Source organism: Methylobacterium sp. D48H, assembly GCF_053345715.1.
This window is the reverse complement of record NZ_JBKFAP010000027.1, coordinates 1-55,352: the sequence shown is the minus strand read 5'-3', so window position 1 is coordinate 55,352 and position 55,352 is coordinate 1. Positions and strand designations below refer to the sequence as shown.

The 55,352-nt window shown below is 72.0% G+C and carries 48 protein-coding genes, 1 tRNA gene and 3 pseudogenes (1 of these 52 running past the window's edge); 26 read left to right on the top strand and 26 right to left on the bottom strand.

The features are described from left to right. A protein-coding gene (locus ACLBX8_RS27025) for a serine protease (protein ID WP_447716111.1) crosses the window boundary here: on the bottom strand, positions 1-891 show its 5' portion. Its footprint begins 585 nt before the window's first position; only the first 891 of its 1,476 coding nucleotides appear in the window; its start codon is at positions 889-891; the stop codon falls past the left edge of the window. A 218-nt stretch (positions 892-1,109) separates the two neighbouring features. On the opposite strand from ACLBX8_RS27025, the gene ACLBX8_RS27020 reads away from it, so the two are divergent. After that, complete coding sequence (locus ACLBX8_RS27020) at positions 1,110-1,286, top strand: hypothetical protein (protein ID WP_012318104.1); 177 nt, start codon at positions 1,110-1,112, stop codon at positions 1,284-1,286. 33 nt (positions 1,287-1,319) lie between these two features. Here ACLBX8_RS27020 and ACLBX8_RS27015 read toward each other — a convergent pair whose 3' ends face one another. Together ACLBX8_RS27015 and ccrA are read right to left on the bottom strand one after the other, a co-directional pair. Then, positions 1,320-1,619 carry an alkylphosphonate utilization protein gene (locus tag ACLBX8_RS27015; RefSeq protein ID WP_447716110.1) on the bottom strand — a complete coding sequence of 100 codons (300 nt, stop codon included), beginning with the start codon at positions 1,617-1,619 and terminating at the stop codon, positions 1,320-1,322. 166 nt (positions 1,620-1,785) lie between these two features. Next, the gene (gene ccrA / locus ACLBX8_RS27010; protein ID WP_042672037.1) at positions 1,786-3,072 is read right to left on the bottom strand and encodes a crotonyl-CoA carboxylase/reductase; all 1,287 of its coding nucleotides are present in this window, start codon (positions 3,070-3,072) and stop codon (positions 1,786-1,788) included. Positions 3,073-3,684: 612 nt separating this feature from the next. On the opposite strand from ccrA, the gene ACLBX8_RS27005 reads away from it, so the two are divergent. The 4 genes from ACLBX8_RS27005 (at position 3,685) to ACLBX8_RS26990 (ending at position 9,598) form a co-directional block, all read left to right on the top strand. Then, on the top strand, positions 3,685-5,727 hold the full coding sequence (locus tag ACLBX8_RS27005; protein WP_447716109.1) for a protein meaA: 2,043 nt from the start codon (positions 3,685-3,687) through the stop codon (positions 5,725-5,727). 110 nt (positions 5,728-5,837) lie between these two features. Then, positions 5,838-7,523 carry a methyl-accepting chemotaxis protein gene (locus ACLBX8_RS27000; RefSeq protein ID WP_447716108.1) on the top strand — a complete coding sequence of 562 codons (1,686 nt, stop codon included), beginning with the start codon at positions 5,838-5,840 and terminating at the stop codon, positions 7,521-7,523. Between the two features lie 40 nt (positions 7,524-7,563). Further along, the gene (locus tag ACLBX8_RS26995; RefSeq protein WP_447716107.1) at positions 7,564-8,646 is read left to right on the top strand and encodes a glycosyl transferase; all 1,083 of its coding nucleotides are present in this window, start codon (positions 7,564-7,566) and stop codon (positions 8,644-8,646) included. A 16-nt stretch (positions 8,647-8,662) separates the two neighbouring features. Further along, a complete protein-coding gene (locus ACLBX8_RS26990) occupies positions 8,663-9,598 on the top strand; it encodes an NAD-dependent epimerase/dehydratase family protein (RefSeq protein ID WP_042674731.1) in 936 nt (311 codons plus the stop codon). 13 nt (positions 9,599-9,611) lie between these two features. Here the strand turns inward: ACLBX8_RS26990 and ACLBX8_RS26985 are convergent, their stop codons facing one another. Next, positions 9,612-10,535: a class I fructose-bisphosphate aldolase gene (locus ACLBX8_RS26985; RefSeq protein WP_447716106.1), complete on the bottom strand. Its 924-nt coding sequence runs from the start codon at positions 10,533-10,535 to the stop codon at positions 9,612-9,614. A gap of 213 nt (positions 10,536-10,748) precedes the next feature. On the opposite strand from ACLBX8_RS26985, the gene ACLBX8_RS26980 reads away from it, so the two are divergent. Then, a complete protein-coding gene (locus ACLBX8_RS26980) occupies positions 10,749-11,273 on the top strand; it encodes a SixA phosphatase family protein (protein WP_447716105.1) in 525 nt (174 codons plus the stop codon). A gap of 4 nt (positions 11,274-11,277) precedes the next feature. Here ACLBX8_RS26980 and ACLBX8_RS26975 read toward each other — a convergent pair whose 3' ends face one another. Further along, entirely contained in the window at positions 11,278-12,312 is a 1,035-nt protein-coding gene (locus ACLBX8_RS26975) for an alpha/beta fold hydrolase (protein WP_056523499.1), read from the bottom strand. A gap of 217 nt (positions 12,313-12,529) precedes the next feature. On the opposite strand from ACLBX8_RS26975, the gene ACLBX8_RS26970 reads away from it, so the two are divergent. Then, on the top strand, positions 12,530-13,012 hold the full coding sequence (locus tag ACLBX8_RS26970) for an Hsp20 family protein (protein ID WP_042673074.1): 483 nt from the start codon (positions 12,530-12,532) through the stop codon (positions 13,010-13,012). 173 nt (positions 13,013-13,185) lie between these two features. Then, a complete protein-coding gene (locus ACLBX8_RS26965) occupies positions 13,186-14,184 on the top strand; it encodes a GNAT family N-acetyltransferase (protein ID WP_447716104.1) in 999 nt (332 codons plus the stop codon). 135 nt (positions 14,185-14,319) lie between these two features. Here ACLBX8_RS26965 and ACLBX8_RS26960 read toward each other — a convergent pair whose 3' ends face one another. Beyond that, positions 14,320-14,769 carry a DNA-directed RNA polymerase sigma-70 factor gene (locus ACLBX8_RS26960; RefSeq protein WP_026604809.1) on the bottom strand — a complete coding sequence of 150 codons (450 nt, stop codon included), beginning with the start codon at positions 14,767-14,769 and terminating at the stop codon, positions 14,320-14,322. Between the two features lie 206 nt (positions 14,770-14,975). On the opposite strand from ACLBX8_RS26960, the pseudogene ACLBX8_RS26955 reads away from it, so the two are divergent. The 4 genes and pseudogenes from ACLBX8_RS26955 (at position 14,976) to ACLBX8_RS26940 (ending at position 22,556) form a co-directional block, all read left to right on the top strand. Next, a pseudogene (locus ACLBX8_RS26955) lies at positions 14,976-15,396 on the top strand (Kdo hydroxylase family protein). A gap of 16 nt (positions 15,397-15,412) precedes the next feature. After that, positions 15,413-15,712, top strand: a complete 300-nt coding sequence (locus ACLBX8_RS26950) for an antibiotic biosynthesis monooxygenase family protein (protein WP_010685588.1) — start codon at positions 15,413-15,415, stop codon at positions 15,710-15,712. A gap of 126 nt (positions 15,713-15,838) precedes the next feature. Then, positions 15,839-21,145 carry an alpha-2-macroglobulin family protein gene (locus tag ACLBX8_RS26945; RefSeq protein ID WP_447716103.1) on the top strand — a complete coding sequence of 1,769 codons (5,307 nt, stop codon included), beginning with the start codon at positions 15,839-15,841 and terminating at the stop codon, positions 21,143-21,145. A gap of 286 nt (positions 21,146-21,431) precedes the next feature. Continuing rightward, the gene (locus ACLBX8_RS26940; protein WP_447716102.1) at positions 21,432-22,556 is read left to right on the top strand and encodes a mechanosensitive ion channel family protein; all 1,125 of its coding nucleotides are present in this window, start codon (positions 21,432-21,434) and stop codon (positions 22,554-22,556) included. Positions 22,557-22,659: 103 nt separating this feature from the next. Here ACLBX8_RS26940 and rlmN read toward each other — a convergent pair whose 3' ends face one another. Then, positions 22,660-23,934, bottom strand: coding sequence for a 23S rRNA (adenine(2503)-C(2))-methyltransferase RlmN (gene rlmN, locus ACLBX8_RS26935; RefSeq protein WP_447716101.1), 1,275 nt, complete (start codon positions 23,932-23,934; stop codon positions 22,660-22,662). A 98-nt stretch (positions 23,935-24,032) separates the two neighbouring features. On the opposite strand from rlmN, the gene ACLBX8_RS26930 reads away from it, so the two are divergent. After that, the gene (locus ACLBX8_RS26930; protein WP_447716100.1) at positions 24,033-24,689 is read left to right on the top strand and encodes a class I SAM-dependent methyltransferase; all 657 of its coding nucleotides are present in this window, start codon (positions 24,033-24,035) and stop codon (positions 24,687-24,689) included. 156 nt (positions 24,690-24,845) lie between these two features. Here the strand turns inward: ACLBX8_RS26930 and grxD are convergent, their stop codons facing one another. The 5 genes from grxD to recQ all read right to left on the bottom strand — a co-directional run bounded on the left by grxD (position 24,846) and on the right by recQ (position 30,226). Next, on the bottom strand, positions 24,846-25,184 hold the full coding sequence (gene grxD / locus ACLBX8_RS26925; protein WP_012318124.1) for a Grx4 family monothiol glutaredoxin: 339 nt from the start codon (positions 25,182-25,184) through the stop codon (positions 24,846-24,848). A 39-nt stretch (positions 25,185-25,223) separates the two neighbouring features. Next, positions 25,224-25,718, bottom strand: a complete 495-nt coding sequence (locus tag ACLBX8_RS26920) for a DUF29 domain-containing protein (protein WP_447716099.1) — start codon at positions 25,716-25,718, stop codon at positions 25,224-25,226. A gap of 23 nt (positions 25,719-25,741) precedes the next feature. Then, positions 25,742-25,978: a BolA family protein gene (locus tag ACLBX8_RS26915; protein ID WP_007568343.1), complete on the bottom strand. Its 237-nt coding sequence runs from the start codon at positions 25,976-25,978 to the stop codon at positions 25,742-25,744. Between the two features lie 26 nt (positions 25,979-26,004). Next, a complete protein-coding gene (gene purL, locus ACLBX8_RS26910; RefSeq protein ID WP_447700160.1) occupies positions 26,005-28,230 on the bottom strand; it encodes a phosphoribosylformylglycinamidine synthase subunit PurL in 2,226 nt (741 codons plus the stop codon). A 154-nt stretch (positions 28,231-28,384) separates the two neighbouring features. Continuing rightward, positions 28,385-30,226 (bottom strand): DNA helicase RecQ, encoded by a 1,842-nt coding sequence (recQ, locus tag ACLBX8_RS26905; protein ID WP_447716098.1) that lies wholly within the window; start codon positions 30,224-30,226, stop codon positions 28,385-28,387. A gap of 82 nt (positions 30,227-30,308) precedes the next feature. Between recQ and ACLBX8_RS26900 the strand changes: the two genes are divergently transcribed. Both ACLBX8_RS26900 and ACLBX8_RS26895 read left to right on the top strand, forming a co-directional pair. After that, on the top strand, positions 30,309-30,536 hold the full coding sequence (locus ACLBX8_RS26900; protein WP_447682795.1) for a type II toxin-antitoxin system VapB family antitoxin: 228 nt from the start codon (positions 30,309-30,311) through the stop codon (positions 30,534-30,536). Further along, positions 30,536-30,937 carry a type II toxin-antitoxin system VapC family toxin gene (locus ACLBX8_RS26895; protein ID WP_447716097.1) on the top strand — a complete coding sequence of 134 codons (402 nt, stop codon included), beginning with the start codon at positions 30,536-30,538 and terminating at the stop codon, positions 30,935-30,937. Before ACLBX8_RS26900 ends, ACLBX8_RS26895 begins: the two co-directional genes overlap by 1 nt. A gap of 4 nt (positions 30,938-30,941) precedes the next feature. Here the strand turns inward: ACLBX8_RS26895 and denD are convergent, their stop codons facing one another. From denD to ACLBX8_RS26870, 5 genes are all read right to left on the bottom strand, one after another. Continuing rightward, positions 30,942-31,919, bottom strand: a complete 978-nt coding sequence (gene denD, locus ACLBX8_RS26890) for a D-erythronate dehydrogenase (RefSeq protein WP_447716096.1) — start codon at positions 31,917-31,919, stop codon at positions 30,942-30,944. 26 nt (positions 31,920-31,945) lie between these two features. Further along, positions 31,946-33,220 (bottom strand): 3-oxo-tetronate kinase, encoded by a 1,275-nt coding sequence (gene otnK, locus ACLBX8_RS26885; protein WP_447716095.1) that lies wholly within the window; start codon positions 33,218-33,220, stop codon positions 31,946-31,948. Further along, the gene (otnI, locus tag ACLBX8_RS26880) at positions 33,217-33,999 is read right to left on the bottom strand and encodes a 2-oxo-tetronate isomerase (protein WP_447716094.1); all 783 of its coding nucleotides are present in this window, start codon (positions 33,997-33,999) and stop codon (positions 33,217-33,219) included. The genes otnK and otnI overlap by 4 nt, the downstream gene beginning before the upstream one ends. Before the next feature lie 12 nt (positions 34,000-34,011). Continuing rightward, positions 34,012-34,920, bottom strand: a complete 909-nt coding sequence (gene ltnD / locus ACLBX8_RS26875; RefSeq protein WP_447716093.1) for an L-threonate dehydrogenase — start codon at positions 34,918-34,920, stop codon at positions 34,012-34,014. 106 nt (positions 34,921-35,026) lie between these two features. Then, positions 35,027-36,349 carry an MFS transporter gene (locus ACLBX8_RS26870; RefSeq protein ID WP_447716092.1) on the bottom strand — a complete coding sequence of 441 codons (1,323 nt, stop codon included), beginning with the start codon at positions 36,347-36,349 and terminating at the stop codon, positions 35,027-35,029. Positions 36,350-36,656: 307 nt separating this feature from the next. Between ACLBX8_RS26870 and ACLBX8_RS26865 the strand changes: the two genes are divergently transcribed. Together ACLBX8_RS26865 and otnC are read left to right on the top strand one after the other, a co-directional pair. Further along, positions 36,657-37,664, top strand: coding sequence for a LacI family DNA-binding transcriptional regulator (locus ACLBX8_RS26865; protein WP_447716091.1), 1,008 nt, complete (start codon positions 36,657-36,659; stop codon positions 37,662-37,664). Next, a complete protein-coding gene (gene otnC / locus ACLBX8_RS26860; protein ID WP_091927287.1) occupies positions 37,661-38,341 on the top strand; it encodes a 3-oxo-tetronate 4-phosphate decarboxylase in 681 nt (226 codons plus the stop codon). The genes ACLBX8_RS26865 and otnC overlap by 4 nt, the downstream gene beginning before the upstream one ends. A gap of 147 nt (positions 38,342-38,488) precedes the next feature. Here the strand turns inward: otnC and glyS are convergent, their stop codons facing one another. The 3 genes from glyS to ACLBX8_RS26845 all read right to left on the bottom strand — a co-directional run bounded on the left by glyS (position 38,489) and on the right by ACLBX8_RS26845 (position 42,246). After that, positions 38,489-40,588: a glycine--tRNA ligase subunit beta gene (gene glyS, locus ACLBX8_RS26855; protein ID WP_447716090.1), complete on the bottom strand. Its 2,100-nt coding sequence runs from the start codon at positions 40,586-40,588 to the stop codon at positions 38,489-38,491. Positions 40,589-40,640: 52 nt separating this feature from the next. Then, on the bottom strand, positions 40,641-41,084 hold the full coding sequence (locus ACLBX8_RS26850) for a DUF3828 domain-containing protein (protein WP_042671538.1): 444 nt from the start codon (positions 41,082-41,084) through the stop codon (positions 40,641-40,643). A gap of 253 nt (positions 41,085-41,337) precedes the next feature. Beyond that, complete coding sequence (locus tag ACLBX8_RS26845; protein WP_042671539.1) at positions 41,338-42,246, bottom strand: glycine--tRNA ligase subunit alpha; 909 nt, start codon at positions 42,244-42,246, stop codon at positions 41,338-41,340. Positions 42,247-42,422: 176 nt separating this feature from the next. On the opposite strand from ACLBX8_RS26845, the gene ACLBX8_RS26840 reads away from it, so the two are divergent. Beyond that, a complete protein-coding gene (locus ACLBX8_RS26840; RefSeq protein ID WP_091979781.1) occupies positions 42,423-42,872 on the top strand; it encodes a GNAT family N-acetyltransferase in 450 nt (149 codons plus the stop codon). A 149-nt stretch (positions 42,873-43,021) separates the two neighbouring features. After that, positions 43,022-43,300: a hypothetical protein gene (locus tag ACLBX8_RS26835; RefSeq protein ID WP_447716089.1), complete on the top strand. Its 279-nt coding sequence runs from the start codon at positions 43,022-43,024 to the stop codon at positions 43,298-43,300. A gap of 15 nt (positions 43,301-43,315) precedes the next feature. On the opposite strand, the gene ACLBX8_RS26830 is transcribed toward ACLBX8_RS26835, so the two are convergent. From ACLBX8_RS26830 to ACLBX8_RS26815, 4 genes are all read right to left on the bottom strand, one after another. Next, a complete protein-coding gene (locus tag ACLBX8_RS26830) occupies positions 43,316-44,920 on the bottom strand; it encodes a Na+/H+ antiporter (RefSeq protein ID WP_447716088.1) in 1,605 nt (534 codons plus the stop codon). Between the two features lie 118 nt (positions 44,921-45,038). Then, positions 45,039-45,551 carry an MmcB family DNA repair protein gene (locus tag ACLBX8_RS26825; protein ID WP_056523543.1) on the bottom strand — a complete coding sequence of 171 codons (513 nt, stop codon included), beginning with the start codon at positions 45,549-45,551 and terminating at the stop codon, positions 45,039-45,041. A gap of 115 nt (positions 45,552-45,666) precedes the next feature. After that, entirely contained in the window at positions 45,667-46,443 is a 777-nt protein-coding gene (locus ACLBX8_RS26820) for a cobalamin-binding protein (protein ID WP_234080966.1), read from the bottom strand. A gap of 16 nt (positions 46,444-46,459) precedes the next feature. Continuing rightward, a complete protein-coding gene (locus ACLBX8_RS26815; protein WP_447716087.1) occupies positions 46,460-46,981 on the bottom strand; it encodes a DedA family protein in 522 nt (173 codons plus the stop codon). 136 nt (positions 46,982-47,117) lie between these two features. On the opposite strand from ACLBX8_RS26815, the gene pdxY reads away from it, so the two are divergent. The 6 genes from pdxY to ACLBX8_RS26785 all read left to right on the top strand — a co-directional run bounded on the left by pdxY (position 47,118) and on the right by ACLBX8_RS26785 (position 53,425). Then, complete coding sequence (gene pdxY / locus ACLBX8_RS26810; RefSeq protein ID WP_447716086.1) at positions 47,118-47,966, top strand: pyridoxal kinase PdxY; 849 nt, start codon at positions 47,118-47,120, stop codon at positions 47,964-47,966. Between the two features lie 57 nt (positions 47,967-48,023). After that, positions 48,024-48,908, top strand: coding sequence for a PhzF family phenazine biosynthesis protein (locus tag ACLBX8_RS26805; RefSeq protein ID WP_447716085.1), 885 nt, complete (start codon positions 48,024-48,026; stop codon positions 48,906-48,908). Beyond that, on the top strand, positions 48,901-49,635 hold the full coding sequence (locus ACLBX8_RS26800; RefSeq protein ID WP_447716084.1) for an NUDIX hydrolase: 735 nt from the start codon (positions 48,901-48,903) through the stop codon (positions 49,633-49,635). Before ACLBX8_RS26805 ends, ACLBX8_RS26800 begins: the two co-directional genes overlap by 8 nt. A gap of 180 nt (positions 49,636-49,815) precedes the next feature. Further along, positions 49,816-50,799 carry an ABC transporter substrate-binding protein gene (locus ACLBX8_RS26795; protein ID WP_447716083.1) on the top strand — a complete coding sequence of 328 codons (984 nt, stop codon included), beginning with the start codon at positions 49,816-49,818 and terminating at the stop codon, positions 50,797-50,799. A 124-nt stretch (positions 50,800-50,923) separates the two neighbouring features. Continuing rightward, complete coding sequence (gene glgX, locus ACLBX8_RS26790; protein ID WP_354455125.1) at positions 50,924-53,194, top strand: glycogen debranching protein GlgX; 2,271 nt, start codon at positions 50,924-50,926, stop codon at positions 53,192-53,194. A gap of 141 nt (positions 53,195-53,335) precedes the next feature. Next, positions 53,336-53,425: transfer RNA gene (locus tag ACLBX8_RS26785), tRNA-Ser, on the top strand. Between the two features lie 175 nt (positions 53,426-53,600). Here ACLBX8_RS26785 and ACLBX8_RS26780 read toward each other — a convergent pair. Beyond that, a pseudogene (locus ACLBX8_RS26780) lies at positions 53,601-54,792 on the bottom strand (IS3 family transposase). Positions 54,793-55,046: 254 nt separating this feature from the next. On the opposite strand from ACLBX8_RS26780, the gene ACLBX8_RS26775 reads away from it, so the two are divergent. Further along, positions 55,047-55,229, top strand: a complete 183-nt coding sequence (locus ACLBX8_RS26775) for a hypothetical protein (RefSeq protein ID WP_100253569.1) — start codon at positions 55,047-55,049, stop codon at positions 55,227-55,229. A gap of 15 nt (positions 55,230-55,244) precedes the next feature. Here ACLBX8_RS26775 and ACLBX8_RS26770 read toward each other — a convergent pair. Then, positions 55,245-55,352: pseudogene (locus tag ACLBX8_RS26770) on the bottom strand (IS5-like element ISMra2 family transposase); the annotation flags it as partial.

Sequence of the window (55,352 nt, the reverse complement as noted above, 5' to 3'; positions counted from 1 at the left end):
CGGGTGGGCGGCGACGCGGGCCGCCTGTGCCGGACCCGGGCTCGGGGGTAGCTGCGCGGCCGGCGGCGCGGCGGGATCGGGAAACGGCACGAAGGCGTTCGCCACGGCGATCACGAGCCGGTCGACCTCCGGCGCCAGGGCGCGATCGTAGCCGAGCAGGAACCCCCGCACGCCCTCCGGTCCGGACGCGTAGCGGATGTAGGACAGTCCCGGCCCGGTCTCGGCGGTGACCACCACGGTGTCCGGCCGCCGCAGCTTGTAGGTCACCTTGCGGCCGGGGAGCGGCGCGGTCGCCTTCTCGAACAGCGCGTCGAGGCTCTCGGCCCCCGGCGGGAAGGCGCGGGATTCCAGGGTGACGCGGCCGTCCTGGCTCTGCCAGCGGGTTCCGGAGGGCAGGGCGGTCCGTCTCGCCAGGAGTCTCTCGGGCACGCCCATCACGGCGCCGGTCCCGGGATCGACCGCGACGCGGAAGCGCGCCGCGTTCCGCGCCGCCGCACCGGCGGCCAGCAGCGCCGCCCGGCCGCGCGGATCGAGAGGGTCGGCCCCGCCGGTCCGGGCGCTGTAGGCGGTGAGCGCCTCGAAGGTGCGGCGCCCGAAGGACCCCGACACGACGGCGTTGAAATCGCCGGTCCAGACCAGGGCGTCCTGGACGGCCTTGCGGTCGGCCTCCGGCAGGGCCTCGAAGCCCGCCCGCATCGCCTCGAAGACGGGGTCGGCCGGCGCGCCGGCCGCCGGCGCGGGTCTGGGGGCGGTCCGGGCGGGCGCCGGCCGGTCCTGGGCCCCGACAGGCCCGGTGCCGAGGGCGATCAGGATCGCGAGGGCCGCCGCGCGCCGGGCGCGGCCGCGCAGGGTATCCGGGATCCGACACCGCGACGCGTCACCCGAATCCATGCCCGCCCCCGACCCTCTCTGCCCCGCGTCGTCCCGATCCTGGCAGAGGCCGCCGCGACAGGCCAGATCAATCCGGTTCGGTCCCGGCCCGGTCCCGGCAGCCGTGCGTCCGGCGCCGCGATGCGCTACAGGGCGGATGTCCGGCCCTGGGCGGCGGCCGGATCCCGGATCGGTCGTCCGGCTACGCGATGCCGCCACGGTTCGACGCGGAGCCCGGCATGAGCGACACGAACAACACCTTCAAGAAGGCGCCCAAGCGCAAGGCCGCCAAGGGCAAGAGCATCAGCGTCTCGCCGGAGATGCGGCAGGCCTACGCCGACCTGATCCAGGAGCGCGCCGAGAAGCAGGAGGCCTACGGCCGCCACCTGCCGCAGGACGAGACGCGGCGGCGGTAGCGCGGTTGGGAGAAGCGCCGCCCCGCATCGGCCTCAGCGCTTGCGCACGAACTCGGTGCGCAGCACGAGGCCCTTGATGGTGTCGTGGCGGCAGTCGATCTCCTCCGGATCGTCCGTGAGCCGGATCGACCGGATGACCGTGCCCTGCTTCAGGGTCTGGTTCGCACCCTTGACCTTGAGGTCCTTGATCAGCGTGACCGAATCGCCGTCGGCCAGGACGTTGCCGGCCGCGTCGCGGACGGCATTCACCTCGGCGGGCGCGGCCGCGGACCCGGGCGGGAGCCACTCGCCCGTCGCCTCGTCGTAGACGTAAGCCTCGTCGTCGCCGCTCAAAACCGTGCCCCCTGTCCGGATCGGGGCCGGGTCCTGTGAGGATCGCGTGGGCCCGTCATCAGCGCCCCGGCACACCGAATCGGTCGCCGAGTCGGCGCGGGACGCCACGAGCCTAGCCGATCGGGCCGGCCCCGCGCGAGAGCGGGAACCGGCCCGACGGAGCGCCTTACCGCTTCAGCGGACCGGCCTCGATCACGTCCTCGACCGTGCGCAGGCCGGCGCGCGGGGAGTTGACGAGGCAGGCCATGTTGCCCGGCGGGTGCTGGTTCTTCCACATCTTGGTGTGGGCCTGGGGGATCTTGTCCCAGGGGAAGACCTCGCTCATGCACGGGTCGATCCGCCGGTCGAGCACGAACTGGTTCGCCGACGAGGCCTGCTTGAGGTGGGCGAAGTGCGAGCCCTGGATGCGCTTCTGCCGCATCCAGACGTAGCGGGCGTCGAAGGTGATGTTGAAGCCGGTCGTGCCGGCGCAGAACACCACCATGCCGCCGCGCTTCACCACCAGCGCCGAGACCGGGAAGGTCGCCTCGCCCGGATGCTCGAACACGATGTCGACGTCCTGCTTGCCGGTGATGTCCCAGATCGCCTTGCCGAACTTGCGCGCCTCCTTGGTCCAGGCGTGGAACTCGGGGCTGTTGACCTTGGGGAGCTGGCCCCAGCAGTCGAAGTCCTTGCGGTTGATGACGCCCTTGGCGCCGAGGCTCATCACGTAGTCGCGCTTCGACTCGTCCGAGATCACCGCGATGGCGTTGGCGCCCGAGGCCGCGCAGAGCTGCACGCCGAACACGCCGAGGCCGCCGGAGGCACCCCAGATCAGCACGTTCTGGCCCGGCTTCACCGTGTGCGGGGCGTGGCCGAACAGCATGCGGTAGGCGGTGGCGAGCGTCAGCGTGTAGCAGGCGGCCTCCTCCCAGGTGAGGTGCTTCGGCCGGACCATGAGCTGGCGGGACTGCACCCGGCAGAACTGCGCGAACGAGCCGTCGCCGGTCTCGTAGCCCCAGATCCGCTGCGAGGGCGAGAACATCGGGTCGCCGCCGTTGCACTCCTCGTCGTCGCCGTCGTCGCGGTTGCAGTGGACGATGACCTCGTCGCCGACCTTCCAGCGCTTCACCTTGGAGCCGACCTTCCAGACGATGCCGGAGGCGTCGGAGCCCGCGATGTGGTACTCGCCCTTGTGGACGTCGAAGGGCGAGATCGGCTCGCCGAGGCCGGCCCAGACGCCGTTGTAGTTGACGCCCGCCGCCATGACGTAGACCAGCACCTCGTCGTCGCCGATCTCCCAGACCGGCAGCACCTCGAGCTGGTGGGACTGCTCCGGGGGTCCGTGCCGCTCGCGCCGGATCGCCCAGGCATACATCTTGGCCGGCACATGACCCAGCGGCGGGATCTCACCCATCTCGTAGAGGTCCTTGACCTCCCCGCCCGTCGGACTGATCGCAGCGCTCGCCGCCATCTCGCTCTCCTCTCGTCCCGCGTGTTTCTCACGGCCGCGGTTCTCCATCGCGCTATACCGGCGATGCCGGAGGCGTCCAAGTGGGCCGAAAGTCGAAAGCCGACGGTTTCCGACATGAAAAAAGCGCGAGCACAGGGCGCGCGACCACGTATTCAAAATCGGCTTTCCGGCAGACCAAGTATTATTCGGCGCCGGCCTCGGTCGCCCCGGCCCCGAGACCTTGCCCGACTCCACCGCCGCGCGCCCGAGCTGCGCCCGGCCGTCCGGCGAGCACATGCACCTCTAAGTCATTGGCTCGACTTGCTCTCTCGCGCCTGAACAGCGGCAAGTCCCGCGAAGAACAGCTCAGGTGGACATTATACCAGCACTGATAAAGCGGATCCGGACCGTCGCGCGGCACCGTCCGGACCGCGGGTGCGGGCGGGGCGCGGGCGGCGGCGCGCCGCGGCGCCTTCAAATCCCGCTGTTCCGGCGGGCAAGTTTTTTCATGAGCCGCGGATGCCCGCGCGGGCGTCTTGCACTTCCGTCCCGGATGACGCGTGCTCAAGCCTTCGCTACGGTGACCGCAAGGCCGCGCCCCGCGCGGATACAAAGATCACACGGAGGCGAGGAATGGGCGCGAGCGTCGCCGAGACCAGGAGCGACAAGTCGAGCCGCGACAAGCCCTGGATCATCCGCACCTACGCGGGGCACTCGACCGCGGCGGAGTCCAACAAGCTCTATCGGGGCAACCTCGCCAAGGGCCAGACCGGCCTGTCGGTTGCCTTCGACCTGCCGACCCAGACCGGCTACGACCCCGACCACGAGCTGTCCCGCGGCGAGGTCGGCAAGGTCGGCGTCTCGATCGCGCATCTCGGCGACATGCGGACCCTGTTCCAGGACATCCCGCTCGCCCAGATGAACACCTCGATGACGATCAACGCCACGGCCCCGTGGCTGCTGGCGCTCTACCTCGCGGTGGCCGAGGAGCAGGGCGCGCCGATCGCCGCCCTCCAGGGCACGACCCAGAACGACATCATCAAGGAGTACCTGTCGCGCGGCACCTACGTGTTCCCGCCCGCGCCGTCCCTCCGGCTCACCAAGGACGTGATCCTGTTCACGACCAAGAACGTGCCGAAGTGGAACCCGATGAACGTCTGCTCCTACCACCTGCAGGAGGCGGGGGCGACGCCGGTCCAGGAGCTGTCCTACGCGCTCGCCATCGCCATCGCGGTGCTCGACACCGTGCGCGAGGACCCCGAGTTCGACGCCGCGAGCTTCCCCGAGGTGTTCGGCCGGATCTCGTTCTTCGTGAACGCGGGCCTGCGGTTCGTCACCGAGATCTGCAAGATGCGGGCGTTCTCGGAGCTCTGGGACGAGATCGCCCGCGAGCGCTACGGCATCGACGACCCGAAGAAGCGCATCTTCCGCTACGGCGTGCAGGTGAACTCCCTGGGGCTCACCGAGCAGCAGCCCGAGAACAACGTCCACCGCATCCTGATCGAGATGCTGGCGGTGACGCTGTCCAAGCGCGCCCGCGCCCGCGCGGTGCAGCTCCCGGCCTGGAACGAGGCGCTCGGCCTGCCGCGGCCCTGGGACCAGCAATGGTCCATGCGCATGCAGCAGATCCTGGCCTTCGAGACCGACCTCCTCGAGTACGACGACATCTTCGACGGCAGCCACGTGATCGAGGCCAAGGTCGAGGAGCTGAAGGCGCAGACCCGCGCCGAGCTGGAGCGGATCGGCGGCATCGGCGGCGCGGTGGCGGCGGTGGAAACCGGGGCGCTCAAGCGCGCGCTGGTGGAGTCGAACGCGCGCCGGATCTCGGCCATCGAGGCCGGCGATCAGATCGTGGTCGGCGTCAACAAGTGGCAGCAGGGCGAGCCGTCGCCGCTCACGGCCGGGGAGGGGGCGATCTTCTCCGTCTCCGAGACCGTCGAGATGGAGGCGCAGAGCCGGATCCGCGAGTGGCGCGGCCGCCGCGACGAGAACGCCGTGGGCCAGGCCCTCGACGCCCTGGAGCAGGCGGCGCGCTCCGGCGCCAACATCATGCCGCCCTCGATCGAGGCCGCCAGGGCCGGCGTCACGACCGGCGAGTGGGGCGCGCGCCTGCGCGCGGTGTTCGGCGAGTACCGGGCGCCCACCGGCGTCACCGTGGAGACCGTCTCCAGCGGCGCGGCCGAGGAGGCCAAGCTCCTGATCGCCGATCTCGGCGAGCGGCTCGGCGAGACGCCGAAGCTCGTGGTCGGCAAGCCCGGCCTCGACGGCCACTCCAACGGCGCCGAGCAGATCGCGCTCCGTGCCCGCGACGTCGGCTTCGACGTCACCTACGACGGCATCCGCCAGACGCCGGCCGAGATCGTCGCGAAGGCCAAGGAGACCGGCGCCCACGTGGTCGGCCTGTCGATCCTGTCCGGCTCCCACGTGCCGCTGGTACGGGAGGTCCGCGCCAAGATGCGCGAGGCGGGGCTCGACCACATCCCGGTGGTGGTCGGCGGCATCATCTCGCCGGAGGACGAGCTGGTCCTCAGGAACATGGGCGTGCGCGCCGTCTACACACCGAAGGACTACGCCATCGACCAGATCATGGTCGGGCTCGCCAAGGTCGTGGAGAAGGGTCTGGATCGACGGGACGGCCCGGCGGATCCGCCGCGCGCCGAGGCCCAGGTCTACTAGCGGACCGAGCCTGCCCGGACCGCGCGCGGTCCGGGCAGGACCAAACAACCTTAATATTTCTCAGACAAGCATAGGCCCCGGTCCCACGTGCGGGACCGGGGACGAAGCCTATGCGCGCCGGTATCTCCATCGCGGCCAAGCTCGGCCTGTGTCTCGCGGCCCTGGTGCTGCTGATCGCCGCGACGAGCGGCCTCTCGCTGGCCGAGCTCGGCCGCATCGAGTCCGCCGCCGCGCAGCTGCGCGACACGCGCATCCCGGCCACCGACGCCCTCGGCCGGATCGGCATCAACTTCATGCGGCAGCGGGTCAACGCCGTCCGCCTGATCACCGCCGACACGCCGGCGCTGCGCGCCGAGGTCGCCGACCAGATCGCCAAGCGCGACGCGCTGCTCGCCGCCCAGTACGCCCGGTACGAGGCCCTGCCGCTGACCCAGCCCGAGCGCGAGGCCTACGCGGCCTTCCGCCAGCACGTGGCCACCTACGCCGAGCAGCAGCGGGAGGCGGTGGCCAAGGCCGAGGCGGGCGACGTCGCCGGCGGCCAGCGGATCTACAACACGACGATGTCGGATAGCATCCGCGCCATCATGGCCGACTGGGAGAAGCTCGTCGCCCTGAACGGCGACGGCTCGCAGGCGAGCGGCACGCTGATCGCGCAGACCTACGACGCCGCCAAGCGGAACGTGCTGGCGCTCGCCAGCCTCGCCCTGCTGGTGGCCCTCGGGGCCTTCGTGCTGGTGACCCGCGGCGTCAGCGGGCCGCTCCGCAAGATCGCCGCCGTCACGCAGCGCCTCGCGGCGGGCGACGCCGAGGTGGCGATCTCGGGGCAGGAGCGCCGCGACGAGATCGGGGCGCTCGCGGGCTCCGTGGTGGTCTTCCGCGACAACCTCGTCCGCGCGCGCGCCCTGGAGGCCGAGACGGCGCTGGCCCGCGCCGATGCCGAGACGCAGCGCCGGGCCGCGACCCGGGCCATGGCCGACGCCTTCGAGCAGGCGGTGGGCGGCATCGTCGGCGGGGTGTCGGCGGCCGCGACCGAGCTGGAGGCCACCGCCCGGACCCTGACCGGCAGCGCGACCGAGGCCGCCGGGCAGTCCGGCACCGTCGCGGGCGCCGCGAGCGACGCCGCCGCCAACGTCAACACCGTCGCGGCCGCCGCCGAGGAGCTCGGCTCCTCGGTGCAGGAGATCGGCCGGCAGGTCAGCAGCTCGGCGGAGCTCGCGCGGGTCGCCGTCGCCGAGGCGACCAACACGGTGGCGCTGGTCCAGGACCTGAGCGGCGCGGCCGCGAAGGTCGGCGACGTGGTGGCGCTGATCTCCGGGATCGCCGCCCAGACCAACCTGCTGGCGCTCAACGCCACGATCGAGGCGGCGCGCGCCGGCGCCGCGGGCCGCGGCTTCGCGGTGGTGGCCTCGGAAGTCAAGGCGCTCGCCGAGCAGACCGCCCGGGCCACCGAGGAGATCACCGGCCAGATCGGCCGGATCCAGTCCTCCACCGGGCAGGCGGCGTCGGCGATCGACGGGATCGGCCGGCGCATCCGCGAGATCGACGGCGTGGCCTCCAGCATCGCAGCCGCCGTGGAGCAGCAGGGCGCGGCCACGCAGGAGATCGTCCGCAACGTCGCCGAGGCGGCCGCCGGCACCGGCGCGGTCACCGGCACCATCGCGAGCCTCGCCCAGTCCGCCGAGGAGACCGGCGCCGCCGCCGCCCAGGTGCTCGGGGCCGCGAGCGAGATGTCGCGCCAGTCCGAGCATCTCGGGGCCGAGGTCGCGCGCTTCCTCGCCACGGTGCGGGCGGCGTAGCCCCCTCACGGTCGGGCGGCGGATCGCGTAGGACGGCGCCATGCAGCCCAACTTGCCACCCGACGCGCCGCCCAGCCTGTCCGCCTTGCCGTCCGCCCTGACCGCGATCCTGCTCCTGGCGGTGCCCCTCGCCGCCGCGCTCTCGGCGGGCCTGATCCTGCGCCTGCGCCCGCTGCTGCAGCGCTACGCCCTGGCCCGGCCGAACGCCCGCTCCAGCCACACCGTGCCGACCCCCCAGGGGGGCGGGATCGCCGTGGTGACGGCGCTGGTCACGATCTCGGGCCTGCTGATCGCGGCGCCGGAGATCGGCGGCCGGCCGGACTGGATCTGGCTCGCCGCCGGCGCCCTGGCCCTGGCGCTCCTCGGCGCCGTGGACGACGTCCGGCCGCTGCCGGCCGCCCTGCGGCTCGCCGTGCAGGCCGTCGTGGTCGGCCTGCTGGTCTGGCACCTGGACGGGCGCCTGCTGCCCGGCCTGCCGCTCTGGCTGGAGCGCGGCCTGGCGCTGCTGGCGGGCCTGTGGTTCGTCAACCTGACGAACTTCATGGACGGGCTCGACTGGATGACGGTGGCGGAGATCGTCCCGGTGGCGGGCGCGCTCCTGCTCATCGGCCTCGCCGGGCACCTGCCGCCGCTGCCGACCCTGGTGGCGGCGAGCCTGCTGGGCGCGGTGCTGGGCTTCGCGCCGTTCAACCGGCCGGTCGCGCGGCTATTCCTCGGGGATGTCGGCTCGCTGCCGGTCGGGCTCGTCACCGCGTGGCTGCTGTGCCAGCTCGCCCTGGCGGGCGGGCTCGCCGCCGCGCTGCTGCTCCCGCTCGTCTACCTCGCCGATGCCAGCCTGACCCTCGCCGCGCGGGCGGCGCGGGGCGAGCGGGTCTGGGAGGCGCATCGCGGGCACTATTACCAGCGGGCCACCGTCAACGGACTGACCGTGCCCGGCGTGGTCGGACGGGTGTTCGCGGCCAATCTCGCTCTGGCGGCGCTCGCCGCCGCGACCTTGCTTTGGCCGTCCTGGCCGGTCACGCTCGCCGCATCGGCCGCCGGGCTCGCCCTGGTTTCCGTCCTGCTCCGCCGCTTCGCCCGCGCCCCCGCGCCGGCGCCAGCCGAAGGTGTCGCCCAGCCGTGACAGAGGCCGCCCAGCCGTGACCGGACTCATCGCGCTCACCGGGGCGACCGGGTTCATCGGCCGCCACCTGCTCGCCGACCTCACCGCGCGCGGCTACCGGGTCCGCGTGCTGCTGCGCCGGCCCACGACCGTGCCGGAGGGCGCGGCGAGCGCGGTCGTCGGCGACCTGACCCGCCCGATCAACATGGCGGCGGCCCTCAGCGGCGTCGACGCGGTGGTGCACTCGGCCGGCCTCGCCCACGCCAATCTCGGTCCGGCGGCGTCGGGGGCACCGGAGGACGACTACCGCACGCTCAACACCGAGGCGACGCGCCGGCTGGCGGAGGCCGCGGCGCGCGCGAAGGTGCGCCGCTTCGTGTTCCTGTCGTCGATCCGCGCGCAGGTCGGGGCGAGCGCGCCGGGCGTGGTCGGGGAGGGCGATCCGCCCCGGCCCACCGACGCCTACGGCCGCTCCAAGCTCGAGGCCGAGGCGGCGCTCGCCGAGACCGGCCTGGACTGGGTCGCGCTGCGCCCGGTCCTCGTCTACGGCGCCGGGGTGAAGGGCAACATGGCCGCGCTCCTGCGGCTGGCGCGCAGTCCCTACCCGCTGCCGCTGGGCGGCCTTGCGGCGCGGCGCTCGCTGATCTCGCTGGAGAGCCTGTCGGGCGCCGTGGACGCGGTGCTGGCGGCGCCCGCCCCCCTGAACCGCGCCCTCGTCGCGGCCGACCCGGACCCGCTCAGCCTGCCCGAGATGATCGCGGCCCTCCGACAGGGTCTCGGCCGCGGCCCGGGCCTCGTCCCGGTCCCGGCCGGGCTCCTCCGGCTGGCCTGCCGGCTGACCGGCCGGGACGCGCAGTTCGCCCGCGTCGCCGAGGGTCTCGTCGCCCGCGCCGACGGCCTCGCGTCCCTCGGCTGGCGGCCGGCCGGGCCGACCCGCGACGGGCTCGCCCGGCTGGCCCGCGACGGCGGCTGAACGCAGGGCTGCCTCAGCGGCCCGCGTAGATGTCGGTGATCTTGCCGAGCAGCGACAGGGCGTCCGCCTTCGAGCGCTGGAACGCGTTGCGGCCCACGATCGAGCCGAATCCGCCGCCCGCCTGGATGGCGCGGATCTCGTCGAGGAAGCTGGCCTCCTCGGCCTGGGCGCCGCCGGAGAAGATCACGATCCGCCGGCCGTTGAACGCGCACTGCACCACGTGGCGGACGCGCTCGGCCGCCGTGCCGATCGGGATGCCGGTCGATTCGTAGACCTTCTTCGCCGCCGGCTGCTCGATATGGGCCGAGGGCAGCTTCACCTTGATGATGTGGGCGCCGAGCTGCGCGGCGATCTGGGCCGCGTAGCCGATCACGTCGATGGCGGTCTCGCCCTCCTTCGACAGGGCTGAGCCGCGGGCGTAGGACCAGATCACCACGGCGAGGCCGACGCTCTTGGCCTCCTCGGCGATCGCGCGGATCTGCCCGTACATGGCGTTGCGGTGGGCGGAGCCCGGATAGATCGTGAAGCCGATGGCGCAGGCCCCGAGCCGCAGGGCGTCGGCCACCGAGCCGGTGATCGCCTGCTCGGGATCCTCCTCGTCGGCCAGGAGGTCGTGATCGTTGAGCTTCAGGATGAGCGGGATGCGCCCGGCATAGTCGCGCCCGCCCGCCTCCAGGAAGCCGAGCGGCGCCGCGTAGGCGTTGCACCCCGCCGCCAGGGCCAGCTCGAAATGGTAGTGCGGGTCGTAGGCCGGCGGGTTCGGGCCGAAGCTGCGGGCGGGCCCGTGCTCGAAGCCCTGGTCGACGGGCAGGATCAGCATCTTGCCGGTGCCGCCGAGCTTGCCGTGCTCCAGCATCCGGGCGAGGTTGGTGAGGGTCCCGGGGCTGTCGGCCCCGTACCACGACAGGATCTCGGTGACGCGGGCGGATCGGTCCATCGGGCAGCCTCCTGGCCAGAGACCGTCGCGCCGCGGATCGGGCCGCGGGCCGTGCTGCGGACGGCTCCCGGTCGGAACGGTGCGGGCAAAGCCGAGGTTCCCGCACGCGGCGCTTTCGGCTAACCGGGCGGGAGCGGGCGCCGCCCGGTCCGGCCGCGCGCGCCCGAACCGGCAGCCCGAGACCGGCCCACGAGACGCGTCAGAGGTTCGCTCATGCGCAGGCTGATCCTGCTGCGGCACGCCAAGTCCGACCGTCCGCCGGGCGTGGCGGACCACGAGCGCCCGCTCAACGCGCGCGGGACACGGGCCGCCCCGGCGATGGGCGCCCACCTCGCGCGGGAGGGCCTGTGCCCGGACCTCGCCCTGGTCTCCACCGCCGCGCGGACCCGCGAGACCTGGGCCGCGATGGAGGCGGCCCTCGGCAGCCCCGAGACGCGCTGGCATTCCGAGATCTACGAGGCGCCGGCGGACCGGATCCTCGGGGTGATCCGGCAGGCGCCCGACGCGGCCGCCACAATGATCGTCGTCGGCCACAATCCGGGCCTCGGCGACCTCGCCGCAATCCTCGCGGGCTCGGGACCGCGGGCGGCCCGGGACCGGCTGGCCCTGGAATTCCCGACCGCGGCCTTCGTGGTGATCGACTTCGACGGCGACCGCTGGGCGGAGATCGCGCCGGACCGCGGGCACCTCGACCGGTACGTGCGCCCGCGGGACATCGACCCGGATCTCGGCGGCTGACGCCTCAGGCGACAGGCACCGCCACGGCGTGCGCCTCGACCTCCGCGTGGGTCGGCAGGGGCGAGCCCGGCACGAAGGCCTCGAAGGCCGCCCAGAAATCCTGCCGGATCGCGTCGCGCTCGGTCAGGATCTCGTGCCGGGAATCCGGCAGGACCAGGATATGGCCGGCCTTCAGCCGGGCGGCGAAGCGCTCGGTCTCCGCCGTGCCGCAGACCGGGTCGGCGCCCGCCGCGACGATCAGGGTCGGCAGCCCGATCCGCGGCGCCGCCCGCGGGTCGCGCAGCCGCGCCATCGCGCGGAACGCCTCGGCGAGCCACGCGATCGTCGGGTCGCCGACCGCGCCGGCGCCGACCTGCCGCGCCGCCGCGGCGTTGCGGGCGTAGCGGATGGGATCGCGCGACAGGCGGTTGCCGGCGTACGGGTTGGTGGCGATCGAGACCGGCTTGCCGAACGGGATGTAGCGACTCCCGAGGCCGAGCCGCTGCAGGCCCCGCGACAGGATCGCGGCGCCGGCCGGCCAGCGGACCATCCGGATCGACAGCATCGGCGCCAGGGTCACCAGCCGCCGGAACGGCAGCGCGCCGTCGAGGGCCGCGAGGAGCGCGACGCATCCGCCCATGGAATGCGCGAGGCCGACATGGGGCTCGGGCATCAGCGGCACCAGGATCGTCTCGGCCACCGCCCGCAGGTCGAGCCGGTAATCGTCGAACCGGGCGACGTGGCCCTTGTGGGGGTCGTCGACCCGGCGGTCCGATTCGCCCTGGCCGCGCCAGTCGAACGCCACGACCGCGAAGCCCCGGGCGCGCAACTCGTGGATCGTCTCGTAGTACTTCTCGATGAACTCGGCCCGGCCCTGGAGCAGGCAGACCGTGCCCCGGCAGGTGCGCGCCGTGGTCTGCCAGTAGGCCGCCCGCAGGGTGCAGTCGTCGCGCGTGCCGACGGCGATCAGCGTGCCGCCCGGCGGGACCGGGTTGTCGGGCGTGCTGCGCAGGGTCAGGAGCGGCGGCTCGCGCCCGGTGTCACCGTCGAAGCGTCTCACTGGCCTCACCTCAGCACCTTCGCGCACCGTCCGATACACGCCCGGATGCACTCTGCGACCGTAGCGAAAAAATCTCGTTTCCGACCCTCGCCGGGGGTCTTGAAGCGCGATTTTCCCCCTCCGATATCTCGTCTGTGCCGGCCGTCAGGCGGCACGAGAGACGGGTTCGGCCCATCGGGCGGACCGGAATTGCATGTTGCTCAGACGAGGATATGTCATGCGTCAGTTCGATCTCGCTCCCCTGTACCGCTCCACCGTCGGCTTCGACCGCCTGTTCTCCGCCCTCGACCAGTTCGCGAGCGCCGAGGCGGCCCCGACCTACCCGCCCTACAACATCGAGCGGACCGGCGAGAACGCCTACCGCATCACCGTTGCGGTTGCCGGCTTCACCGAGTCCGACCTGTCGATCGAGGTGCGGGAGAACGCGCTCACGCTGAAGGGCGAGCGCAAGGCCGAGGGCAGGGCGGAGTTCCTGCACCAGGGCATCGCGGCCCGCGCCTTCGAGCGGCGGTTCCAGCTCGCCGACCACGTCCAGGTGACGGGTGCGGCGCTCGAGAACGGCCTCCTCCACATCGACCTCGTCCGCGAGGTTCCGGAGGCGAAGAAGCCCCGTCGCATCGAGATCGCCTCGGCGGCGCGCCCCAGCGCCCCGGTGATCGAGGGCGACGTACGCAAGGACGCGGTCCAGCAGGCCGCCTGACCCCGCCCCGCGCGGGAACCGTCAGGTCCACATCAGGTACCGATCAGGTTCTTGGAGCGCCCCGGCCCCCGGCCGGGGCGCTTTCTCGTGGCGGCTGTCATAATGGCGTGTGGCCGTCGTGCTCTCTGTCGGATTCGACGGTGCACGGACGCGCACCCGGAGTGAACCCGACGATGGTCGCCAATCTCGCCCGCGGAGCCTACAGCGCGCTCGGAGCCGGCTGGCACAGGGGCGTGCAGTGGGGCGTCGGCGCGCCGATCGCCAAGCTGCGCCGCCGGTCGGTCCCGCTGCCGGGCGTCGCGGGCGTGGGCGGAATCGACGACGTGCTCTCGGCCAAGCGGGCGATCCGCCTGCCCGAGCCGTTCGAGGGCCGCAGCCTCGGCCGCATCGGCAGCCTCGAGGTCCGGCTGGCGACGCGGAAATCGGAGATCCGGCGGGCCCAGCGGCTGCGCTACAAGGTCTTCTACGAGGAGATGTCGGCGGTGCCCTCCGGGCTCGCCGCCCTGTCCCGGCGCGACGTCGACGGCTACGACGCGGTCTGCGACCACCTCCTCGTCCTCGACCATGCGGCGCCGCGGCGGAAGAAGCCCTTCGTCGAGCCGCGCCCGAAGGTCGTCGGCACCTACCGGCTGCTGCGCGGCGAGGTGGCCGAGCGGCATACCGGCTTCTACTCGGAGAGCGAGTACGACCTCGCACCGCTTCTCGCCGCGCAGGGGCACCGGCGGCTCCTCGAGCTCGGCCGCTCCTGCGTGCTCAAGCCCTACCGGAGCAAGCGGACCGTCGAGCTGCTGTGGCAGGGGATCTACGCCTACGTCCTGCACCACCGGATCGACGCGCTGATCGGCTGCGCGAGCCTGGAGGGCACCGACCCGGACCGGCTGGCCCTGCCGCTCGCCTTCCTGCACCACCATGCCCGCGCGCCGGAGGGCTGGCGGGCCCGGGCGCTGCCGGAGCGGGCGGTGGCGATGGACCGGATGCCGCGCGAGGCGGTGGACGCCAAGGCGGCCCTGCAGGCGCTGCCGCCCCTGATCAAGGGATACCTGCGCCTCGGCGCCACCTTCGGCGACGGCGCGGTGATCGACCGCCAGTTCGGCACGACGGACGTGTTCGTCGCGCTGCCGGTCGAGGTGATCGGCGCGCGCTACCGGGGGCATTTCGCGCCGGCCGGGTGAGAGTCGATCCGAGAACCCCGAGGGTTCGCGCGACGGCGTCCGTGCGAGCGGAGCGATCCAGGAGCACCACGCTTCTTGGGGTCGCGCTGCCCTGGGTTGCCTCGCTCCGCGCGAGGACGACGGCGCGGCAGCCCCTCAGAGATCCCCCAGAGCCAGCTGACCCTGGTTGCGCGCCTTCGGCGGCGCGGCCTTGCGCTCCTTGGCCCGCCCGGAGGCGGGGCGCGCGGCGGCGGCCTTCCTGGGCTTCGGGTCGCCGCGCATCCGGGCCACCGCCTTGTCGCGGGCCACGGCCTCCGGGGCGTTCGGGTCGTCGCTCAGCCACTTGCCGCGCTTGATCACCTCGTTCACGCGGCCCTGGTTGACCCCGACCTTGAAGGCGATCTCCTGCTGGGTCATGCCCGTCGTGGCGTGCAGGTCCAGGATCGCCCGAGCGAGTTCCGGGGTCATCTTCTGTCCGGTCAGCCGCCGGGCGGGCTTCACCGTCCGGGTGGCGCGGTCGCGCTCGCGCAGGCGCTCCAGCAGCGCCAGCGCCATGTTCATGCCGTGCTCGCGCAGGGCCTCCTCGAATTCCTTCAGGGTCGCCATCGGCGCCATCCTCCGCCGGGCTCTCGGGCCGGGTGCTGGCCGGGGAACGTGCCGGGAACGAAGCGGTTGCGCAAGCCGATCCGGCGGGTGCCCTCCGCCGCACCGGTGGATGACACCCGCCGTCCACCGGAAATGCGCGTCCCTGGCCTCCCCCCGGCGGCTCCGCTAGAGGGAGCCGGACCGTGACGGCCGCGGGCGCGCAGACGATGATCACCCCGATCCGCAGACTTGTCCCCGGCGAGGCGTCCGGCTCCCGGGCGCGGGGGCTGGGGGCCGCGGCGGTGCTGCTGTTCCCCGATCTGCCCTTCCCGTTCAGCGCGTTCGAGCGCCGGTTCACCGAGCGGCCCTTCGCGGACGGCAGGGCCGAGAACGTCAGCATCCGCGGCGAGGCGGCCGAGCTGCGCGGCGCGGCCGGCACGCCGGAGGTGCAGGAGTCCCTGCGCCGGCTGCTGATCCGCGTCCGCGCCTTCACCCGGGACCCTCTCGGACCTCGTGATGCACGGGGCCATGCGCGGCCGCTACATGCCGGAGCAGACCGCCTACCTGCCGGTCGCCGCAAAGGCCGACCCCACCTTAAGCCCGCAGCGCATCCTCGCGGCCAAGCTCGGCCGCGCCCTTCGCACCTGAGACAGGAACCGCACCGATGATCCTCGAAATCGCGCAGATCGAGATCAAGCCCGGCCTCGAGGCCGAGTTCGAGAAGGGCATCACCGAGGCCTCGGCGATCTTCAAGCAGGCCAAGGGCTGCCGGCACTTCGAGGTTCGGCGCTCGATCGAGCATCCGCAGCGCTACCGCCTGCTGATCCACTGGGACACGCTGGAGGCCCACACCAAGGACTTCACCGGCTCGCAGCCCTGGCAGGATTACCGCGCCCTGGTCTCCCACTGCTTCGCCGGCCCCGTCGCCGTCGAGCACGCCGAGCAGGTGCTGAAGGCGTTCTGAGCCTCGGCGCGAGGCCGGGCGGGGCCTACAGCGATCCGAAGCGTTGCGAGCCCGACCGCCGGTGCTAGGCTCCGGCGCGACGGGACCCGGGACGAATCATCGGGATTGCGGGTGGGGAACAGGCTGATGGCGCGGCTCGGACGGCTCGCGGGTGCCCTGGCGCTCCTCGGAGGAATCGCCAGCAATCCGGCCCTCGCCCAAACCTCGCCAGCCCTGTCCCCACCTGCGGCCCGCACCGCGCCCCGCCCGCCGACGGCCGTCGCCGCGCCGTTCGCCAGGACCTTCGTCCGGGCCGACCTCGCCAGCGCGGCGGTCCGCCTGGAGACCGCGCTGAAGGCGGAGGCCGGGGGCCCGCTGCGGCCCGCCGGCCAGTCCCGCGCGGCCGGGCTGGCCCTGCTCGCCGCCGACAAGCCCGACAAGGCGCTGGCGCCTTTGACCGCCGCGGTGGCGGCCGATCCCGCCGACGCGCGCAACTGGCAGGCCTATGCCCGGGGGACCGCGGCGGCCCTGGGTGCCCTCGAGGACAACGACTACCAGGGCCGGTCGCGCCTGCGCGGGCGGGTGACGGCCGCCGCCTACCGCGCCTACGAGCGCGCCGGCACGGCGGCCGACGCCGCGGCCGCGCTGGCGGCGCTCGCCGCCGCCGAGGCCGAGCAGGGATCCTGGCGCCCGGCGCTCGACGCCTACGCGGCGAGCCTCGCGCTGGCCGAGACCGGTTCGGTCCGGGAGACCTACGAGACCCTGCGGGCGCAGCACGGCTTCCGAATCCTCGACTACAAGGTCGATTCCGACGCGGCCGCTCCCCGGGCGTGCTTCACCTTCTCGGAGGCGATCCGCCCGAAGACCGACTACGCCCCCTTCGTGGCCGTCTCCGGCAGCAGCGCGGCCGCCGTGACCGGGGAGGGCTCCCAGGTCTGCGTCGACGGGCTCAAGCACGGCGGCCGCTACGCCATCGTGGTCCGCCAGGGCCTGCCCTCGGCGGTGGGCGAGAGCCTGCTCAAGGCCGCCGATTACGAGATCTACGTCCGCGACCGCGCCCCGCAGGTGCGCTTCACCGGGCGCAACTACGTCCTGCCGCGGACGGGCCAAGCGGGCGTGCCCCTGGTCTCGGTGAACGCGCCGAAGCTCGACGTCGAGGTTCTGCGGATCGGCGATCGCGGCCTGCTGCCGACCCTGCGGTCGGAGGACTTCCTGGGCCAGCTCAGCGGGTCCACCGCCCGGACGATCGCGTCCGAGAAGGGTCAGCGCGTCTGGAAGGGCACCCTCGACACCGCCAAGGCCGAGCTGAATCAGGAGGCCGTCACCGCCTTCCCGGTCCTCCAGGCCGTGGGCAAGCTCGAGCCCGGCCTCTACGTGATGCTGGCCCGCCCCTCCGGCACGGCCGCCGCCGACGAAGAGTACGACACCCAGGCGACCCAGTGGTTCGTGGTCTCCGACCTGGGGCTCACCGCCACCAAGGGCCGGGACGGGGTCACCGTGGTCCTGCGCTCGCTCGCCTCCGCGCAGGTGATGCCGGGCGCCGAGATCCGGCTGGTCGCCCGCAACAACGAGGTGCTGGGCACCCGGACCACGGACGCGCAGGGCCACGTCGCCTTCGATCCCGGGCTCGCCCGCGGGGAGGGCGGTCTGGCGCCGAGCCTCGTGGTCGCCCAGGCGGGCGGCGATTACGGCTTCCTCGACCTCAACCTCGGCGCCTTCGACCTCACCGACCGCGGCGTGAAGGGACGGCCCGAGACCGGCGGCCTCGACGCCTACCTGTTTCCGGAGCGCGGGGTCTACCGCACGGGCGAGACCGTCCAGCTCACCGCCCTGCTGCGCGACCCCCGCGGCGCCGCCGTGCCGGACCTGCCGCTGACCCTGGTGGTCAAGCGGCCGGACGGCGTCGAGTACCGGCGCGTCTCGGTGCCCGACCAGGGGCTCGGCGGCCGGGCCCTGCCGCTGCCGCTCCTGTCGGGGGCGATGCACGGCACGTGGCGGGTCTCCGCCTACACGGACCCGAAGGCGCCCGCGATCGGCGAGACCAGCTTCCTCGTGGAGGATTACGTCCCCGAGCGGCTGGAGGTGACCCTCAAGGCCCGGCAGGCGGCCCTGAACCGGGGCGAGGCCGCGCAGGTCGACGTCGCCGCCCGCTACCTCTACGGCGCCCCGGGCTCCGATCTCGACGTGTCGGGCAGCGTGACCGTGCAGGCGGCGGCCACCAGCGGCATCAAGGGGCTGGAGACTTATTCCATCGGTCTCGACGACGAGGCCGTGGAGCCGACGACCCAGGAGTTGCAGGACCACGCCACCACGAACGCGCAGGGCGCCGCCACCGTCACGGTGCCGGTGCCCCAGGTCGCGGCGCCGCGGGCGCTGGAGGCGAAGATCACGCTGGCGGTCGGAGAGCCCGGCGGCCGGGCGCTGTCGCGCAGCCTGACCCTGCCGATCCTCCCGGCGAGCCCGGTCCTCGCCCTGCGCAAGGGCTTCACCGACCTCAAGGAGGGCGGAATCGCGAGCTTCGACGCGGTGTTCGCGCGCCCCGACGGGGCGCTCGTTGCCCGGCCGGGCGTGAGCTGGACCCTGTCGCGGATCGACTCCTCCTACCAGTGGTACCGGGCGGACGGGCGCTGGTCGTTCGAGGCGGTCAAGTCCGCCCGGCGCGTCGCCAGCGGCACCGTCGACCTCACGGCCGCCGGCCCGAGCCGGATCGAGGCGCCGGTCGGCCTCGGCCGCTACCGGCTGGAGGTCTCGACCGCGGGCGCCCCGGAGGCGGGTGCGAGCCTCGGCTTCGAGGTGGGCTGGGGCGGCTCCGAGACCGCGGAGGCGCCCGACCTGCTCGACCTGACCCTCGATAAGGCCGCTTACGCGGCCGGCGACACGCTGCGGGCCAAGCTCAGCCCGAAGTTCAAGGGTCAGGCCAGCCTGATGGTTGTCAGCGACCGCGTGCACCAGACCCTGGAAGTCAGCGTGCCGGAGGGCGGCACCACGGTCAGCATTCCGGTGAAGGCCGAGTGGGGCGCCGGCGCCTACCTGGTGGCCACCGCCTACCGGTCCCTCGACCAAGCGGTCAAGCGCCTGCCCGGCCGGGCGCTGGGTCTGGCGTGGTTCTCGGTGGACCGGGAGCGTCGCAGCCTCGGGGTCGCCCTGAAGGCGCCGGAGCGGGCGCGCCCGCGCCAGGACCTGACCCTGCCGGTCCAACTCACCGGGCTGAAGGCCGGCGAGCCGGCGCGGATCACCGTGGCGCTGGTCGATGTCGGCATCCTCAACCTGACCCGCTACGCGTCGCCGGACCCGACCCAGTACTTCCTCGGCCAGCGGGCGCTCGGGCCGGAGGTCCGCGACCTCTACGGCTACCTGATCGACGGCATGCAGGGCTCGGCCGGGGCGATCCGCTCCGGCGGCGACGCGGGCGGCGGCGAGCTCGCCGATTCCCCGCCGACCCAGGCGCCGCTGGCGCTCTATTCCGGCGTCGTGACCGTGGGGCCGGACGGCGCGGCCAGCGTCACCTTCCCGATCCCGGCCTTCAACGGCACCGGCCGCGTCATGGTCACAGCCTGGAGCGGCGACCGTGTCGGGCAGGCGCAGGCCGACGTGATCATCCGCGACCCGGTCGTGCTCAGCGCCACCCTGCCGCGCTTCCTCGACACCGGCGACCGATCGCGCCTGTTCGTGGCCCTCGACAACGTCGAGGGGCAGGCGGGCGAGTACACGGTCGACCTGAGCCCGACCGGCCCGGTCGTGGTCGGCGCCAGCGCGCTGCGCCAGACGCTGCGGCTGGAGGCCGGCGCGAAGGGCCAGTTCGCGATCCCCCTCACCGCCGCCGGACCCGGCACGGCCCGGCTCGACCTCGCCCTGTCGGGGCCCGGCCTCCCGGCCGCCCTCAACCAGAGCTTCGCCCTCGGGATCTCGCCGGGGACGGGCGCCCTGCTGCGCCGCTCGGTGCGCAGCCTCGCCCCGGGGGCGAACCTGACGCTGACCTCGGACCTCCTCGCCGACCTGCAGCCGGGCACCGGCAGCGTCTCGCTCTCGGCCACGGCCCTGCCGGGGGTCGACGTGGCGGCCCTGCTCCGGGCGCTCGACCGCTACCCCTACGGCTGCTCCGAGCAGGTAGTGAGCCGGGCGATGCCGCTGCTCTACGTCAACAAGCTTGCGGCGCTGGAGAAGCTCGCCCTCGACAACGGCGCCGACGAAAGGGTGCGCGAGTCGATCGAGCGCCTGCTCGCCCGCCAGGATTCGAGCGGGGATTTCGGCCTGTGGTCGGCGCAGGGGTCGAGCGACCTCTGGCTCGACGCCTACGTGACCGACTTCCTGACCCGCGCCCGCGAGCGCGGATTCGCGGTGCCGCAGAAGGCCTTCGTCCAGGCCCTCGACTACCTGCGCAACGCGGTGGCCAACGCCACCGAGGTACGCAACGGCGGCGCCGACCTCGCCTACGCGGCGTACGTGCTCGCCCGGAACGGGCGGCCGGTGATGGGCGACCTGCGCTACCTTGCCGACACCAAGATCGGCGACTTCTCCTCTGCCCTCGGGCGCGCGCAGCTCGCCGCCGCCCTGGCGCTGCTCGGCGACCGCGGCCGGGCCGCCAAGACCATGGAATCGGCGCTCACGGTCCTGCGCGCCGAGCGCGACAAGGGTGTCTACCGCGCCGATTACGGCTCCCGCCTGCGCGACGGGGCCGGGCTCATCACCCTGGCCGCCGAGAGCGGGCTGGCGCAGGGGGCGCTGGGCCCCGCGGCTTCCGCGCTCGGCGAGGAGCAGCAATCCGAGCGTGCGACGAGCACGCAGGAGAATGCTTGGCTGGTGCTCGCCGCCGAGAGCCTGTCGAACGAGGCGGGCGCCCTCTCATTCACCCTGGACGGCGCCCCGCAGACCGGCCTGCTGGCCCGGGTCTATCGGGAGGCGGCCCTGGCCGACCGGGGCGTTCAGCTCACCAATACCGGCCGCGCGCCTGTGCAGGTGGCCGTGACCGTCAACGGCAGCCCCCTGGTGCCGGAGCCGGCGGCGCAGCAGGGCTACACGATCGAGCGCAGCTTCCGCCGCCTCGACGGCAGCGTCGTCGATCCGGCGAGCGGCCTGCGCCAGAACGACCGGCTGGTGGTGGTGCTCAAGGTCACCGAGGCCAAGGCGGAGGCGGCGCGGCTCCTGCTGGTCGATCCGCTGCCGGCGGGGCTGGAGATCGACAATCCGAAGCTCCTCGACGCCGACGCGCTCCAGGGGCTCGCCTTCGCCAAGTCCGACGTGCAGCCGGTCCACACCGAGTTCCGGGACGACCGCTTCGTGGCGGCCTACGACCGCGACCCGAGCCAGTCGGCCTTCTTCACCGTGGCCTACACGGTGCGGGCGGTCTCGCCCGGGACCTACGTCCATCCGGGCGCCACCGTGGAGGACATGTACCGGCCGGCGCGGTTCGGCCGGACCGCCTCGGGCAGCGTGACGGTCGGGGCGGCCAAGTAGGGCGGCGTTCGGACGCTTCGATCGGTGCTCCCGCCCGTCATCGCGAGCGGAGCGAAGCGACCCAGGGTAGCGCGCCATCGGTGAGCGTGGCGCTACCCTGGATTGCTTCGCTGCGCTCGCAAGGACGGTGGTGCGGAGGCCGTCGTCCGGATCCGACTAGGACGTCACGGAGCAACCCGCCGAGCCGGGTCGCCGCGTTGCGGCAGGCACATGGTGCGCTGCGGAACCGCCGCGAGCGCCCACCCATTCCTCCAAGTCCCGTTCGGAACCCGTGGAGCGATGCCCGATGCCGGACCTCGACGCGCTCGCCGGCTCCGCAGCCCGCGCGCTGGCCTACCTGCCGTGGTGGGCCGAGAGCCTGATCCTCATCGTCGCCTGCTGCGCCGTGGTGATGCCCCTGCACGGGGTGGTCTACCGGGCGATGAAGCGAGCGGTCGCGGGCAAGAGCCTGTTCTGGCGCTCGCTGGTGTCGCGTACCCGCGGGCCGAGCCGCCTCGGTCTGATCGTGGTGGCGATCAGCCTCGCCTCGACCACCGTGCACCTGTCCTGGGAGGTGCGGATCGCCCTCAACCAGATCCTGCTGGTGGCCTTCGTGACGCTGACCGGCTGGTGCTGCGCCACCGCGCTCCACATCGCCACGGTGATCTACCTGCGGCGGTTCAAGCTCGACGCCGAGGACAACCTCCTGGCGCGCAAGCACTTTACGCAGATGCGCATCCTGGAGCGGGCCGGCGTGACGCTGGTGGCGCTCGTCACCCTGTCGGTGGCGCTGATGACCTTCGAGCCGGTGCGCCAGTACGGCGTCAGCCTGCTCGCCTCGGCGGGCGCGGCGGGCCTCGTCCTCGGGCTGGCCATGCAGCCGGTCCTGTCGAACCTCGTGGCCGGTATCCAGATCGCCATCACGCAGCCGATCCGGATCGAGGACGCGATCATCGTCGAGAACGAGTGGGGCTGGGTCGAGGAGATCACCGCGACCTACGTGGTGGTCCGCCTCTGGGACTGGCGCCGGCTGGTCCTGCCCCTGACCTACTTCATCCAGAAGCCGTTCCAGAACTGGACCCGCGACGGCGCCTCGCTGATCGGCAGCGTGTTCGTCTACGTCGACCACCGGGCGCCGGTCGCGGCGATGCGCGAGAAGCTCGCCGAGATCGCCGGGGCCACGCCCCTGTGGGACGGCAAGGTGGTGAACCTCCAGGTCTCGGACGCGAAGGAAGCGACGATCGAGATCCGAATGCTGGTGAGCGCCCGCAACGCGCCCCAGGCCTGGGACCTGCGCTGCGTGGTCCGCGAGGCGATGATCACGTGGCTCCAGGCCGAGCACCCGGAGGCCCTGCCGCGGCACCGCACGGAATGGGTCAGGGCCGCGGAGATGCCGCTTCGCCGTGCGGAGGAGCGGCGGTTTGCGGCGTGAGCCACCTCGTCATCGCGAGCGCAGCGAAGCGGCCCAGGGCTGCGCGCCATCTGTGCGCGTGGCGCTACTCTGGATTGCTTCGCTGCGCTCACAAGGACGGGTGTCAGTCGTCGGCGCCGGCGTAAAAACTCTCCACGCCGATGCCCTCTTCCTGCATCAGCCGGGCGCGGGCGCGCAGCTTCTCGGTCTCGCTCTTGAGCTGGCCGCAGGCCGCCAGGATGTCCCGGCCCCGGGGCGTGCGCACCGGCGAGGCGTAGCCGGCGTTGAACACGATCTCGGAGAAGCGCTCGATCCGGTCCCAGTCCGAGCACTCGTAGCGGCTGCCCGGCCAGGGGTTGAACGGGATCAGGTTGATCTTGGCCGGTATGCCCTTGAGCAGGCGCACCAGTTCCCGCGCGTCCGCGTCCGAATCGTTGACGCCCTTCAGCATCACGTACTCGAAGGTGATCCGGCGGGCGTTGCTCAGGCCCGGATAGGCCCGGCAGGCCGCGAGCAGCTCGGCGATCGGGTATTTCCGGTTGAGCGGCACCAACTCGTCGCGCAGGTCGTCGCGCACGGCGTGCAGCGAGATCGCCAGCATGGCGTTGGCCTGCTCGCCGAGCCGCGGGATCTGCGGCACGACCCCCGAGGTCGAGACCGTGATCCGGCGGCGTGAGAGGCCGAGGCCCTCCTGATCCGACATCACCCCGACCGCGTCGACCACGGCGTCGAGGTTGTAGAGGGGCTCGCCCATGCCCATGAACACGATGTTGGTCACGAGCCGGCCGACCTCGCCGGAGCCGCCGGCGTCGCGGCTCGGCATCTGGCCGGGCCAGTCGCCGAGCTCGTCCCGGGCGGTGACGAGCTGCTGCACGATCTCGGCCGCCGAGAGGTTGCGCACGAGGCGCTGCGTGCCGGTGTGGCAGAACGAGCAGGTCAGCGTGCAGCCGACCTGGGAGGACACGCACAGCGTGCCGCGGTCGGACCCCGGAATGTAGACGCACTCGATCTCGGCGCCGCGATTGTGCTCCTGCCGGTTGGTCGGCGCCATGCGCAGCAGCCACTTGCGGGTGCCGTCGCGCGAGACCTGCCGGCTCGCCACCTCCGGCCGCTCCAGGGTGAAGTGCTCGGCGAGCTGCGCCTTCAGCGCCTTGCCGACATTGGTCATCTCGGCGAAGTCGGACGCCCCGCGGAAATTGACCCAGTGCCAGACCTGGCCGGCGCGCATCCGGCTCTCGCGCTCGGGCACGCCCATGCCGACGAGCTGCGCCTTGAGGGCGTCGCGGGTCAGGCCGACCAGCGAGGGGCGGCGGCCGGGCAGCGCCTCGGGGAGGAGATCCGGCGCCTTCTCGATCGCGGCATCGGCCGCGCGGGCGCTGTCGAGCGACGGCGTCGCCATGGCGTTCAAACGATCCATACGTTGGAAAGGGTCTGATATACGCGATCGCGGCGGCGAAGGCGAATGCGCGCCGCCCACAGGGGGCCTGACGGAGAGCCATGGCGACCGACACCCGAGCCGGGCAGGCGATCTACAATCCGCGGACGCTACAGATCTACGACCTCGTGGTGCTGCGCCTGTCGAACCCCCTGATCTGGCGCTGCCCCACGGCGCGGATCCTGGATCTCTACGACCGGCACGCGGGCCTCGCGCATCTCGACGTCGGGGTCGGGACCGGCTGGTACCTCGACCGATGCCGGTTCCCGGCGCCCGCGCCGCGGGTCGGCCTGATGGACCTCAACGCCGACAGCCTCGCCTTCGCGGCCGACCGGATCGCGCGCTACCGGCCCGAGACCTACCGGGTCGACGTTCTCGGCGCGCCGGCCAGCGGCATCGCGCCGTTCGACTCGATCGGGATGACCTACCTGCTGCACTGCCTGCCGGGCGACATCGCCGCGAAGGCGAGGGCCTTCGACACGGTGCGACCGTGCTTGGCCGATGACGGCGTGGTGTTCGGTGCCACGATCCTCGCGGGCGGCGTCCCGACCACGGGCGCGGCGCGGGCGCTGATGCGGATCTACAACCGCAAGGGGGTGTTCTCGAACGCCGCCGACACGCTGCCGGACCTGCGCGCGGCGCTGGAGCAGCGGTTCCGGTCGGTCGAGATCACGGTCGTCGGCTGCGTGGCGCTGTTCGTCGCGCGGGAGCCGCGCTGATCCATTCGCCGTCTTTGCGAGCGGAGCGAAGCAATCCAGCGGCGCCACGCCCGCCGAGCTCGCGCTGCCCTGGATTGCTTCGCTCCGCTCGCAAAGACGGGCACGAAAAAGGGCGCCCGCGGGCGCCCTCATCCAATGTGCCGAGTCTCAAAAGAGTCAGGCGGCGGCGGTCTTCACCGGCACGCCCTTCTCGGACAGGAAAGTCTGCAGCTCGCCCGACTGGAACATCTCGCGAGTGATGTCGCAGCCGCCGACGAACTCGCCCTTCACGTAGATCTGCGGGATGGTCGGCCAGTTCGAGAAGGCCTTGATGCCCTCCCGGATCTCCTGATCGGCCAGGACATTCACGCCCTTGAACGGCACGCCGAGGTAGTTGAGGATCTGCACCACCTGCCCCGAGAAGCCGCATTGCGGCATCTGCGGCGTGCCCTTCATGAACACCACCACGTCCTGGGAGGCGATCTCGTTCTGGATGGTCGTGTTGACGTCGGTCATCGCTCTGTCCTTGTTCGTCGGTCGTATGTGAGGTCTGAGTCAGCGGCGCGCAACCGAAGCGGCGATCGTACGAAGTGCGCGCTCGATATCGAAAGTCTCGGTCAGCAGATCCTCAGGACGGATCGGGCAGGCTTCCGGCAGCCCCGGGAGCAGCGCGTTCCCATAGGCGCTAAGACCAGCCTCGGCAGCCGTGACGGCCGATTTCCAGATCCTGCTCCAGTTCAGCCTTTGCCGCATCGACGCTTCGTAGGCGTTCCAGGCGGTGATCTGGAAGGTCGCGACCTCCTCCCGCCAATGCAGGCTGGCCGGCGCGAGCGGGGCGGATGCGCGCTTGAGGAGGTGGGCGAGCGTCTGGATCAGCAGACCTTCGACGGCCCGCAGATGCGAACGCCCCACGCTCTCGATCTCCTCGGCAACGTTCTCCCAATCGACTGCGTTCGACAGCTCAGGCCGTTCGGCCAGCGCGCGCAGGGCCGCCGCCTGCTCCTCGGCCCAGGTCACGATGTCGTCGTCGTAGAGACCCGGTCGGTCCATCGGGAGCGCTCCCGCGAGAAGGCTCAATCCTGCGGGACGCCCGTGGTCAGCGCAAGGGCGTGGAGCACGCCGCCCATCCGGCCCTGGAGGGCGCCGTAGACCATCTGGTGCTGCGCCACCCGGGTCTTGCCCTTGAAGGCCGCCGACAGGACGGTGGCGGCGTAGTGGTCGCCGTCGCCCGCGAGGTCGCGGATCTCCACCTGCGCGTCCGGCAGGGCCTCGCGGATCATGCGCTCGATCTCGCCCGCATCCATCGGCATCGGGAAACTCCTCGTCAGAACGGGGCTCAGGCGGCCGGCGCGGCCGGCTGGCTCGCCATGTAGTCGGGCAGCCAGCCCTCGTGCGCCGCATTCAGGTCGGCGAGCGATATGGTCTCGCCGCCCGGCAGGGTCAAACGGTCGGAGCCGGCGACGCCGACCGAGGCCGCGGCCACGCCCTGGGCCGCGGCAGCCGCGAGGAGATCGGTGGCCGCCTCCGGCCGCACCGCCAGCAGGTAGCGGCCCTGGTCCTCGCCGAAGAGGTAGGCGTGGGCCGGCAGGTCCACCGGCACGTCGGAGAGCGCCGCGCCGATCCGGCCCGCCATGGCCATCTCGGAGAGCGCGACGGCGAGGCCGCCATCCGCGAGGTCGTGGACCGTGTCGACGGTACCGGCCTGGATCAGGCCGCGGACGAAGTCGCCGTTGCGGCGCTCCAGGGCGAGGTCGACGGGCGGCGGCGCCCCCTCCTCGCGACCCTCGATCACCGACAGGTAGGCCGACTGACCGAGCCAGCCCTCGCTGTCCCCGATCAGCACCAGCACGTCGCCTTCGCGCTTCAGGGCGATGGTCGCGTGGCGCGCCACGTCGTCCAGCACGCCGACGCCGCCGATGGTCGGGGTCGGCAGGATGCCGACGCCGTTGGTCTCGTTGTAGAGCGAGACGTTGCCCGACACGACCGGGAAGTCGAGCGCCCGACAGGCCTCGCCGATGCCCTGGAGGCAGCCGACGAGCTGGCCCATCACCTCGGGCTTCTCGGGGTTGCCGAAGTTCAGGTTGTCGGTGATGGCGAGCGGCTTGGCGCCGACCGCCGTGATGTTGCGCCACGCCTCGGCCACGGCCTGCCGGCCGCCCTCGACCGGGTCGGCCTCGCAGTAGCGCGGGGTCACGTCGCAGGTGAGCGCGAGGCCCTTCGGCCCGTCCTCGACCCGCACGATGGCGGCGTCGCCGCCGGGCTTCTGGACGGTGTTGCCGAGGATGAAGTGGTCGTACTGCTCGAAGACCCAGCGCTTCGAGGCGAGGTCGGGGGAGCCGACGAGGCGCTTCAGCGCGTCGGTGAGCGAGGCCGGGGCCGCCACATCGGCGGCCGCGATCACCGGCTGGTGCGTGTTGGCCAGATGCGGCCGGTCGTAGAGCGGGGCCTCGTCGCCGAGCTCCTTGATCGGCAGGTCGGCCACGATCTCACCGTGCCATTTGATCACGAAGCGCAGCGTGTCGGTGGTCCGGCCGATCACCGCGAAGTCGAGTCCCCACTTCACGAAGATGGCTTCGGCCTCGGCCTCCATGCCGGGCTTGAGCACCATGAGCATGCGCTCCTGGCTCTCCGAGAGCATCATCTCGTAGGGGGTCATGCCCTCCTCGCGGGCCGGCACCTTGTCGATGTCGAGCTCGACGCCAAGGTCGCCCTTGGCGCCCATCTCGACCGCGGAGCAGGTGAGGCCGGCCGCGCCCATGTCCTGGATGGCGATGACCGCGCCCGAGGCCATCAGCTCCAGGCAGGCCTCCAGCAGCAGCTTCTCGGCGAAGGGGTCGCCGACCTGCACGGTCGGGCGCTTCGACTCGGATTCCTCGTCGAACTCGGCCGACGCCATGGTGGCGCCGTGGATGCCGTCGCGGCCGGTCTTGGAGCCGAGATAGACGATCGGGTTCCCGACGCCGGCGGCGGCCGCGTAGAAGATCCCGTCGGTGCGGGCGAGGCCAACCGCCATGGCGTTGACAAGGATGTTGCCGTCGTAGCGCTTGTGGAAGCCGGTCAGGCCGCCGACCGTCGGCACGCCGAAGGAGTTGCCGTAGCCGCCGACGCCCGCGACCACGCCCGAGACGAGGCTGCGGGTGCGCGGGTGGTCGGGGGAGCCGAAGCGCAGGGCGTTGAGCGCCGCGATCGGCCGCGCGCCCATGGTGAAGACGTCGCGCAGGATGCCGCCGACCCCGGTCGCCGCGCCCTGGTAGGGCTCGATGTAGCTCGGGTGGTTGTGGCTCTCCATCTTGAAGACGCAGGCGTGGCCGTCGCCGATGTCGATGACGCCCGCGTTCTCGCCCGGTCCCTGGATCACCCACGGCGCCGAGGTCGGCAGCCCGCGCAGATGCTTGCGGGAGGACTTGTAGGAACAGTGCTCGTTCCACATGGCCGAGACGATACCGAGCTCGGTCAGCGTCGGGTCGCGCCCGATCAGGCCGCGGAAGCGCTCGTACTCGTCCGGCGTCAGGCCGTGCTGGGCCACGAGCTCGGGGGTGATCGGAACGTCGTTGCGGAACATGGGCGGTCTCGACGAGGGCGGTCCGGGAGCCCCGGCAGGGCCCTCGACCCGATGCGCGACCCGAACCGGGCCGCGCGCGGCGACGGTGACGGATTAGTGCGTTCCGCCACCGCGTTGCAATACGCCGGCCCTGCTGGCCGTGTATGGGTGCCGGTCACGCGGCCGGCGGATGGGCCAGAAAATCGGCGATCGCGGCCACGAACCTGTCGCCGTAGGCCTCGCGCTTGCGCTCGCCGACCCCGTGGACGGTGCGCAGCGCCCAGAGATCGACGGGCTTCTGGCGGGCCATCTCGATGAGGGTCCGGTCCGGGAAGACCATGAAGGCCGCGATGCCCTCGGCCCGGGCGAGCGTGGCGCGCAGGCCGCGCAGGTGCTGGAACAGCGCCTCGTCGGTCTCCGAGAGGGCGATCTCGCCGTCCTCGCGGGCGGCGGCCCGGCGGCGCTCGCGGGATTCGGCCTTCGGCTCCGGATCGGGGCGGAGTTGGACCGGCTCCCGGCCGAACAGGATCGCCTCGCCCTTCTCGGTCATGGACAGGCCGCCGTAGCCGTCGGCGTTCTCGGCGATCGCCCCGGCGGCGAAGAGCTGGCGCAGGATCGCCCGCCACGCCGCCACCGGCTTGTCCGCCCCGACCCCGAAGGTCTTGAGGCTCGCGTGGCCGTTGCGGCGGATCTGGTCGCTTTCCTTCCCGTGGACCACGTCGCAGATATAGGCCGCGCCGAAGCGCTGGCCGGTGCGCACGATCGCCGAGAGGATCTTCTGGGCCGGGACGGTCCCGTCCACGAGGGTGACGCCGCCGCGGCACAGGTCGCAGCGGCCGCAGGCACCGCTCGACTCGCCGAAATAGGCGAGCAGCGACTGGCGGCGGCAGGTGGCGCCCTCGCACAGGGTGATCATCGCCTCGAGCTTGCGCCGCTCGACCCGGCGGCGGTCGTCGGAGATCTCCTTCTCGTCGATCTGGCGGCGCCGGAGCGCCATGTCGTCGAGGCCGTAGAGAGTCAGCGTGTCGGCGGGCAGCCCGTCGCGACCGGCGCGGCCGATCTCCTGATAGTAGCCCTCGACGTTGTTGGGCATGTCGGCGTGGCAGACGAAGCGCACGTCCGGCTTGTTGATACCCATGCCGAAGGCGACGGTGGCGGTCATCACCACCCCGTCCTCCTGCAGGAACCGGTCCTGGTTCGCCATCCGCGTCGCTTGGTCGAGGCCGGCATGGTAGGGCAGGGCGTCGAACCCGTCCTTCCGGAGGGTCTCGGCCAGCTGCTCGGTGCGCTTGCGCGACGAGCAGTAGATGATCCCGCTCTCCGATCGCCGGTGCTTCAGGAACCGCTCGATCTGCCGGGCCGGGTTGTCCTTGGGCTGGAAGGTCAGCCGGATGTTCGGCCGGTCGAAGGAGTGGACGAAGATCTTCGGGGGCCGGTCCTGCGGGAACAGGCGCTCGGCGATCTCGGCGCGGGTCGCGGCGTCGGCAGTGGCGGTGAGCGCCAGGGTCTGGACGTTGCCCAGCGCCGTCCGGGCGCGGGCGATCTCACGGTACTCCGGCCGGAAATCGTGCCCCCACTGCGAGACGCAGTGGGCCTCGTCGACGGCGAGACGCCGGACGCCGGCGCCGCGCAGGGCGTCCATGCAGCCGTCCATCAGCAGGCGCTCGGGGGAGACGAACAGCAGCCGCAGGTCGCCGGAGCGCAGGCTGCGCCAAGTCTCGCGGGACTCGGATTCCCCGACCGTCGAGTTCAGGGTCGCGGCGCGGATGCCGACGCTGCGCATCTGCTGGACCTGATCGTGCATCAGCGCGATCAGCGGCGAGACCACCACGGTGAGCCCCGGATCGACCAGCGCCGGGAGCTGGTAGGTCATCGACTTGCCCGAGCCCGTGGGCATCACGGCGAACACGTCGGTCCCGTCGAGCACCGCGCCGATCACCTCGTCCTGGCCGGGGCGGAAATCCTCGTAGCCGAACGTCTTCTTCAGCGCGGCGCGGGCCTCGTCGAGGCGGGTCATCGGGATCCTTGGTCGGGGTCTGGCCGCCCTTGCGGCAGGGGTGTGTAGACACTAGCCTCTCCGTGTCTACACGGGGGCCGCCATGCCGCTCAACATCCGCAGCGAAGAGGTGAATCAGCTGGCCGAGAAGCTGGCATCGCGGGCCGGCGTGAGCAAGACCGAGGCAGTGCGACTCGCGCTCTCGAACGAGCTGGCGCGACGCGTGCCCCTCGCGGAACGGCTGAAGCCCCTCCTCGACAGGATGGATGCCGTACCGCGCACGGGCCTCGAGGCCGACAAGGCATTCTACGACAGTCTGAACGACGAGTGATGTTCGTCGACGCCTCGGCTCTCGTCGCGATCCTGACCGCGGAGCCGGAACGCCCCGTCCTGCTGGACTGCCTCGACGGCGCGGTGACGCCGCTCACCTCGGGCCTCGCCATCTTCGAGGCGGTGATCGCGGTGGCTCGCAAGAAGGCGATGTCGGTCGCGGATGCCGAAGCGGAAGTCGTGGAGCTCATCCGCGTCGCCGGTCTGCGCATCGTTCCCATCGCCGAGGCCGTGAGCGCCCAGGCCGTCACGGCCCACGCCCGCTACGGCAAGGGCCGCCACCCGGCGCGCCTGAACCTCGGCGACTGCTTCGCCTACGCCTGCGCGCGGGTGCACGACGTGCCGCTGCTCTACGTCGGCGACGATTTCCCGCAGACCGACATCCGCTCCGCCCTCGCCTGAGGCTTCAGCCCCCGTGGAACTCGGCCACGTGCTGGGCCACGATCGCGTCGAAGGATTCATCCGCCCGGAAGCCCAGGGCCAGGGCGGCCTCCGGCTCGAACGCCTCCGGCCAGGAGCCGACGATCCGCGCGATGGTGGCGTCGGGTTCGTGCCGGATCAGCGCCACGGCCTTGTCGCCCGCCGCGCGGCGCAGAGCCTCGATCTCCTCCGCCACCGTCGCCGAGACGCCCGGCATGGTCAGGCTGATCCGCGGGCCGATCGCCGCGAGGTCGAGCCCGGCCGCGTGGGTGAGGAAGCCCACCGCCGCCGCCGGGCTGGCGAACCAGTGCCGGACCGTGTCGGGCACCGGCAGGATCGCCTCCTGGCCGGCGAGCGGCTCGCGGATGATCCCCGAGAAGAAGCCCGAGGCCGCCTTGTTGGGCTTGCCCGGCCGCACGCAGATCGTCGGCAGCCGCAGGCCGATCCCGTCGAGGAAGCCGCGGCGCGCGTAGTCGGCGAGCATCAGCTCGCCCATGGCCTTCTGGACCCCGTAGGAGGAGGCCGGGCGCAGGATGTGGTCGTCCGGGATGACCTTGGGGAAGGGCGGCCCGAACACCGCGAGCGAGGAGGTGAAGACCAGCTTCGGCCGGTAGCCGTCCGCCGCGCTGGCCGCCCGGATCGCGTCGAGGAGCAGGCGGGTGCCGTCGAGGTTGACCCGGTAGCCCAGCTCGAGGTTCGCCTCGGCCTCGCCGGAGACCACGGCAGCGAGGTGGAAGATGACCCCCGGCCGCTCGGCGATGGCGGCCTCGGCGGCGCCGGGCGCCGTGAGGTCGGCGGCCTCGGCCCGCACCGGGCCGGAAAAGCCCTCGGGCGCCGCGGGCGGCACCACGTCGAGGAGCGTGAGGGCGGTGAGCGGCTGCCCGCCGACCCGGCCATCCCTCACCAGGGCGTCCACGAGGCGGCGGCCGATCATGCCGGCGGCGCCGAGAATCAGGGCGTGCATGGAAAACCTCCCGTCGGGTTGTGGCGTCAGGCCATCATGTCGAGGGCGCGGCCAAAGAAGTCGGCGCCGCCGAAATTGCCGGATTTGAGGGCGAGCAGCATCGGCTCGGGCCGCCCCGCCGTGCGCAGCACCGGCACGCCCGCGGCGATCTCCGGCCCGAGCAGGAAGGCCGTGAGACCCAGCCGGTCGACCACCGCGCCGGAGGTCTCGCCGCCGGCGACGACGAGCCGGCGCACCCCGCGGGCGACGAGGCCCTCGGCGATCGCCGCCAGCGCCGCCTCGATGGCGTGGCCGGCCGCGTCGACGCCGTGGGCGGCCTGGAGCGCGCGCACCGCCTCGGGCGGGGCCGAGGTGGCGATCAGCACCGGGCCCGAGGCCAAGTGCTTGTCCGCGAAGGCCAGGGCCTCGGCGACCACGTCGTCGCCCGCGAGCAGCCGCGCCGGGTCGAGGCGCAGCACCGGCATGATCGCCTCCGCGCCGGCGACCTGCTGGAGGGTCGCCTGGGAGCAGCTGCCGGCGAGGCAGGCGGAGGCGCCGCCCACCGGCTCGCCCACGGCCGCGCCGGCGGCGTCCTGGGTTCCCCGCCCGTCGGCCGCGAGCGCCCGGGCGAGGCCGAGGCCGAGGCCGGACGCGCCCACCGAGAACTTGCGGCCGACGATCGCCCGGCCGAGCACCTCGAGGTCGCTGTCGAAGATCGCGTCCGCGATGGCGGCGCCCTTGCCCTCCTGCGCGAGGGCGTCGAGGCGGGCGGCCACGGCCTCCGCGCCCCTCGCCACCGTGGCGGTGTCGATCAGGCCGACGGGACTGCCGCTCTGGCGCCCGAGCACGCGCACGAGGTTGGCGTCGCGCATCGGGTTGAGCGGGTGGTCCTTGAGCGGGCTCTCGTTCAGCGGCACCGAACCGACGAACAGGTTGCCCTGGTAGACGCTCCGCCCCGTCTCGGGGAAAGCCGGGGTGACGAGGGCGACGGTCTCTCCGGCCTCGGCCCGCAGGGCGTCCATCACGGGACCGATATTGCCCGCATCGGTGGAGTCGAAGGTCGAGCAGACCTTGAACATCACGTGGGCCGCGCCCCGGGCCCGCAGCCAGGCTTCCGCCTCGCGGGAGCGCGCCACGGCCTGGTCGGCGGGGATCGAGCGGCTCTTGAGGGCCACCACCACCGCGTCGGCCTCCGGCAGCGACCGGCCGTCCTCAGGCACGCCGATGGTCTGGATCGTGCGCAGGCCCGCCTTGGTCAGCGTGTTGGCGAGGTCCGAGGCGCCCGTGTAGTCGTCGGCGACACATCCCAGCGCGAGGCTCATCGGGCGCTCCCCTTGTAGGCGGCGAGCCAGCCGAGGCCCGCGACGGTGTCGGCGGCCGGAATGTACTCGCAGCCGACGAAGCCGCGGTAGCCGAGCCGGTCCAGCTCGTCGAACAGGAAGAAGTCGGCCATCTCGCCGGTCCCGGGCTCATGCCGCTCGGGCACGCTCGCGGTCTGGACGTGGCCGATGAGCGGCATCAGGGCGCGCAGCCGCACGGTCACGTCGCCGTGCAGGATCTGGCAATGGTAGAGGTCGAACTGGAGCTTCAGGTTCGGCAGGGCGAGGTCGCGGATCAGGTCGGCCGCGCGGCCGAAATCGTTGAGGAAATAGCCCGGCATGTTGCGGCCGTTGATCGGCTCCAGGACGAGGTCGAGGCCGACCGGCGCCAGCCGCTCCGCCGTCCAGGTCACCGCCCGGCGGTAGGATTCGACCGCCCTGGGATCGTCCCAGGGGGCGAGGCCCGCCATGAGGTGGAGCCGGCCGACGCCGGTCGCCTCGGCGTAGCGGAGCGCCGTGTCGACCCCCGCCCTCAGCTCGTCGAGCCGCTCCGGGAAGGCCGCGATCCCGCGCTCGCCCTCGGCGAAGTCCCCCGGCGGCAGGTTGAACAGGGCCTGGGTCAGGCCGTTCGCCCGGAGCCGCGCGCCGATGTCGTCCGGCGCGTGCTCGTAGGGGAACAGGAACTCGACGGCGTCGAACCCGGCCCGGGCCGCGGCCTCGAACCGGTCGAGGAACGGCACCTCGTTGAACATGAGGCTCAGATTGGCGGCGAAACGCGGCATGGTTCTGTCCCCTCAAGCTTTCTCGGGCAGCTTCGCCCCCGAGACCTGGGCGTAGAGCCGCGCCACCGAGGCGTCGTCGTCCCGACCCATGCCGGCGCCCGACGCCATCAGGAACATCTGCAGGGCCGCCGCCGCCACCGGGACCGGGTACTTCTCGGCCCGGGCCATGTCCTGCACGATGCCGAGATCCTTGACGAAGATGTCGACCGCGCTCTTCGGGCTGTAGTCGGCGTCGAGGATGTGCGGCACCCGGTTCTCGAACATCCACGAATTGCCGGCCGACTTGGTGATCACCTCGTAGACGCGCCGGAGGTCGAGCCCCTGCTTGGCCGCGAAGGCCATCGCCTCCGAGGCGGCGGCGATGTGCACGCCCGCGAGCAGCTGGTTGATCATCTTGAAGGCCGCGCCCTGGCCGGCCGCGTCGCCGAGCTCGTAGAGCGTGCCCGCCATGGCATCGAGGGCGGCCCGCGCCTTCGCGAAGGCCGCCGCCGAGCCCGAGGCCAGGAAGGTGAGGCCGCCCTCCGCCGCGCGGGCGGCGCCGCCGCTCATCGGGGCGTCGAGGTAGTGGCGGCCGGTGGCCTCCAACCGCGCCGCCAGCGCCCGGGCGACGGCCGGATCCATGGTGGCGGAGGAGACGAACACCGCGCCCTCCGGCATCGCGGCGGCGGCGCCGTCCTCGCCGAACAGGACCGCCTCGGTCTGGGCGGCGTTGACCACCACGCTCACCACCACGTCGGCGTCCCGCGCCGCTTCGGCGGGGTTCGCGGCGCCCCGGCCGCCGGCGGTCGCGAAGCGCGCCACCGCCTCCGGGTTCACGTCGCAGGCGGAGACCGCGAAGCCTGCCCGCAGGAGCGAGCCGGCCATCCCGGAGCCCATGGAGCCCAGGCCGATCACCGCGGCGCGGGGTGTTGCGTTGGTCATCGGGGACGGCTCCTGAAGCTGGGAAAGGGCGCCTCGGCGTCGCCGCTCGAAGCGCGGGTCCCCTCTCCCGTGCGGGAGAGGGGCTAAGTCGCGCCCGGATCAGAGGTCAGCGGTTGACCATCCGGGCGGGCGTCACGAACACGCAGACCGCGCCGACCACCAGCATGGCGGCGAGCGCGTAGAGGCCCGTGGCGGTGCTGCCGGTGGCATCCCGCAGGGCGCCGATCACGTAGGGGCTGACGAAGCCCGCGAGGTTCCCCACCGAGTTGATCAGCGCGATGCCGGCCGCCGCGCCCGCGCCGCTGAGGAACGCCGTGGGCAGCGACCAGAACAGGGGCGAGCAGGTCAGCACGCCGGCCGCCGCCACCGACAGCGCCGCGATGGCGAGCGTCGTCGAGCCGGCATTGGCCGAGACCACGAAGGCGACCGCGCCGATCAGCGCCGGGATGATCAGGTGCCAGCGGCGCTCGCGCATCCGGTCGGCGGAGCGGCCGAGCAGGACCATCACGATCGCCGCGCAGACGAACGGGATCGCGCTGATCAGGCCGATGTTGAAGTTGCCCTGTACGCCCGACGCCTTGACGATCGTCGGCATCCAGAAGGTCAGCCCGTACTGGCCGGTGACGAAGGCGAAGTAGATCAGGCTCATGAACCAGACGCGGCCGTTCCGGAACACGGTGGCGATGGAGTGCGGGCTGGACTCTTTGCCCTGGTTGTCGGCCGCGATGTCGCGCTCGAGGAGCTGCTTCTCGGCGTCGGTCAGCCACTTGGCCTCGGCGGGCCGATTGTCGAGGTAGAAGAACACCGCGAGGCCGATCAGCACCGCCGGCACCGCCTCGATCAGGAACATCCACTGCCAGCCGGACAGGCCGTGGGCGCCGTTGAACGCGTCCATGATCCAGCCGGAGAGCGGGTTGCCGAAGATTCCGGAGATCGGGATCGCCGCCATGAACACGGCGATCACCCGGGCCCGGCGATGGGCCGGGAACCACGAGGTCGTGTAGAGGATGACGCCCGGGTAGAATCCGGCCTCGGCGAGACCGAGGAGGAAGCGCATCCCGTAGAAGCTCCACTCGGAGTTCACGAACAGGAACGCCCCGGAGATCACCCCCCAGGTGATCATGATCCGGGCGATCCACACCCGGGCGCCGACCCGGTGCAGGATCACGTTCGAGGGCACCTCGAACAGGAAGTAGCCGAGGAAGAAGATGCCGGCGCCGAGGCCGTAGACCGTCTCGGAGAATTTCAGCTCCTGGGACATCTGGAGCTTGGCGAAGCCGACATTCACCCGGTCGAGATACGCCACGACGTAGCAGAGCATCAGGAACGGCACGAGGCGCCAGAACACCTTCGCGTAGGTGCGGTCGGCGAAAGACTTCTCGTCCGCGGGTGCGGTGGCGCCCCCGAGCGGGGCGGCTTGAACCGACATGGCGTACTCCCTGGTCCGGGCCGCACGGCTGCCGGACATTGCTCTTCACCGCTCGTCGGGCGGCGCTGGGGCGGTGCCATATCGCCTTTTGGCAGCGCTGCCAATCCGGTTGTGCGAGATAATGCAGGCCGCTATGTCAGTCGTGGATCGACGCGGACGGTCTTCCCATTCCTGCCTTATGCCGAGGTGCTGCAGCGTGGCGGAGGCCTCCTTCGGGGCTCGCTTCGCGGTCGTCTCAGGATGAGGGAAGGACGCCGGGAGGTTCGACGGGCGTCGTGAAAAAAAACCGCGCCGGGAGAGCGGGGCCATGGACGACATCCAGCCGCCGGGGCGGCTCGTCACCCTCACCGACGTCGCCCGCGAGGCCGGGGTCGGCGAGAGCACGGTCTCGCGGGTCCTGCGCAACCACGGCTCCTACTCCAAGCGCGCCGGCGAGCGGGTGGCGGAGGCGGTCGCCCGTCTCGGCTACGTTCCGAATCGCCTCGCCGGCAGCCTCGCCGGCCAGGGGGCGAGCGCGCGGCTCGTGGGGGTCGTCATCCCGTCGCTCGCCAACGTGGTCTTCCCCGACCTGCTGCGCGGCCTCACCGCCGCCCTCGACGCCGACGGCATCCCCTGCGTGATCGGGGTGAGCGACTACGACCCGGACCGGGAGGAGGCGCTGGCCGCCGCGCTCCTCTCCTGGCGGCCGGCGGCGCTGCTGCTCACCGGGCTGGAGCACAATCCCGGGACGGTGGCCCTGGCGAAGGCCGGGGGCGTGCGCGTGGTCGAGATGATCGACACGGATGGGGAGGGGATCGACGCCGTGGTCGGCTTCTCCAACCGGGCCGTGGGGGCGGCGAGCGCCCGCCACCTCGTGGCGCGCGGGTACCGGCGGATCGCCTATCTCGGCCACGACCTCGCGGTCGACCTGCGCGCGGGCAAGCGGCTCGCCGGGTTCGAGACCGCGCTCGGGCAGGCGGGTTTGGCGCTCCACGGCAAGGAGATCCGGACGGGACCGTCCTCGCCGGCCTCGGGCCGGGCCGGGCTGGAGGCGCTGCTGGCGCGCGTGCCCGATCTCGACGCGATCTACTTCTCCAACGACGACATGGCGCTCGGCGGCTACTTCGCCTGCCTGTCGGCGGGGCTGGCGGTGCCGGGACGGATCGCGCTGTTCGGCTTCAACGGGCTCGACTTCGCGGCGGCGATGCCGCAGCCCCTGTCGACGGTGCGCACGCCGCGCCTGGAGATCGGCCGTCAGGCCGCCGCCTGCCTGACCGGCGCAGGCCCGAGAAAAATCGATCTCGGATTCGAGCTGATCGAGGGAGCGACCGCATGAGCGACGAGAGCCGGCTGCGCGAGGAGATCTGCCGCTACGGCCGCTCGCTGTTCGAGCGCGGCCTGACGCCGGGCTCGTCCGGCAACATCTCGCTGCGCCTGCCCGACGGCGGCTGGCTGGTGACGCCGACCAACGCGTCGCTCGGGTTCCTCGACCCGGCGCGGATCTCGCGGCTGGACGATGCGGGGCGGCTGGTTTCCGGCGACAAGCCCACCAAGGAGATCCCGCTGCACAGCGCACTCTACGAGAGCCGGAACGAGGCGAAGGCCATCGTCCACCTGCACTCGACCCACGCGGTGGCGGTCTCGATGCTGCCGGAGGTCGACCCCAGGCAGGTGCTGCCGCCGCTGACGCCCTACTACCTGATGCGGACCGGCGGCACGGCGCTCGTGCCCTACTATCGCCCGGGCGACCCGGCCGTGGCGGACGCGATCCGGGGCTTGGCGGGAAAGTACAGCTCGGTGCTGCTCGCCAATCACGGCCCGGTGGTGGCTGGCGACAGCCTGGAGGGCGCGGTCTTCGCCACCGAGGAGCTGGAAGAGACCGCCAAGCTCTACCTGCTCCTGCGCAACCTCAACCCGCGGCAGCTGAGCCCCGGGCAGGTGGCCGATCTGGTGAGCCATTTCGGCCTGACCCTGCCGGAGCCGGACGACCATGCCGGCCACGATCACGGGTGAGGGCGGTGGGTCCGCTTTCCCATCAGACCCGCTCATCCTGAGGTGCGAGCGTACCGAGCCTCGAAGGAGCCCTCCTTCGAGGCCTCCGCGACGCTCCGGCACCTCAGGATGAGGGGGAAGTAGGATGGGGCTGCAGTGGTCCGCGCCTCACCCCTCGATCTTCGCGAACTCCGCAACTTCCCGCGTCGCGGCGCGCAGCGCGTTGAGCAGGGCCAAGCGGTTCTCGCGGAGCTTCGGGTCTGGGGCGTTGACGGTCACGTCCTGGAAGAACGCGTCGACCGGCGCGCGCAGCGTCGAGAGCGCCTGCATCGCCCCGGCGAAATCCTCGCGGGCGATGGACGCCGAGGCGGTCTCCCGCGCCTTCGCCAGGGCCTCGGCCAAGGCGCGCTCGGCCGGCTCACCCGCGGCAGCGAGAGCGGCGTCCGGCGCGGAATCGTAGGCGCGGCCGTCCTTCTTCTCCTCGATCCGCAGGATGTTGGCCGCACGCTTGTAGCCCGCGAGCAGGTTCTTGCCGTCCTCGGTGTCGAGGAACTGGCCGAGCGCCTCGACGCGGCGCACGACCATCAGCAGGTCGTCCTGGCCGGGGAGGGCGAAGACGGCGTCGATCAGGTCGTGGCGGGCGCCCTGGTCGCGGAGATAGACCTTCAGGCGGTCGGCGAGGAAGCCGAGGAGATCCCGCGCGTCGGCACCGGCCCGCCCGGCGAGGCCGCGATCCGCAGCGCCGACCTGCTCCAGCAGCCGCAGACGCAGGCCGCGGTCGAGGATCAGTCGGATCACGCCCAGCGCCGCTCGGCGCAGTGCGAACGGGTCCTTGCTGCCCGTGGGCTTCTCGTCGATCGCCCAGAAGCCCGCCAGCGTGTCGAGCTTGTCGGCGAGCGCCACCGCGATCGAGACCGGATCGGTCGGCACCCGGTCGGAGGGGCCGAGCGGCTTGTAGTGCTCCTCGATGGCCGCGCAGACGCTGTCGTGCTCGCCCTGGAGCGCCGCGTATTTCCGGCCCATCAGGCCCTGCAACTCGGGGAACTCGCCGACCATCTCGGTGACGAGGTCGGCCTTGGCGAGGCGCGCGGCGCGCTCGGCGAGCGCCGGGTCGGCCCCCACCAGCGGCGCGAGGTCCTTCGCCAAGGCGGCGATGCGGGCGATCCGCTCGCCCTGCGTCCCGAGCTTCTCATGGAAGACGATGCTGTCGAGCTTGGGCAGCCGGTCCTCCAGGCGGGTCGCCTTGTCGGTCTCCCAGAAGAACTTCGCGTCGGACAGGCGCGCCCGGACCACCCGCTCGTTGCCGGCGGTGATCGCTTGACCACCGTCGGTGGCGACGAGGTTCGAGACCAGGATGAAGGCCGGCGCCAAATCCTCCGAGCCGCCCTTGCGCAGAACGAAGCACTTCTGGTTCGCCCGGATGGTCGCCCGGATCGCCTCAGCGGGGATGTCGAGGAAGGACGCGTCGAACGAGCCCATCAGCACGACCGGCCATTCCACGAGGCCCGACACCTCCTCCAGCAGGCCCTCGTCCTCCACGAGGTCGAGGCCGCGGGCGAAGGCGAGGTCGCGGGCGTCGTGCAGGATCACGTCCTTGCGCCGGTCGGCGTCGAGGATGACCTTCGCGCGCTCCAGCGCCTGGATGTAGTCGTCGAACCGGCGCACCTCGATCGCCTCGGGGGCGAGGAAGCGGTGGCCGTAGGTCACGGTGCCGGCCGCGATCCCGGCGACCGAGACGGGGACCACCTCCGGCGTCTCCGTCTCGGGCCCGAAGGTCGCGACGATCGACTGCAGCGGGCGCACCCAGCGCAGCGAGCCCGGCTCGGCCGAGGCCGCGCCCCAGCGCATGGATTTCGGCCAGGGGAAGCTCTTGACGATCTCGGGCAGGAGCTCGGCCAGGACGTCCAGCGTCTCGCGGCCGGGCCGCTCGATCACCGCGAGGTAGAACTCGCCCTTCTTCGGGTCGGTGACGGTCGTGGCCTGATCGAGGCTCGTCAGGCCCGCGCCCTTCAGGAAGCCCTGGACGGCCGCCTCGGGCGCGCCGACCCGCGGGCCGCGGCGCTCCTCGCGCACGGCCTCGCCCCGGGCGGGCAGGCCGGCGATGTGGAGCGCCAAGCGGCGCGGCGTCGAGAACGCCCGGGCGCCCTCGTACAGAAAGCCGCGCGCCACCAGGGCGTCGGTGACGAGCTTCTTCAGATCCTCCGCCGCGCGCCGCTGCATGCGGGCGGGGATCTCTTCCGAGCGGAGTTCGAGCAGGAGGTCGGGCATGGGGCGGCCATATCGCCGCGCCGCACCCCTGTCGAGGGTCGGCGCGCGGGGCTCAGCGCGACTCGCCCTTGAGGATGGTCGAGAGCTGCCACTTCCGGTCGCCGATCGCGTGGGCGTCGGAGACCTTCCAGCCGCCGTCCTCGCGCACGAGGTCGTACACGATGACGTTGGCGCCGTTGCCGCCCTTGCGCTCGACCGTGACCTTCGCCTGGTCCTTGCCCTCGGTGGCCTCCTTGAAGGTCAGGTTCTTCACCGTGTCGGGCTTCAGGGGCTCGCCGTTCAGGCGGTAGTCGAAATCGAGGTTGCCGGTGGCGCCGTTGGCCTGCTTCGCGTCGGCGTCGAACAGGCCCTGCAGGCGCTTCGAGTACACGGAGGAGTGATTCGGGTGCGGCTCGGCGTAGAGCTTCTTCACCGTGGCCTCAGGCCCAGGATCGGCCGCCAGCGCGGGGGCGAGGCCGAATCCGAGGAGGCTGAGGGCGAGGATCGTCTTCTTCATTGGGCATGTCCCGCGTCTGCGGACGCGCCGAGGCGCGCCGGTTGGCGGGGGTTGCAACGCGCGAGGGCTCAAGGGGCTCCGCGATGGGGCTCCCTCCGTCATCGCGAGCGCAGCGAAGCGACCCAGGGCGTCGGGACGTCTGGCAGCGAGGCGCGACCCTGGATTGCTTCGCTGCGCTCGCAAGGACGGCGGCGCATCTGGGCACTCCGGACTGCCTCTTCCGCAGCCGTCTGGTCGAGCGCCAGCGCCGACCTCACGCCCCGCCGGCGGCGGTCCTCAACCACGCCGCGCCGCAGGCCTTGGCCAGTTCGCGCACGCGGAGGATGTAGCTCTGGCGCTCCGTCACCGAGATCACGCCGCGCGCGTCGAGCAGGTTGAACACGTGGCTCGCCTTGATGCACTGGTCGTAGGCCGGCTGCGCCATGCGGTGGCGTTCACCCTCCGCGTCCGGCGCGCCGGCCGCGAGGTAGGATCGGCAGGCGGCCTCCGCGTCGGTGAACTGGCGGAACAGCATCGCGGTGTCAGCCGCCTCGAAGTTGTGGCGGGAGTACTCCTGCTCGGCCTGCAGGAACACGTCCCCGTAGGTGATCCGGTCGGCGCCCTCGGCGCCGTTGAAGTCCAGGTCGTAGACGTTCTCGACGCCCTGGACGTACATGGCGAGCCGCTCCAGCCCGTAGGTCAGCTCGCCCGCCACCGGCGCGCACTCGAAGCCCGCCACCTGCTGGAAATAGGTGAACTGGCTGACCTCCATCCCGTCGCACCAGCACTCCCAGCCAAGGCCCCAGGCGCCCAGGGTCGGGCTCTCCCAGTCGTCCTCGACGAAGCGGATGTCGTGGAGCTTCAGGTCGACGCCGATGGCGGCGAGCGAGGCGAGGTAGAGCTCCTGCAGGTTCGGCGGGTTCGGCTTCAGGATGACCTGGAACTGGTAATAGTGCTGGAGCCGGTTCGGGTTCTCGCCGTAGCGGCCGTCCTTGGGCCGGCGCGAGGGCTGGACGTAGGCCGCCTTCCAGGGCTTCGGGCCGAGTGCCCGCAGGGTCGTGGCCGGATGGAACGTACCGGCACCGACCTCCATGTCGTAGGGCTGGAGGATCACGCAGCCCTGCGCCGCCCAGAATTCCTGAAGCGTCAGGATCAGACCCTGGAAGGATTTTTTCTCGGACATCGGTCTCGGCGGCTCGGGATCGCGCGGCGGCTGGGGCCGCCGGCGGGCCGGTTTAGGTGCGGGCGGCCGGGGGTGCAAGGCGAAGGGTGTCGACCGAGGGGGCGCGGCGCCGGCAGCCCGGGTTGCCTCTGCGGTGCCGATGATGGTCCGCTGGCTGCGCACCCACGGAGAGAATCATGGATCCTGACCTCGCGATCCGCCCGATCGGCCCCGGCGACCGGGACGCCTGGCTGCCGCTCTGGCGGGGCTACCAGTCCTTCTACAAGGTCGACCTGTCGGACACGGTCACCGACACGACCTGGCAGCGCCTCAACGATCCGGCCGAACCGGTGGACGGTGCCCTGGCGTGGCGCGGTGCCGAGGCGGTCGGCCTCGTCCACCACATCCGCCACCGCTCGGCCTGGACGATCGGCGACTACTGCTACCTCCAGGACCTGTTCGTGGCGGACGGCACGCGCGGGCTCGGGATCGGCCGTCGGCTGATCGAGCACGTCTACGCGGCCGCGCAGGCCGCCGGCTGCTCCCGCGTCCACTGGCTGACGCACGAGACCAACGCGGACGCGATGCAGCTCTACGACCGGATCGCCGAGAAGTCGGGCTTCGTTCAGTACCGCAGGATCTTCTGAGCGCCGGCGCCCGACGTGCGCCGGGACACCCAAGCGTGGCGGTTTTTGGGCGATAAACCGGAACCGCCGAGCTGACGGCCAAGTTATCAGCGCAACAGGGGATCTCGGCACCTCAGCGCTGCCGAATACAGAACGTCGGACGACCCGTCATGTACAATGCTCGCACCCGCACCAGCTTCGGCCGCAAGAACATCGCCGTCTTCGCCGCGCTCGCCATCTCGTCGCTGGCCGCCACGCCCTTCGTGATGAGCGCCAGCCGTGCGCTCGCCACTTCCGAAGACCAGCCGGTGGCCGCCACCCTGCGGGTCGAGCCGGTAGAGGTCGCCCCCGTGGCGGCCGCGCCGAAGGCTGAGGGAAGCTGCCTGCGCAAGGTCCGGGTGGTCTACAGCGGCTACGGCCAGCCGGCGGACGGCTGCGCGGCCCACTGACGGCCGCGCCTCAGGTCAGCCGTGGGCCGGCGCGGTCCCGGCCAGACGCTTGAGATGGAGCTCCTCCAGGTCGATCTCCGTCTCCAGCTGCCGCAGCACCGAGCTGTGGATCCGGTTCTGCCGGTGCAGGTCGATCAGGGCCGACCGGCCTGAGCGCACGGCGAGCAGGGCGGCGGCGAAGTGCTCGGTCTTCTCGGCCTCCAGCGCCGCCCGCTCGTCGCGGTCCCGCGAGGCCGCCCGCACCCGGCGGCGGTACTCCTCCACGAGGCGCGGGTGCTTCAGCGCCCCGGTCTCGGCGAACACCAAGCCCTGTAGGGCGGCGAGCCCGGCCTCGTTCACGACGACGCGGGCCATCGGCGCGTCGAGGTGGCCCTCGGGGAGGTGCGCCGCGGGGTCGAGGCGGAGGCTGCGGATCAGCGGCCCCAGGGTCGTGCCCTGCACGAGCACGGTGAACAGGATCACCGCGAAGGCCGCGACCAAGATCGCGTCGCGGCCGGGGAAATCCACCGGCAGAGCCAAGGCGGCCGCCAGTGTGACGACCCCGCGCATGCCGGCCCACCCGACGATCAGCGGAACGGCCGGGTTCGGGGCGGGCTCCTGCGCGCGGACCCGCGGCGACAGGAGCCGCCGCAGGTAGACGGCCGGGAACACCCAGAGCAGACGGGCGACGACGCAGGTCGCCGTGACGGCGAGCGCCAACGGCAGCTCCGCCGCGAGCGCGCCCATCTGGCCGCCGGTCCGGGCCAGCACGCCGCGGAGCGCCAAGCCGATCAGCACGAAGACCAGGGCCTCCAGCACGAAGACCACGAATTCCCACACCGCCACGGAATGGCGGCGGGCATGCGCGTCGAAGGTCTCGTGCTCCCGGCCGCCCATCATCAGGCCGCAAGCGACCACGGCCAGGACGCCGGAGGCGTGGATCTCCTCGGCCGCGAGGTAGGCGACGTAGGCGGCGAGGAAGGTCAGCACCGTGATGGCGTTCGCGTCGTGCATCCGGCGCATCACCAGGGTCACCGCCACCCCGCACGCGATCCCGACCGCGACACCCGCCACCGCGAGCCACGCGAAGCTGCCGGCCGCCGCCCAGGCGCTGAAGGTGCCGGTGAGCGCCGCCGCCACCGCGAAGCGGTAGAGCACGAGGCCCGAGGCATCGTTCACGAGGCTCTCGCCCTCCAAGACCGTGATCATCCGGCGGGGCAGGGTGACGCGGGCCAGCACCGCCTTGGCGGCCACCGCGTCCGGCGGCGAGACGATGGCGCCGAGGGCGAAGCAGGCGGCCCAGGGCAGGGACGGCACCACCGCGTGGGCGACGAGCCCGACCACGAGGGTCGTGAACAGGACCGCACCGAGGGACAGGGACAGGATCGGGCCGAGGCTCGCCCGGAAGTCGCGCCAGACGGTGAAGTAGGCGGATTCGAGCAGGAGCGGCGGCAGGAACAGGACCATGATCAGGTCCGGATCGAGATCGAAGGCCGGCAGGCCCGGCACCACCGCCAGCGTCATGCCGCCGACGACGAGGGCGGCGGCCGGCGGGAAACCGAGGCGCCCGGCCGCCAGCGACAGCAGCAGGGCCGCGCCGAGGAGACCGAGGATCAGCTCGAACAGGGCGACGGATGTCATCGGTGGATCGGGCCCGGCGCCGGAGGCCCGGCAAGCGCGGCCGTTCTAGGACGTTTCCCGGTCGGATGAATACCGCGTCGGCCGAAGGTTCGCCGAGGGTCGCGGTGCGGGCCGCGCCCTAGAGAGCCCCTTCCCGCACGGCGCCCGGGTCGGCCAGCGCGTGCAGGATGCGCGCGGCGCTGTGGGCGAAGCGCAGCGTCACGGCCTTGCGGCGGGCGCCGCTCAGCGGGTGCTCGGGCGGCTCGCGCAGGATCCCGGCCCCGTAGGCGTCGGCGACGATCAGGCCGCACTCTTCCGGGATCAGCGACTCGGGCACGTCCTCGGGGATGGCGAAGAAAAACCGGTCGCAGAAGTCGCGGTAATCCGGCCATTTCCGGTCGGCGCGGAAATCGGCCACGCTCGACTTGATCTCCACGATGGTGAGCTTGCCGGCGCCGCAGAGCGCGATCACGTCGGCGCGGCGGCCGTTGACGAGGGAGAATTCCGGCAGGGTGACGCAGCCCATCTCGGAGAACAGCCGGCGCACGCCGCGCTGGATGCGCAGGGCCGTGGGCGATTGCCGCCGGTCGGGCGGCAGCAGCGCCTCGACGGCCGGGGGCGCGGAATCGGGAAGGCCGAGGGAAGCGGACATCGAGCTCGGGGGATGCGTCTGCGGGTGCGTCTGTACCGAATCCGGACATCCTGCCAAGTCGCGCCCGGTCCGTCACCTGCGGCGCGGCATCGCCCCACGCATCACCCCGGGGCGATCACCCGAGGCAGGCCCGGATCGCGTCGAACCCGTCGGTGAGGGCGGCCGGGCCGGGCTGCAGGATCAGCGGCGACTTGATCTCGTGGATGCGCCCGTCGCGCACCGCCGGGATCGCCGCCCAGCCGGGTCGGGACCGGATGCGCTCGACATTGACCCGCTTGCCGCACCACGAGGCGAGGATCACGTCGGGCGCGGCCGCGATCACCTGCTCGGCGGTGACGATCCGGTCCTTCGCGGCCGGCTGGCGGCTCAGCTCCGGGAAGACGTCCCGCCCGCCCGCGAGGCCGATCAGGTCCGAGACCCAGCCGATGCCGGAGATCATCGGCGCGTCCCACTCCTCGAAGTAGACGCGCGGGGGCGGCCGCTCCCGGACCGAGGCGGCGGCCGCGGCCAGCCGCGCTTCGAGGCCCGCCGCCAGGGTCTCGGCCCGCTCCGGCAGGCCCACGAGGGCCCCGAGCGTGCGCACCATCGCGAGGCAGCCCGCCACGTCGCGCTGGTTGAACAGGTGGACCGCCACGCCCGCCCGGGCGAGGTCGGCGACGATGCCGGCCTGGAGGTCCGAGAAGGCCAGGACGAGGTCCGGCGCCAGCGCCAGGATCTTCGGGATGTCCGCACTGGTGAAGGCCGAGACGCGCGGCTTCTCCCGGCGGACCCGGGGCGGACGCACCGCGTAGCCCGAGACGCCGACGATCCTGTCCTCCGCGCCCAGGAGGTACAGGGTCTCGACCGTCTCCTCGGTGAGGCAGACGATCCGCTCGGGCGGGAAGCGGCGCATCAGCGGTCGCGCCGCATCATCGGTCGAGCCACGTCAGCAGCCCGGCCCCGGGGGCCAGCAGCACGAAGGCCCAGATCAGGGCGGAGGCGACGTTGGCCAGCTGGAACGGCAGCCGCGCCAGGCCGAGGATGCCGGCGAAGAGGGGGACCAGGGCGCGGGCCGGCCCGAAGAAGCGCCCCAGAGCCACCGCGGCGATGCCCCAGCGGCCGATGAAGGCCTCGGCCTTGGCCATGAGCTCGGGATAGCGCCGCAGCGGCCACTTGGTCTTCGCCCCCGGCCCGAGCCAGCGCCCGGCCTCGTACGAGATCCAGTCTCCGAGGGCGGCCCCCAGCGCCGCGGCGATCACCACCGGCCAGAACGGGATGTCGGCGCCGCCGACGAGGGCCCCGATACCGACCAGGATCACGGTCGCCGGGACGAACAGCGACAGGATCGCGATCGATTCGCAGAAGGCGAGGCCGCCGGCGATGACGGGCGTCCAGGCCTTGTGCGCCTCCATGAAGGCGAGGGTCGAGGTGCGCAGGGCTTCGATGTCCATGGGGCTCCGAACGGGGCTCGGGGGATGGGAGAAGGGTCGGTCCCATCTGAGGCGCGCGGGGGAGGGCGGCAAGGGACAGGGGTGCGGCCGGCGCCGGAACCGGCTAACCGTAGCGGGACAACGAGCGAGTCCCGCGTTGAACGTCCTGTCGATCCAGTCCCACGTCGCCTACGGCCATGTCGGCAACGCCTCGGCGGTGTTCCCGATGCAGCGGCTCGGGGTCGAGGTCTGGCCGGTGCACACGGTGCAGTTCTCAAACCACACCGGCTACGGCGCGTGGCGCGGCCCCGTCTTCGACGCGGCGATGATCCGCGAGGTGGTGCGCGGCATCGGCGAGCGCGGGGTCCTGGGCCGCTGCGACGCGGTCCTGTCGGGCTACATGGGCTCGGCGGAGATCGGCGCCGCGATCCTGGAGGCGGTGGACGCCGTGCGCGCGGCGAACCCGCGGGCGCTCTACTGCTGCGACCCGGTGATCGGCGACGTCGAGGAGGGCGTCTACGTGCGGCCCGGCATCGAGGCGTTCCTGCGCGAGCGCGCTGTCCCGGCCGCCGACATCCTTACCCCCAACCAGTTCGAGCTCGGCCTGCTCACCGGCCTGCCGAGCGGCACCCTGGCGGAGGCCGGGGCCGCGATCGCGGCGCTCCGGGCGCGTGGGCCGCGGGTGGTCCTGGTCACCTCGGCGCTCTGCGCCGACACGCCCGCCGACAGCATCGACCTGCTCGCGGGCGCGGAGGGGCGGGTGTTCCGGGTCCGGACGCCGCGGCTCGCCATCGCGGTGAACGGGGCCGGCGACTGCATCGCGGCGCTGTTCCTGGTGCATTACGCCTGGACCGGCTCGGCCGAGGCGGCGCTGGGCGCGGCGGCGGCCTCGATCTACGGGCTGCTCAAGCGCACCGCCGAGGCGGGATCGCGGGAGATCCTGACGGTCGCCGCGCAGGAGGAGTACGTGAACCCGAGCGCGCGGTTTCCGGTCGAGGCGGTCTGAGGCGCCCCTGGCAAACCGCTCCGTCCAAGTCCGCATAGAGCAGCAAGGATCGACACGATGGCGCGCCGCTTCGTCACCCTGGACGTGTTCACCGAGCGCAGGCTCGCCGGCAATCCCCTGGCCGTGGTGCTCGACGCGGAGGGGCTCGACACCGCCGCCATGCAGGCCATCGCGCGGGAGTTCAACCTGTCGGAGACGGTCTTCGTCCTCCCACCGACGGAGGCCCGGCACCGGGCGTCGCTGCGCATCTTCACCCCCGCCCGGGAGCTTCCCTTCGCCGGCCACCCGACCGTGGGCACCGCCGTGCTCCTGGCGTTGCAGGACCCGACCCGGGGCGACGCCCGCGCCTTCGGCCTGGAGGAGGGGATCGGCATCGTCCCCTGCGTGGTCGAGACCCTCGCGGACGGGACCGGCGGCCGGGCCCGGTTCCGCCTCCCGGTCCTGCCGGACTACCTCGGTCCCGGGCCGGAGCCCGCGGTGCTGGCACCGCTGCTGGGCCTCGAGCCCGGGGACATCGGCACCGGCCGGCACGTGCCGAGCCGCCACGGCGTGGGGCCGACCTTCACCTGCGTGCCGGTCGCGTCGGTGGCCGCCCTCGACGCCGCCCGGACGGCCCAGGCACCCGATCCGGCCGACGGGCTCTACCTCTACACCCCAGATCCCGAGGGCACCGGCCAGCGCTGGCGCGTCCGCATGTTCGCGCCGAATGTCGGCGTCCCGGAGGATCCCGCCACCGGCTCGGCGGCCTCCGCCTTCTCGGGGGTGCTGATGCAGTTCGAGGCGCTGGGCGACGGCACCCACGACGTGGCGATCCGCCAGGGCGAGGCGATGGGTCGGCCGAGCGACATCGCGCTCCAGCTCACGATCGCGGCCGGCGCCCTGCAGGGCGTCGAGATCGGCGGCGCCGCGGTGATCCTGTCGGACGGCACCCTGCATGTCTGACGGTTACTCTGACGGCGTCTCCGACGGTTTCCGGATCACCCGCGTCGCGGACGTGGCGGCGCGGTTCGTGGAGCACGATTGGGCCTTCCCCCGGGCCCACGCGGCCGCCATCGCGGCCCATTGGCAGGCCCGGCTGCAGCGCAGCCCCGGCATGTTCGACGGGACCGTCCTGCTGTGCTGCGACCACACCGTCGCCGACGGGGTCGCCCGCCTCGACCTGTTCACGACGCGCTACGCGACCTTCACCTACTACCGGGACAGGCCTCACGCAGAGGCCCGCATCGCCAACGCCTTCGCGGCGATCGTGCCCTGGACGGCGGACGGTGCCGTCCTGCTCGGCGAGATGGGCGCCCACACGGCCAATGCCGGCCAGCTCTACTTCCCCTGCGGCACCCCGGATCCGGACGACGTGCGCGGCGCGCGGGTCGATCTCACCGGCAGCGCCGCCCGGGAACTCGCCGAGGAGACCGGCCTCGCGCTGCCGGACGAGGCCGAAACGGAATGGGTGCTGCTGGAGGGAGAGGGCCAGCTCGCCTTCCTCCGGCCGGTGCGCTTCCCCGAGCCGGCCGCGAGGATCGTGGCGCGCATCGCCGACCATCTCGGCGCCGAGGCGGAGCCGGAACTCGCCCGGATGCACGTGGTGCGGGGCCGCGAGGACATCGATCCCGCGCGGATGCCGGGCTTCGTGCGGGCCTACCTAGCGGACGCGTTCCCGCCCGCCCGCTGACCGGCGCGGCGCGCGGGGAAAGACATTCGTCTCCCCGCGGAGGTCGGCCGGATGTCGTATCGTTTGCCGACCGCGAGCAATACAGATTTCCGTTTCATTGACCGCCCTTGCGGCAAGCATAAACTCGAATTCCCACCGAACAGCCCCGCACAAAGCGGGCAGCGTATCCCGGCAGGCCCCATGTTCATCCGATCTCACTTGCGGCCCGGTGGCCGCCGGCTCGCCGGGGCGCGGCTCGCGACCGCACTGACGCTGGCCACCGTCACGCTGGCCGCAGTGGCCGCCCGTGCGGAAGAGGTCGTCCTGCGGGTCGGCGACCAGAAGGGTGGGAACCGGTCGCTCCTGGAGATCGCCGGCTACGCGAAGGATCTGCCCTACCGGATCGCGTGGTCGGAATTTCCCGCCGCCGCGCCGATCCTGGAGGCGCTCAACGCCGGCGCCCTCGATGTCGGCTACACCGGCGACCTCTCCTTCCTCACCGTCGTCGCGGCCGGGGCACCGATCAAGGCGATCGGCGGCACCAAGTCCGATCCCCGGACGCAGGCGATCCTGGTCCGCGCGGATTCGCCGATCCGCTCGGCCGCGGATCTGAGGGGAAAGCGGCTCGCCGGCACCCGCGGCGGCTGGGGCCAGTTCCTGATCAGCGCGACGCTGGAGAAGGCCGGGATCGCGCCGTCCGAGGCCACCTTCGCGCCGCTCAACCCGGTCGACGCCAAGGTCGCGCTGATGGCCGGCTCGGTGGATGCCTGGGCGGTCTGGGAGCCCTACGTCGCGTTCGCGACGCTCAAGGACAAGGCACGGCCGATCGCGGACGGCGCGGGCCTCACGCCGACCATCACCTTCATCGTCGCCTCAGACAGCGCCATCGCCACCAAGCGGGCGGTGCTGCAGGACTTCCTGAGCCGCCTGAACCGGGCGCGGCTCTGGTCGCTGGACCATCTGGACGCCTACGCCCGGAACACGGCCGCGCTGACCAAGATACCGGAGGACGTCCTGCGCGCGGCCTACACGGCGCAGCGGACGCGCCCGATCGCGCTCGACGAGGGCGTCGTGAAGGAGATGCAAGACGCCTCGGACCGGGCGACGCGGTACGGCATCCTGTCGAAGACGCTCGACGTCGGCCGGGCCTTGGACCGGAGCTTCACGGAAGCGGCCTCGAACTGAGCGGTGCACGGTCGTCACGCCCCGCGATTTTTGCGGCACTGCGGGAGCTTCGCTGTTTCCGGCACGTTCACCAGGGGCTCCCCGCAGCGGCACGTGGCCGGGCGGGTCGCGTTCCGGAGTGTCCATGTCCGATTCCCGTCGTCCCGCATCGCAGGCCCGCGCGACCCGCTCGCGCATCCAGGAAGGCCAACCCTATCCCCTCGGCGCCACCTGGGACGGGCTCGGGGTCAATTTCGCGCTGTTCTCGGCCCACGCCACCAAGGTCGAGCTCTGCCTGTTCGACGACCAGGGCGAGCAAGAGATCGAGCGCATCGAGCTGCCCGAGTACACGGACGAGATCTGGCACGGCTACCTGCCCGACGCGCGCCCCGGCACGATCTACGGCTACCGCGTCCACGGCCCCTACGAGCCGAAGGCCGGCCACCGGTTCAACCCCAACAAGCTGCTGATCGACCCCTACGCCAAGGGGCTCGTCGGCTCGATCACCTGGAACCCGGCCCTGTTCGGCTACCAGATGGAGACGGGTGACGACCTGACCTTCGACGAGCGCGACAGCGCCCCCTACACGCGCCGCTCCCGCGTCATCGACCCGGCCTTCACCTGGGGACGGCACCGCAAGCCGCTGATCCCCTGGGAGAAGACCATCGTGTACGAGGCCCACGTGAAGGGCATGACCAAGCTCGACCCGCGGGTGCCGGAGAAGCTGCGCGGCACCTATGCCGGCCTCGGCACCCGAGACGTGCTCGACTACATCAAGAGCCTCGGCGTCACCTCGGTGGAGCTGCTGCCGGTCCACGCCTTCGTGCAGGACGACTACCTGCAGCAGAAGGACCTGGTGAATTACTGGGGCTACAACACGATCTCGTTCTTCACCCCCGCGCGGCGCTACGCGGCGGTGCCGGATTTCGCCTTCTCCGAGTTCAAGGAGATGGTCTCGCGCTTCCACGGCGCCGGCCTCGAGGTGATCCTCGACGTGGTCTACAACCACACCGCCGAGGGCAACGAGAAGGGCCCGACCCTGTCGTTCAAGGGCGTCGACAACGCCTCCTACTACCGGCTTCTGCCGAACGAGCCGCGCTACTACATCAACGACACGGGCACCGGGAACACCTTCAACCTGTCGCACCCGCGGGTGCTGCAGCTCGTGACCGATTCCCTGCGCTACTGGGCGCAGGAGATGCAGGTCGACGGGTTCCGCTTCGACCTCGCGACGATCCTCGGCCGCGAGCCCTACGGCTTCGACGAGGGCGGCGGCTTCCTCGACACCTGCCGGCAGGACCCGGTGCTCAACAACGTCAAGCTGATCGCCGAGCCGTGGGATTGCGGCCCGGGCGGCTACCAGGTCGGCGGCTTCCCGCCCGGCTGGGCCGAGTGGAACGACCGGTTCCGCGACGACGTCCGCGCCTACTGGAAGGGCGACGGCGGCCTGCTGCCGGACCTGGCGGCGCGGGTCTCGGGCTCGGCCGACAAGTTCAACAAGCGCGGGCGCAAGCCCTGGGCCTCGGTGAACTTCCTCACCGCCCACGACGGCTTCACCCTGCACGACACGGTCTCGTACAACGACAAGCACAACGAGGCGAACGGCGAGGGCAACCGCGACGGCCACTCGCACAACCTATCGTACAATTACGGGGTAGAGGGCCCGACGGACGATCCCGAGATCAGGGCGGTGCGCCTGCGCCAGATGCGCAACATGCTGGCGACCCTGTTCCTGTCCCGCGGCACGCCGATGCTGCTCGCCGGCGACGAGTTCGCTCGGACCCAGAAGGGCAACAACAACGCCTACTGCCAGGACAACGAGGTCTCGTGGCTCGACTGGGGGGCGATCGGCGACGAGGAGCGGGATCTCGCCGAGTTCACCCAGCGCCTGATCATCCTGCGCAACGCCCTGCCGATCCTGAGCCGCGGGCGGTTTCTCACCGGCCAGTACGACGAGGAGTTCGGCGTCAAGGATGTGACGTGGCTGCGGCCGGACGGCAGCGAGATGGCCGGCGAGAACTGGTCGGACGGCGAGGCCCGGGCCTTCGCGGTCCAGCTCGACGGGCGCGCCCAGGCCACCGGCCTGCACCGCCGCGGCGGCGACGCGACGCTGCTGATCATGTTCAACGCCTACCACGACCTCGTGACGTTCACGCTGCCGGAATCGGTCGGCGGCGTGGCCTGGACGCGGCTCCTCGACACCAACCTGCCCGACAGCCAGGACGTGGAGAGCTTCAAGTTCGGCTCCGGCTACGACGTGACCGGGCGCTCGCTCCTGATGTTCGTGCTGAAGCCCGAGGACAGCCCCGGCGTCGAGGACAACGCCATGGAGCGCTCTTACCAGCATGTGATGCAGGCCTTCGAGCGGGCGAACGTGGAGCATGTCCGCTTCCACCTCGACGATGCCGAGGGGTGAGAGACGCGGCCGGGCGGTTTTCGCACCGCCCGGCCGTCTGCGCCTTGCGCCGGACGGCGCACCCGGCTAACAGCACGGCACCGCGCGGCCCTGGCCGCGCCCGGCACGCCGCATGCGCGCCCGGGTGCCCGGTTCGCGGACGGAGGGGTGGCCGAGTGGTTGAAGGCGCACGCCTGGAAAGTGTGTATACCGGAAACGGTATCGCGGGTTCGAATCCCGCTCCCTCCGCCAACCTCCTATAAATCACTGTCAATAAACGGTTTTTAGCTCTCGCTCCAAACCCGCGTGGTGACACAGCGTCACCATGGCTGTTTATGAGCGAGGCCAACGGTGCGCCGGGCGGAGTACCTACAATGTCGCCGCGGGCACTGGTACGTGCAGCTTAGGGTCCAGCCTGACCTGACCGTTATTTTGGACCGAGCCGATTGCGAGACTTCTGCATGGTGGCGGCCATGGGGAGCCGGAAGGCCAGATCTGGGAAGCTGACAGGCGCAGGTGGCCGATAGCCAATCGACGAATGCGGTCAGACGCGGCTGTAGGTGGATTGCCATAGACCAATTACGATCTGCGCCTCCTTCAGTGAGTAGAAAATTTCTTGGCGTAGGCACTCGTCGCGCAGCCTACCGTTGAAGCTCTCACAGTACCCGTTCTCCCACGGCGAACCGGGTGCGATGTACTGAATCTGTGGCCCCGTCTTGGCGACCCACTGGCGCAGCGCCTTCGAGATCATCTCGGGGCCGTTATCGCAGCGGATGAGCTCCGGGATGCCGTGCAGGCACATCGCATCGGCCGGCGTCTCGATCACACCTACGCTGTTGATGCGTCGGGCCACCTTCAGCGCCAGGCATGTCCGACTGTGCTCGTCGATCAGCGTCAGGATGCGCAGGCTCCGCCCGTCGTGTGTCTGCGCCTGCACGAAGTCGAAGCTCCACACATGGTTGCGGCGGAGCGGCCGTAGTCGCACGCATGAGCCGTCGTTCAGCCAGAGACGGCCGCGCGGCCGGTGCTCCTGGGGGACCTTCAGCCCCTCGCGGCGCCAGATGCCCTCATCCTGAGGTTCTCGAAGGATGAACCCAATCCTTGCCCCACCGGCCAGCCGTCTGCCTGCAGCAGCGCGGTGACACGGCGGTATCTGTCGCGCCCGTACTCGGACGCCAGGGCCATGATGGCGCGGGTCAGCTCATCCTCGTCCGCCAACAAGGTCGGCACGTAGCGTTGCGTGCCGCGGTGCTGACCGACGATCCGGCAGGCGTGACGTTCCGAGAGGCCGTAGTTCTCCCGGATGCCGTCGACCGTCTGCCGGAGCCGCTCGGGGGCTACAAGTTTCCCGAGGCGACGTCCGCCAGTACCTGTTTCTTCAAGGATAGATCGGCTACCAGCCGCCGCAGCCGCGCGTTCTCACGCTCCAGGTCCTTCATCTTCCTGGCCTGGTCGACTTGGAGGCCGCCGTAATCCTTGCGCCAGCGTGAGTCGCTCTGCTCAGAGATCTCCGCCCCCTCGCACGCCAGCGCCAAGCTTTTGCCTGGTGCCGTCTGCACCTCGATTTGGCGCAGCTTCAGCACGACCTGCTCCGCGCTCGTCTTCTGACCTCGCCGCATGTCCGACGCCTTCGGTCCTGGCTGATCCTCTCAATCAGCCCGGTCCAAAGCCAGCCGGTCAGGTCACTGCGCGGGGCCGTCGTGCATCTGGTCAGGGCGAAACCTCCCAGCAGGCGGATGAGGCCTACATCGAGACATGCGTCCACCCAGACGCTCGCCGGCGCGCCGGCCTCACAACCGCGCGCGCCGTCCTGGCGGAGACACGGCGGTAACCATTCGGGCGCATGACCCTCGCAGGAAGCCGCGGAGCCGTCATGACCAGCCACCGACCGACGATGCCCCGCCCGCCGACAGCGTCGCCCCGCATCCTGGAGACGACGATCCTCGCCGCGCGGATCGCCGCACTCGTGGCCTGGGATGCCGGCGCGGCGATGACCCGGGCCGCCGCGGCGCCGGAGTCCCATCCGCCGGTGATCCGGATGCCGCTCGCCGCCTAGGGCGTCTCTGCAAAGTCATCTGAGCCAGAGCATGGTCATGCCGAGCGTGACCATGGCGAGGTAGTTCGCGGCTCGCTTCTCGTAGCGGGTGGCGATGCGGCGATACTGCTTGAGCCGGCCGAT

Excerpts from the sequence above, each read along its gene's own strand:
- ACLBX8_RS26940 (WP_447716102.1), top strand. The coding sequence starts at position 21,432 with ATGCCGGACCTCGACGCGCTCGCCGGCTCCGCAGCCCGCGCGCTGGCC.
- ACLBX8_RS26850 (WP_042671538.1), bottom strand. The coding sequence starts at position 41,084 with ATGAAGAAGACGATCCTCGCCCTCAGCCTCCTCGGATTCGGCCTCGCC.
- ACLBX8_RS26795 (WP_447716083.1), top strand. The coding sequence starts at position 49,816 with ATGTTCATCCGATCTCACTTGCGGCCCGGTGGCCGCCGGCTCGCCGGG.
- ACLBX8_RS27020 (WP_012318104.1), top strand. The coding sequence starts at position 1,110 with ATGAGCGACACGAACAACACCTTCAAGAAGGCGCCCAAGCGCAAGGCC.
- ACLBX8_RS26895 (WP_447716097.1), top strand. The coding sequence starts at position 30,536 with ATGTTCGTCGACGCCTCGGCTCTCGTCGCGATCCTGACCGCGGAGCCG.
- ACLBX8_RS26900 (WP_447682795.1), top strand. The coding sequence starts at position 30,309 with ATGCCGCTCAACATCCGCAGCGAAGAGGTGAATCAGCTGGCCGAGAAG.
- otnC (WP_091927287.1), top strand. The coding sequence starts at position 37,661 with ATGAGCGACGAGAGCCGGCTGCGCGAGGAGATCTGCCGCTACGGCCGC.
- ACLBX8_RS26830 (WP_447716088.1), bottom strand. The coding sequence starts at position 44,920 with ATGACATCCGTCGCCCTGTTCGAGCTGATCCTCGGTCTCCTCGGCGCG.
- ACLBX8_RS26815 (WP_447716087.1), bottom strand. The coding sequence starts at position 46,981 with ATGGACATCGAAGCCCTGCGCACCTCGACCCTCGCCTTCATGGAGGCG.
- ACLBX8_RS26950 (WP_010685588.1), top strand. The coding sequence starts at position 15,413 with ATGATCCTCGAAATCGCGCAGATCGAGATCAAGCCCGGCCTCGAGGCC.
- ACLBX8_RS26820 (WP_234080966.1), bottom strand. The coding sequence starts at position 46,443 with ATGCGCCGCTTCCCGCCCGAGCGGATCGTCTGCCTCACCGAGGAGACG.
- grxD (WP_012318124.1), bottom strand. The coding sequence starts at position 25,184 with ATGACCGACGTCAACACGACCATCCAGAACGAGATCGCCTCCCAGGAC.
- ACLBX8_RS27000 (WP_447716108.1), top strand. The coding sequence starts at position 5,838 with ATGCGCGCCGGTATCTCCATCGCGGCCAAGCTCGGCCTGTGTCTCGCG.
- ccrA (WP_042672037.1), bottom strand. The coding sequence starts at position 3,072 with ATGGCGGCGAGCGCTGCGATCAGTCCGACGGGCGGGGAGGTCAAGGAC.
- glgX (WP_354455125.1), top strand. The coding sequence starts at position 50,924 with ATGTCCGATTCCCGTCGTCCCGCATCGCAGGCCCGCGCGACCCGCTCG.
- glyS (WP_447716090.1), bottom strand. The coding sequence starts at position 40,588 with ATGCCCGACCTCCTGCTCGAACTCCGCTCGGAAGAGATCCCCGCCCGC.
- ACLBX8_RS26835 (WP_447716089.1), top strand. The coding sequence starts at position 43,022 with ATGTACAATGCTCGCACCCGCACCAGCTTCGGCCGCAAGAACATCGCC.
- ACLBX8_RS26960 (WP_026604809.1), bottom strand. The coding sequence starts at position 14,769 with ATGGCGACCCTGAAGGAATTCGAGGAGGCCCTGCGCGAGCACGGCATG.
- ACLBX8_RS26805 (WP_447716085.1), top strand. The coding sequence starts at position 48,024 with ATGGCGCGCCGCTTCGTCACCCTGGACGTGTTCACCGAGCGCAGGCTC.
- ACLBX8_RS26840 (WP_091979781.1), top strand. The coding sequence starts at position 42,423 with ATGGATCCTGACCTCGCGATCCGCCCGATCGGCCCCGGCGACCGGGAC.
- otnI (WP_447716094.1), bottom strand. The coding sequence starts at position 33,999 with ATGCCGCGTTTCGCCGCCAATCTGAGCCTCATGTTCAACGAGGTGCCG.
- ACLBX8_RS26920 (WP_447716099.1), bottom strand. The coding sequence starts at position 25,718 with ATGGACCGACCGGGTCTCTACGACGACGACATCGTGACCTGGGCCGAG.
- ACLBX8_RS26870 (WP_447716092.1), bottom strand. The coding sequence starts at position 36,349 with ATGTCGGTTCAAGCCGCCCCGCTCGGGGGCGCCACCGCACCCGCGGAC.
- ACLBX8_RS26985 (WP_447716106.1), bottom strand. The coding sequence starts at position 10,535 with ATGGACCGATCCGCCCGCGTCACCGAGATCCTGTCGTGGTACGGGGCC.
- ACLBX8_RS27005 (WP_447716109.1), top strand. The coding sequence starts at position 3,685 with ATGGGCGCGAGCGTCGCCGAGACCAGGAGCGACAAGTCGAGCCGCGAC.
- rlmN (WP_447716101.1), bottom strand. The coding sequence starts at position 23,934 with ATGGCGACGCCGTCGCTCGACAGCGCCCGCGCGGCCGATGCCGCGATC.
- denD (WP_447716096.1), bottom strand. The coding sequence starts at position 31,919 with ATGCACGCCCTGATTCTCGGCGCCGCCGGCATGATCGGCCGCCGCCTC.
- ACLBX8_RS26945 (WP_447716103.1), top strand. The coding sequence starts at position 15,839 with ATGGCGCGGCTCGGACGGCTCGCGGGTGCCCTGGCGCTCCTCGGAGGA.
- ACLBX8_RS26775 (WP_100253569.1), top strand. The coding sequence starts at position 55,047 with ATGACCAGCCACCGACCGACGATGCCCCGCCCGCCGACAGCGTCGCCC.
- ACLBX8_RS26915 (WP_007568343.1), bottom strand. The coding sequence starts at position 25,978 with ATGCCGATGGATGCGGGCGAGATCGAGCGCATGATCCGCGAGGCCCTG.
- recQ (WP_447716098.1), bottom strand. The coding sequence starts at position 30,226 with ATGACCCGCCTCGACGAGGCCCGCGCCGCGCTGAAGAAGACGTTCGGC.
- ACLBX8_RS26865 (WP_447716091.1), top strand. The coding sequence starts at position 36,657 with ATGGACGACATCCAGCCGCCGGGGCGGCTCGTCACCCTCACCGACGTC.
- ACLBX8_RS26980 (WP_447716105.1), top strand. The coding sequence starts at position 10,749 with ATGCGCAGGCTGATCCTGCTGCGGCACGCCAAGTCCGACCGTCCGCCG.
- ACLBX8_RS26825 (WP_056523543.1), bottom strand. The coding sequence starts at position 45,551 with ATGTCCGCTTCCCTCGGCCTTCCCGATTCCGCGCCCCCGGCCGTCGAG.
- ACLBX8_RS26970 (WP_042673074.1), top strand. The coding sequence starts at position 12,530 with ATGCGTCAGTTCGATCTCGCTCCCCTGTACCGCTCCACCGTCGGCTTC.
- otnK (WP_447716095.1), bottom strand. The coding sequence starts at position 33,220 with ATGAGCCTCGCGCTGGGATGTGTCGCCGACGACTACACGGGCGCCTCG.
- ACLBX8_RS26800 (WP_447716084.1), top strand. The coding sequence starts at position 48,901 with ATGTCTGACGGTTACTCTGACGGCGTCTCCGACGGTTTCCGGATCACC.
- ACLBX8_RS26995 (WP_447716107.1), top strand. The coding sequence starts at position 7,564 with ATGCAGCCCAACTTGCCACCCGACGCGCCGCCCAGCCTGTCCGCCTTG.
- ACLBX8_RS26930 (WP_447716100.1), top strand. The coding sequence starts at position 24,033 with ATGGCGACCGACACCCGAGCCGGGCAGGCGATCTACAATCCGCGGACG.
- purL (WP_447700160.1), bottom strand. The coding sequence starts at position 28,230 with ATGTTCCGCAACGACGTTCCGATCACCCCCGAGCTCGTGGCCCAGCAC.
- ACLBX8_RS26965 (WP_447716104.1), top strand. The coding sequence starts at position 13,186 with ATGGTCGCCAATCTCGCCCGCGGAGCCTACAGCGCGCTCGGAGCCGGC.
- ACLBX8_RS26845 (WP_042671539.1), bottom strand. The coding sequence starts at position 42,246 with ATGTCCGAGAAAAAATCCTTCCAGGGTCTGATCCTGACGCTTCAGGAA.
- ltnD (WP_447716093.1), bottom strand. The coding sequence starts at position 34,920 with ATGACCAACGCAACACCCCGCGCCGCGGTGATCGGCCTGGGCTCCATG.